The organism is Pseudoalteromonas sp. (assembly GCF_041629635.1).
Lineage (GTDB): Bacteria > Pseudomonadota > Gammaproteobacteria > Enterobacterales > Alteromonadaceae > Pseudoalteromonas.
Map to the genome: position 1 here is coordinate 1 of NZ_JBFKMX010000018.1, position 42,559 is coordinate 42,559.

Annotated in this window: 43 protein-coding genes and 1 riboswitch; of the genes, 25 read left to right on the top strand and 18 right to left on the bottom strand. The window is 39.2% G+C overall.

What is annotated here, in order from left to right; genetic code table 11:
• The 9 genes from ABYD77_RS04535 to ubiE form a co-directional block, all read right to left on the bottom strand.
• Nucleotides 1-348, bottom strand: a 348-nt coding sequence (locus ABYD77_RS04535) for a 7TM-DISM domain-containing protein (protein WP_372767423.1), incomplete at its 3' end; no start/stop codon positions are given.
• The gene (locus ABYD77_RS04540; protein ID WP_372767425.1) at nucleotides 348-1,130 is read right to left on the bottom strand and encodes a TatD family hydrolase; all 783 of its coding nucleotides are present in this window, start codon (nucleotides 1,128-1,130) and stop codon (nucleotides 348-350) included. The genes ABYD77_RS04540 and ABYD77_RS04535, both read right to left, overlap by 1 nt.
• Nucleotides 1,131-1,134: 4 nt before the next feature.
• Entirely contained in the window at nucleotides 1,135-1,656 is a 522-nt protein-coding gene (locus ABYD77_RS04545; RefSeq protein ID WP_372767427.1) for a hypothetical protein, read from the bottom strand.
• Between the two features lies 1 nt (nucleotide 1,657).
• A complete protein-coding gene (tatC, locus tag ABYD77_RS04550) occupies nucleotides 1,658-2,416 on the bottom strand; it encodes a twin-arginine translocase subunit TatC (protein ID WP_372767429.1) in 759 nt (252 codons plus the stop codon).
• A complete protein-coding gene (gene tatB, locus ABYD77_RS04555) occupies nucleotides 2,397-2,738 on the bottom strand; it encodes a Sec-independent protein translocase protein TatB (protein WP_372767431.1) in 342 nt (113 codons plus the stop codon). Before tatB ends, tatC begins: the two co-directional genes overlap by 20 nt.
• Nucleotides 2,739-2,740: 2 nt before the next feature.
• Complete coding sequence (gene tatA / locus ABYD77_RS04560; RefSeq protein ID WP_372767433.1) at nucleotides 2,741-2,965, bottom strand: Sec-independent protein translocase subunit TatA; 225 nt, start codon at nucleotides 2,963-2,965, stop codon at nucleotides 2,741-2,743.
• Between the two features lie 31 nt (nucleotides 2,966-2,996).
• On the bottom strand, nucleotides 2,997-4,613 hold the full coding sequence (gene ubiB / locus ABYD77_RS04565; RefSeq protein WP_372767435.1) for a ubiquinone biosynthesis regulatory protein kinase UbiB: 1,617 nt from the start codon (nucleotides 4,611-4,613) through the stop codon (nucleotides 2,997-2,999).
• An 11-nt stretch (nucleotides 4,614-4,624) separates the two neighbouring features.
• Nucleotides 4,625-5,230, bottom strand: coding sequence for an SCP2 domain-containing protein (locus ABYD77_RS04570; RefSeq protein ID WP_372767437.1), 606 nt, complete (start codon nucleotides 5,228-5,230; stop codon nucleotides 4,625-4,627).
• 4 nt (nucleotides 5,231-5,234) lie between these two features.
• A complete protein-coding gene (ubiE, locus tag ABYD77_RS04575; RefSeq protein ID WP_372767439.1) occupies nucleotides 5,235-5,987 on the bottom strand; it encodes a bifunctional demethylmenaquinone methyltransferase/2-methoxy-6-polyprenyl-1,4-benzoquinol methylase UbiE in 753 nt (250 codons plus the stop codon).
• 190 nt (nucleotides 5,988-6,177) lie between these two features.
• Between ubiE and ABYD77_RS04580 the strand changes: the two genes are divergently transcribed.
• Nucleotides 6,178-8,055: an EAL domain-containing protein gene (locus ABYD77_RS04580; protein ID WP_372767441.1), complete on the top strand. Its 1,878-nt coding sequence runs from the start codon at nucleotides 6,178-6,180 to the stop codon at nucleotides 8,053-8,055.
• Nucleotides 8,056-8,063: 8 nt separating this feature from the next.
• On the opposite strand, the gene ABYD77_RS04585 is transcribed toward ABYD77_RS04580, so the two are convergent.
• Nucleotides 8,064-9,068 (bottom strand): diguanylate cyclase domain-containing protein, encoded by a 1,005-nt coding sequence (locus ABYD77_RS04585; protein ID WP_372767443.1) that lies wholly within the window; start codon nucleotides 9,066-9,068, stop codon nucleotides 8,064-8,066.
• 314 nt (nucleotides 9,069-9,382) lie between these two features.
• Here ABYD77_RS04585 and ABYD77_RS04590 point away from each other — a divergent pair, with 314 nt between their 5' ends.
• Nucleotides 9,383-11,176, top strand: a complete 1,794-nt coding sequence (locus tag ABYD77_RS04590) for a DUF885 family protein (protein ID WP_372767445.1) — start codon at nucleotides 9,383-9,385, stop codon at nucleotides 11,174-11,176.
• An 83-nt stretch (nucleotides 11,177-11,259) separates the two neighbouring features.
• A riboswitch (cyclic di-GMP riboswitch) is annotated at nucleotides 11,260-11,343 on the bottom strand.
• A gap of 173 nt (nucleotides 11,344-11,516) precedes the next feature.
• Nucleotides 11,517-12,578 carry a potassium channel family protein gene (locus tag ABYD77_RS04595; RefSeq protein WP_372767447.1) on the top strand — a complete coding sequence of 354 codons (1,062 nt, stop codon included), beginning with the start codon at nucleotides 11,517-11,519 and terminating at the stop codon, nucleotides 12,576-12,578.
• A 37-nt stretch (nucleotides 12,579-12,615) separates the two neighbouring features.
• On the opposite strand, the gene ABYD77_RS04600 is transcribed toward ABYD77_RS04595, so the two are convergent.
• A complete protein-coding gene (locus ABYD77_RS04600) occupies nucleotides 12,616-12,864 on the bottom strand; it encodes a hypothetical protein (RefSeq protein WP_372767449.1) in 249 nt (82 codons plus the stop codon).
• A gap of 103 nt (nucleotides 12,865-12,967) precedes the next feature.
• Nucleotides 12,968-13,420, bottom strand: a complete 453-nt coding sequence (locus tag ABYD77_RS04605; protein ID WP_372767451.1) for an EVE domain-containing protein — start codon at nucleotides 13,418-13,420, stop codon at nucleotides 12,968-12,970.
• A 74-nt stretch (nucleotides 13,421-13,494) separates the two neighbouring features.
• Here ABYD77_RS04605 and tesB point away from each other — a divergent pair, with 74 nt between their 5' ends.
• Entirely contained in the window at nucleotides 13,495-14,355 is an 861-nt protein-coding gene (tesB, locus tag ABYD77_RS04610; RefSeq protein ID WP_372767453.1) for an acyl-CoA thioesterase II, read from the top strand.
• Between the two features lie 43 nt (nucleotides 14,356-14,398).
• Here the strand turns inward: tesB and plsB are convergent, their stop codons facing one another.
• The gene (plsB, locus tag ABYD77_RS04615) at nucleotides 14,399-16,810 is read right to left on the bottom strand and encodes a glycerol-3-phosphate 1-O-acyltransferase PlsB (RefSeq protein WP_372767455.1); all 2,412 of its coding nucleotides are present in this window, start codon (nucleotides 16,808-16,810) and stop codon (nucleotides 14,399-14,401) included.
• A gap of 249 nt (nucleotides 16,811-17,059) precedes the next feature.
• On the opposite strand from plsB, the gene lexA reads away from it, so the two are divergent.
• The 5 genes from lexA (at nucleotide 17,060) to ABYD77_RS04640 (ending at nucleotide 22,154) form a co-directional block, all read left to right on the top strand.
• Entirely contained in the window at nucleotides 17,060-17,677 is a 618-nt protein-coding gene (gene lexA / locus ABYD77_RS04620) for a transcriptional repressor LexA (RefSeq protein ID WP_372767457.1), read from the top strand.
• A gap of 335 nt (nucleotides 17,678-18,012) precedes the next feature.
• Nucleotides 18,013-19,143, top strand: coding sequence for a cytochrome c oxidase subunit II (gene coxB / locus ABYD77_RS04625; RefSeq protein WP_372767459.1), 1,131 nt, complete (start codon nucleotides 18,013-18,015; stop codon nucleotides 19,141-19,143).
• On the top strand, nucleotides 19,143-20,717 hold the full coding sequence (gene ctaD / locus ABYD77_RS04630; RefSeq protein ID WP_372767461.1) for a cytochrome c oxidase subunit I: 1,575 nt from the start codon (nucleotides 19,143-19,145) through the stop codon (nucleotides 20,715-20,717). The genes coxB and ctaD overlap by 1 nt, the downstream gene beginning before the upstream one ends.
• Nucleotides 20,717-21,292: a cytochrome c oxidase assembly protein gene (locus tag ABYD77_RS04635; RefSeq protein WP_372767463.1), complete on the top strand. Its 576-nt coding sequence runs from the start codon at nucleotides 20,717-20,719 to the stop codon at nucleotides 21,290-21,292. The genes ctaD and ABYD77_RS04635 overlap by 1 nt, the downstream gene beginning before the upstream one ends.
• The gene (locus ABYD77_RS04640) at nucleotides 21,276-22,154 is read left to right on the top strand and encodes a cytochrome c oxidase subunit 3 (RefSeq protein WP_372767465.1); all 879 of its coding nucleotides are present in this window, start codon (nucleotides 21,276-21,278) and stop codon (nucleotides 22,152-22,154) included. The genes ABYD77_RS04635 and ABYD77_RS04640 overlap by 17 nt, the downstream gene beginning before the upstream one ends.
• A 13-nt stretch (nucleotides 22,155-22,167) precedes the next feature.
• Here the strand turns inward: ABYD77_RS04640 and ABYD77_RS04645 are convergent, their stop codons facing one another.
• Nucleotides 22,168-22,386, bottom strand: coding sequence for a DUF2909 domain-containing protein (locus ABYD77_RS04645; RefSeq protein WP_372767467.1), 219 nt, complete (start codon nucleotides 22,384-22,386; stop codon nucleotides 22,168-22,170).
• 20 nt (nucleotides 22,387-22,406) lie between these two features.
• Between ABYD77_RS04645 and ABYD77_RS04650 the strand changes: the two genes are divergently transcribed.
• The 13 genes from ABYD77_RS04650 to ABYD77_RS04710 all read left to right on the top strand — a co-directional run bounded on the left by ABYD77_RS04650 (nucleotide 22,407) and on the right by ABYD77_RS04710 (nucleotide 34,882).
• Nucleotides 22,407-23,126 carry an SURF1 family protein gene (locus tag ABYD77_RS04650; protein ID WP_372767469.1) on the top strand — a complete coding sequence of 240 codons (720 nt, stop codon included), beginning with the start codon at nucleotides 22,407-22,409 and terminating at the stop codon, nucleotides 23,124-23,126.
• Nucleotides 23,119-23,643, top strand: a complete 525-nt coding sequence (locus ABYD77_RS04655) for a hypothetical protein (protein ID WP_372767471.1) — start codon at nucleotides 23,119-23,121, stop codon at nucleotides 23,641-23,643. Before ABYD77_RS04650 ends, ABYD77_RS04655 begins: the two co-directional genes overlap by 8 nt.
• A gap of 11 nt (nucleotides 23,644-23,654) precedes the next feature.
• Nucleotides 23,655-24,647, top strand: coding sequence for a heme A synthase (locus tag ABYD77_RS04660; RefSeq protein WP_372767473.1), 993 nt, complete (start codon nucleotides 23,655-23,657; stop codon nucleotides 24,645-24,647).
• Between the two features lie 9 nt (nucleotides 24,648-24,656).
• Nucleotides 24,657-25,553, top strand: a complete 897-nt coding sequence (gene cyoE / locus ABYD77_RS04665) for a heme o synthase (RefSeq protein WP_372767475.1) — start codon at nucleotides 24,657-24,659, stop codon at nucleotides 25,551-25,553.
• Between the two features lie 9 nt (nucleotides 25,554-25,562).
• Nucleotides 25,563-26,180, top strand: a complete 618-nt coding sequence (locus ABYD77_RS04670) for an SCO family protein (RefSeq protein ID WP_372767503.1) — start codon at nucleotides 25,563-25,565, stop codon at nucleotides 26,178-26,180.
• Between the two features lie 80 nt (nucleotides 26,181-26,260).
• The gene (locus ABYD77_RS04675) at nucleotides 26,261-26,557 is read left to right on the top strand and encodes a lipid asymmetry maintenance protein MlaB (protein ID WP_372767504.1); all 297 of its coding nucleotides are present in this window, start codon (nucleotides 26,261-26,263) and stop codon (nucleotides 26,555-26,557) included.
• A 12-nt stretch (nucleotides 26,558-26,569) separates the two neighbouring features.
• Nucleotides 26,570-26,932, top strand: a complete 363-nt coding sequence (locus ABYD77_RS04680; protein ID WP_372767477.1) for a response regulator — start codon at nucleotides 26,570-26,572, stop codon at nucleotides 26,930-26,932.
• 13 nt (nucleotides 26,933-26,945) lie between these two features.
• Nucleotides 26,946-29,051, top strand: coding sequence for a chemotaxis protein CheA (locus ABYD77_RS04685; protein WP_372767479.1), 2,106 nt, complete (start codon nucleotides 26,946-26,948; stop codon nucleotides 29,049-29,051).
• Nucleotides 29,051-29,563, top strand: coding sequence for a chemotaxis protein CheW (locus ABYD77_RS04690; RefSeq protein ID WP_372767481.1), 513 nt, complete (start codon nucleotides 29,051-29,053; stop codon nucleotides 29,561-29,563). The genes ABYD77_RS04685 and ABYD77_RS04690 overlap by 1 nt, the downstream gene beginning before the upstream one ends.
• Before the next feature lie 77 nt (nucleotides 29,564-29,640).
• On the top strand, nucleotides 29,641-32,367 hold the full coding sequence (locus ABYD77_RS04695) for a methyl-accepting chemotaxis protein (RefSeq protein ID WP_372767483.1): 2,727 nt from the start codon (nucleotides 29,641-29,643) through the stop codon (nucleotides 32,365-32,367).
• Between the two features lie 54 nt (nucleotides 32,368-32,421).
• Entirely contained in the window at nucleotides 32,422-33,240 is an 819-nt protein-coding gene (locus ABYD77_RS04700) for a protein-glutamate O-methyltransferase CheR (protein ID WP_372767485.1), read from the top strand.
• A complete protein-coding gene (cheD, locus tag ABYD77_RS04705; RefSeq protein WP_372767487.1) occupies nucleotides 33,237-33,845 on the top strand; it encodes a chemoreceptor glutamine deamidase CheD in 609 nt (202 codons plus the stop codon). The genes ABYD77_RS04700 and cheD overlap by 4 nt, the downstream gene beginning before the upstream one ends.
• Nucleotides 33,846-33,853: 8 nt before the next feature.
• Nucleotides 33,854-34,882, top strand: coding sequence for a chemotaxis response regulator protein-glutamate methylesterase (locus tag ABYD77_RS04710; protein WP_372767489.1), 1,029 nt, complete (start codon nucleotides 33,854-33,856; stop codon nucleotides 34,880-34,882).
• 19 nt (nucleotides 34,883-34,901) lie between these two features.
• On the opposite strand, the gene ABYD77_RS04715 is transcribed toward ABYD77_RS04710, so the two are convergent.
• A complete protein-coding gene (locus tag ABYD77_RS04715) occupies nucleotides 34,902-35,927 on the bottom strand; it encodes a polysaccharide deacetylase family protein (RefSeq protein WP_372767491.1) in 1,026 nt (341 codons plus the stop codon).
• Between ABYD77_RS04715 and ABYD77_RS04720 the strand changes: the two genes are divergently transcribed.
• On the top strand, nucleotides 35,904-37,238 hold the full coding sequence (locus ABYD77_RS04720; protein ID WP_372767493.1) for an MATE family efflux transporter: 1,335 nt from the start codon (nucleotides 35,904-35,906) through the stop codon (nucleotides 37,236-37,238). The two genes, ABYD77_RS04715 and ABYD77_RS04720, sit on opposite strands and share 24 nt — an antisense overlap.
• On the opposite strand, the gene ABYD77_RS04725 is transcribed toward ABYD77_RS04720, so the two are convergent.
• Entirely contained in the window at nucleotides 37,192-37,500 is a 309-nt protein-coding gene (locus tag ABYD77_RS04725; protein ID WP_372767506.1) for a hypothetical protein, read from the bottom strand. The genes ABYD77_RS04720 and ABYD77_RS04725 overlap by 47 nt on opposite strands.
• Nucleotides 37,457-38,032: a Fe-S biogenesis protein NfuA gene (gene nfuA / locus ABYD77_RS04730; RefSeq protein ID WP_372767495.1), complete on the bottom strand. Its 576-nt coding sequence runs from the start codon at nucleotides 38,030-38,032 to the stop codon at nucleotides 37,457-37,459. Before nfuA ends, ABYD77_RS04725 begins: the two co-directional genes overlap by 44 nt.
• Nucleotides 38,033-38,243: 211 nt before the next feature.
• Here nfuA and ABYD77_RS04735 point away from each other — a divergent pair, with 211 nt between their 5' ends.
• Nucleotides 38,244-40,802, top strand: a complete 2,559-nt coding sequence (locus ABYD77_RS04735) for a M14 metallopeptidase family protein (RefSeq protein ID WP_372767497.1) — start codon at nucleotides 38,244-38,246, stop codon at nucleotides 40,800-40,802.
• 30 nt (nucleotides 40,803-40,832) lie between these two features.
• Here the strand turns inward: ABYD77_RS04735 and ABYD77_RS04740 are convergent, their stop codons facing one another.
• The gene (locus tag ABYD77_RS04740) at nucleotides 40,833-41,525 is read right to left on the bottom strand and encodes a ComF family protein (protein ID WP_372767499.1); all 693 of its coding nucleotides are present in this window, start codon (nucleotides 41,523-41,525) and stop codon (nucleotides 40,833-40,835) included.
• 61 nt (nucleotides 41,526-41,586) lie between these two features.
• On the opposite strand from ABYD77_RS04740, the gene bioH reads away from it, so the two are divergent.
• Nucleotides 41,587-42,336 (top strand): pimeloyl-ACP methyl ester esterase BioH, encoded by a 750-nt coding sequence (bioH, locus tag ABYD77_RS04745; protein ID WP_372767501.1) that lies wholly within the window; start codon nucleotides 41,587-41,589, stop codon nucleotides 42,334-42,336.
• Nucleotides 42,337-42,559 lie beyond the last annotated feature (223 nt).

Here is a 42,559-nt window from a genome sequence, read left to right on the forward strand (position 1 = left end):
CGGTAGGCTGTCACCAAGCTCCTGCTGAGAATAAAATTGACTGCGCTCTTTATAATAAAGCGTTAATTTATCAATATGAACAAAAGCGTTAAACAAGAATAAGTCTTGCTGCATCGCTGTGTTATTAACAATGGTGAACTTAAGCCAAACAGGGGAGGTGCCTAACCCTAAATTGATTTGTCCACCTTCAACACGTTGCCATGCTGATGCTGGTATGTCTTCTGGTGAACTTACATTAGCAATGCTGTATTCATAATTAAGCTCGGTATGCCCATGTAGTTTGCTGTTTAAGGTATTAGCATGCAGTGCAAAAGAGAACAGCCAACACAAAATAGCGATTAATCGCATTATGCTAACTCCAAACCAAACAGTTTATGGGCATTGTAAAATGCTGCGTTTGCAACTTCTTCTAAAGGACGTTGGTATAATTCAGCTGCCTGTTTTGCTACATATTCAATATGCAAAGGTTCAGAGCGCCTTGATTTAGGTTTTGGCTTGATATTTCGAGGCAAAAGATAGGGTGCATCAGTTTCAAATAGCAGCTTATCAAGTGGAATGCGCGGCAGTAATTTTCGTAATGTATCGCCACGGCGTTCATCACAAAGCCAACCTGTAATACCAATATAAAAACCGAGTTCTAAGTAAGCCTCTAAAGCTTCTTCACTGTCAGTAAAACAATGGACAACACCCGGAACTTGAGCTTCTTTAACTATGGCTAAGAAATCATGATGGGCATCACGTTGATGCATATAGAGTGGTTTATTAAGTTTATTTGCAAGCGCGACTTGCGCAGCAAAGACTTCGCGTTGCTTATCGCGAGGTGAAAAGTCACGATTATAATCAAGACCACACTCACCGATAGCTGCAACAACGGTATTTTGCTCGGTAAGGTTTTGGATTATTTGGCAATAATCATCTTCGGCTGTTTTTGCATCATGAGGGTGGATCCCTGCACTTGCAATAAGTGAAAACTCGTTTGCAAGTACAATTGCTTGCTGACTATCTTGGATATTGGAACCAATCAGTAGCATGTTATCAACACCTGCTAAACGGGCGCGACTAACTACATCTGCTCTGTCTTTAGCAAATTGTTCACTGCTCAGGTTTACACCAATATCAAAGTAGCGCATAAAACTATTTGCGTTTAACTTTGATGCCTCTATTGCGACCTTCAACTTTCATAATAAATGAGTTAAACATACCGCGAGAGATGACAACTGTTTCGCCTTCTTTGAGAGTAAATCTATCACTGCCAATTTGTTGCCAAACATGGCCGTTTTCTAAGGTAACAATTAGTTCACCATGAGGATGCGTTTTCACATTGGTAACAACAGATGTAATCTCATCACCTTGCTTTTCAACCTTACGATGTTCTAAGCCAAAATTGTTTCCAGCTTTTTGAGGTGCAGTTTCAGCACTTTTTGATTTAACTGTTGCAGGGGCGGCTGCATGCTCAGGTACGTTTGCATTACTTTTTGCTGCCTTGCTTTTTTTGGCTGTTGTTAATTCTTTACCTGCGATTACTTGGTCATAGCATTGCAGACGCTGAAAATCATTTTCCACAAAACTACAGGCTTTTAATGCTTGTGTATTAATCTCTGTAGCACTTAAAGGTAATGCAAATACTGAGAAAATAAGGATAGGTAACTTTTTCATTTTAGTTTTTGACCTCTTCTGAGTCCGTATTTTTTTGGTAAAAACCAGCTAGCAGTAAGCCTAACTCAAAAAGGGCTAGCATGGGAATAGCCAATAGTGTTTGTGATAACACATCTGGCGGTGTTAAGAACATCGCAATGACAAATGCGCCTACCACTACATATGGGCGTTTTTCTTTCAGACTTTCTTTGGTTGTTGCACCACTCCAGCAGAGCAACATAATCGCAACAGGAATTTCAAAAGCAATACCAAATGCGAAGAACAACTTTAATACAAAACTTAAGTAACTACTGATGTCAGGCGTGATGGTCATGACATCTGGACCGATTCCTGTGAAAAATCCAAGCACTATTGGCATTACTAGGTAATAACAAAACGCGATGCCACTATAAAACAAAATAACGGAGGCCGCTAAAATTGGCATTAATACCTTTTTTTCATTTTGATATAAGCCAGGTGCAATAAATCCCCAAACTTGATGCAAAATAAAAGGAAACGCTAAAAACAGTGCAGCAAATAATGTTAGTTTGAATGGCGCGAAAAAAGGCGCTGTAACATCTGTTGCAATCATGCTGGCATTTTCTGGCAGGTTTGATATCAAAGGGGTTGCCACAAATTCATAAATATCATTCGCAAAATAGACTAGCGCTAAAAATATTAACAAAATTGAGGCAAGCGCTCGCATTAAGCGATTACGTAACTCAACTAAATGGCTAATAAATGTTGGCGTTGTCTCAGCGTTACTGTGAGGGTTTGTCATTACTTCTATTCTGCACTTGCTCGGTCGTTTGATCGCTCGATTTGTAGCTGTGGGTCACAGATTGCGCAGCTTCAGAAAGTTCATTAATTGAACGCTGAAGTTCTGGCGATAGATTATCCATACCTTGTTGTTCGGCTTTTTTAAGGTTTTGATGCAGTTCATGTACACGCAACTCTTCGTTGATCTCAGCTTGTACATTTGTTGCCATTTGCTTAATTGTTTTTATCCAGCGTGCAACAGAGCGCACCGCCGTTGGCAAACGCTCAGGGCCCAACACAATCAAGCCCACAACAAGAACAACAAAAAGCTCCCAAAAGCCCATGGTTATACCTTATCGTGCTTTTTTTCGCTTTCGCTTGTTTTATCGTGCTCAGTTTTATTTTGAATTGCCTCAGATTTTTGTTCTTCATCTGAAACAGCTTTCTTAAAACCTTTAACTGCACCACCTAAATCGCTACCGATTCCACGCAGCTTTTTAGTGCCAAATAACAATACGATAATTGCTAAGATAATCAGTAGTTGCCAAATGCTAATACCACCAATACCCATAATAGTTTCTCCAATTCAGTCGATGGTTAAATTATACCTGATGATTGCGTGAATGTCGCAAAGCGCGCCAAGCACATATTGTTGCTGCGCTAAACAAAGCAATTGAAGGAATAATAAATTCAGTCACAAAAAATACAGTGCCAGTTAATGTCAATGTCATGGCAAAAATTGCCCATACAATAGCACGGTTAGATTGTTGTATTGTGACGTTTGCACTGTTATTTGTGTTTTGTTTAAGTGCTTTATAGAGTAAATCAGGCATTTCAGGCAGCTTTTCGCCCCAAAATGGCAGATTTTCTTTAATTTGTGAAAAGACCGCTTTTGGCCCAATTTGTTGCTTTACCCAATCTTCTAAAAAAGGTTTTGCGGTTTTCCAAAGATCTAATTGTGGGTAAAGTTGGCGACCTAACCCTTCAATATACAATAGTGTTTTTTGCAGTAGCACAAGCTGCGGTTGCACTTCCATATTAAATCTGCGGGCGGTATTGAATAGATTTACCAGTACTTGGCCAAAGGAAATCTCAGCAAGCGGTTTTTGGAAGATTGGTTCACATACTGTGCGAATCGCAAACTCGAATTCTTCAACATTTGTATCTGCTGGCACCCAACCTGAATCGACATGTAGTTCTGCCACTTTGCGATAATCACGATTGAAAAACGCGATAAAGTTTTCGGCTAAGTAACGCTTATCTTCTTTGTTGAGTGTGCCAACGATGCCGCAGTCGATACCAATATACATTGGGTTTTCTGGATGCTCGCGAGAAACGAAAATATTACCAGGATGCATATCCGCATGGAAAAAACTGTCGCGAAATACTTGGGTGAAGAAGACCTCAACACCGCGTTCTGCAAGCAGCTGTAAGTTAGTGTTTTGTGCCTCAAGAGCGCAAATATCAGATACGGGAATACCGTAAATACGTTCCATCACCAGCACATTTTTACGGCTGTAATCACTGTAAACGTAAGGGATATAGAGGCTATCAGAGTTTTCAAAATTGCGTTTAAGCTGAATCGCATTAGCGCCTTCACGCTGTAAATCAAGCTCATCTAAAAGTGTTTTTCGATATTCGTTAATAACTTCAACAGGGCGTAGACGTTTACCATCAGGCAAAAATTGACTGACTAATTTAGCCAGTTGCGCCATTAGTTTTAAATCCGCATAAATAGCCTCTTCAATATCAGGGCGAATGACTTTTATCACTACTTCATGACTTTCATCATGGTGCTTTAACTGTGCAGTGTGAACTTGTGCAATTGATGCAGAAGCAAGCGGTTTAGCATCAAAATCGTCAAATAATTGATGAATATCATCTAAGCCAAGGGCTTGTTCAATAAGCTTTTGCGCTTCTTCACCATCGAATGGCGCGACATTGTCTTGTAATAAGCTAAGTTCTTTCGCGATATCAGGTGGCAGTAAGTCGCGTCTTGTTGATAACATTTGGCCAAATTTCACCCAAACCGGACCTAGTGACTCGAGTGCTAGGCGCAATCGCTGACCAACGCTCTTATCTTTGTGTTTGTTACCAAGCCAAAAGAAACATGCGCGGACTATTTTTCCATACCAAGGAAACAAATGATTTGGGATAAGCTCATCTAGGCCGAAATTAAGCAAGGTTTTGATTATTTTATAAGCACGAGGGAAATGCACTAACTGGATCCTTAAATTACCGTTTTAAGCTTATCAACACGCTGTTCTAATTGTGCCAAATTTTGTTGTAATGTACGGCAGTGTTGCTTGAATAATTGCGCTTCAAGCGGGTGAATCGAGACTTTTAACTCATCTTGTAAAAGGCTGGTAATTGTTGTCTCAGTTATCTTTCTTTGCTGTTTCAGTTTATGAGTTGTTTGTTTAATAAAGTTTACTAAGGTGTAAGCTGGGCCATCACCGAAATAGCGTGACAGATTATCCGCCCAATCAATGTCTAAGTTATTGAATGCTTTGCTGTAGTGCTGAGCAAGATTTAAATCACCGTCTAAATTGAGCTTACCGCTTCGGATAAGTTGCGTAACATTCTCAGGTTTTTTCAGTTCAAGCAGGGTGTTTAAATCTGCGCTAATAAAGCAGTCACTGCTTGCATCACCGTTTGGTAAAATATGAAACTTGGCACCGTCAAAAATCACCGTCATAACAGCATTAAGGTCGGTCACTTCAACGGTTAACTGCTGGCGAACAGCTGGAGTTAAATCATTAATAAACTCATTATCAAGTTTAATTAATTGATTTAATAGCTGCTCGATTGACGCTGCAATAAGACTAGACACCATAGTGTTAGAACTTAAACCCTTTATGAAGAGCAACAATCCCGCCCGTTAGGTTTTCATAACTGGTCATTTCAAAACCTACTTCTTCCATCATTGCTTTCAATGTTTCTTGGTCTGGGTGCATGCGAATGGATTCTGCTAAATAACGATACGATTCTGCATCGTTAGCAACGAGTTTGCCCATACCTGGTAGTAAATTAAATGAGTAAAAATCATAAGCTTTATTCAGTGGCTCATAAATTGGCTTGGAAAACTCTAATACCAATAAACGACCACCAGGCTTTAATACGCGTTGCATTGACGCCAATGCTTTGCTTTTATCTGTGACATTTCTAAGGCCAAAAGCAATGGTAATAAGATCAAATGTATTATCTGGGAATGGCAATGCCTCAGCGTTCATTTGCACATATTCAATGTTCCCTACTTTACCTAAGTTACGCAGTTTATCGCGTCCAACTTTAAGCATAGAATCATTGATATCACCGAGAATAACTTGGCCTTCAGGGCCAACAATATCACTGAAGCGCGCGGTCAAATCGCCAGTACCACCGGCTAAATCTAAAATAGTTTGGCCTCGGCGAGCACCTGAGCAAGCAATGGTGTGGCGTTTCCATAAACGGTGAACACCAAACGACATTAAGTCATTCATTACATCGTATTTGGCTGCAACAGAATGGAATACGTCGGCAACTAAACCTTGTTTTTCGTCTCTTGCTACAGATTTGTAACCAAAGTGCGTTTGCTCGTCTTGCGGCTTCATTTTCAATCCTATGATTATTAACGCCTATAGTTTACTCGAATGGAGTGAGAAATGACAATCATCAGCAAGGTCTAATAGCTTAAATTGGGCACTTTTGTTGATCTCACACTAGAATGAGATTATTGGAGAAAAAATGACCTTATAAAATATGTCGTTAAAATCTTATTTTAACTTAATTGTGGCACTAATAATGATACTGCTGTTTGCTGCTATCACAAGTTTTTCAATAGCAAACAGCAAAGCATTTGTGAAACAACAGTTGGCACAGCAAACCCAATTGGTAGGGCAAAATGCGGTGCAAAGCCTCTATGACTTAAAGGGGGGGGAGCAGGCAGAATTGATTAAACGCTTTAATGATTTTAAAAAAGCCTACGAATTTTCATACCTACGTTTACAGCACAATAACACTACCTTAGTGGAGTATAGATCAAGCCAAAAAACGCTCATGCCAACATGGTTGCAAAATGTGCTAGCAATTAGTAGTCCTTTGTTTCAGCAATCGGTATACGTTGATGAACGCGAATATATGATGCAAATGCAAATTTCGAATGTACAAGCCAATAATTATATTTTTGAACAACTTAATGATGTCTGTCTGATCTTTGCCTTTTTTACGTTTTTAACATGGTTTGTTTTTCGCCTCGCAATTAATGTTATTAAAGCGCCGATTGAGGCACTAAAGCTGCATACAAATAAGTTGGCTGAAAACGATTTTTCAGTTGCCCCTGAGATCAATAGTGTGTCTGAAGTTAATGCCTTAATGTCTAGTCATAATCGTATGACTAATCAGGTTAAAGAATTGGTAAATGAGCTGACCAAACGCCTTGAGCATGCCAAAAATGCACTATATCGCGATGAATTAACACAGCTGGGTAACCGACGTTTATTTAGTGCACAGTTTAGTCAGCTATTACATGAAGAAAAAAATCAAAATGGCGCACTAATATTGATGCGTTTAAGCGAGTGGGAAAATGTAAGGCGAAAAGAAGGATTTTCAGTTGCTCGCTCCTTTTTGGAAGATGTCATTCATACTTTGCAAACTAACTCTAAACAAGGAGCAAATGCACGAATATTTCGTCTCAATGATAATGAATTCGCTTGCGTATTACAGCATTTAACTCGAGATGAATTAGTGACGTTACTTAATGAGCTGTCGGCAGATCTGATGAGGTTGCAAGGACGTTATCAACAAAAAAAAGAAGTGCTAATTGGCGCGGTAATGTGGCAAAGTAATGATGATATGTCGGCGATAATGAAAGCAGCAGATGAAGCCGTTCTGATGGCAACAAAAGAACGTTGGCAGTATCACTTGTATGAGCCGTCGGCACGTATGAAAAAAGTTTCAGATATGCTTGCTTCACGTGAAGGTGTATTGTTGGCAATCAATGAATCAAGCCTACATCTTTCTCAGCATGGGGTAATGATGTCGGATCAAGTAAACCTCATGTTTTCAGAGGTACTCTGTAAAATCCAATACAAAGACGAAGTCATCCCCACATTACTTTTGCAATCGAAAGCGGAACAGTTTTCAGCAAGTGCTCAGTTAGATAAGCGTATATTCGATCAAGTTAGAGCGTTGTATATCAAGGGGTGCTTGGATTTACCTGTTAGTATTAATGTTTCTGTGCACAGCATCTTAGATGACGAATATTATGCTTGGCTTATGGATCAATCCTCTCAATACGGAGATTTATTCTCGTCTATTATCTGGGAGTTTGATGAAATGATGCTTGCACAAAGCCAATTAGCACCTCAAGTGATCACAAAGTTGCATAAATTAGGCTCTAAGGTAGCTATTGACCATTTTGGAACAGGTGAAAATACATTATTAGCACTTCGCAAGTGGCCTATTGATATTGTAAAACTTGATGGTAGTTTTATTCATGAGTTGGAGAAAAAGCAGGATTCTTGGTATTTTCTCGAAAATATTATCAAACTGGCTCACAGTCTAGGGATTGTGGTGGTATGTGAACAATTGGAATCTGAGCAACAAGTAAAATGGGCAAAAGACCTGGGCAGTGATGGGCTTCAAGGGTTTAAACTTGCACTGCCTCATTCTGTAAGTTAATTTAGGTGTCAGGAAGGATCAAAAAAAACATTATTCTTTCCTTGCAACTTTGCTCTAGCAACTGAGTGCCTTGCTGCAGCAGTAAGCTGATTTAAATTGTTATTACCAAGCTCACTGATACCAAGGGAAATTGTTAGGGTAGGCAGACGCCTGCCGCTGCGAGAACTGATGAACTTTAATTTCTCTACGCCGGTGCGCATTCTTTCAGCTATTTCCTTTGCTGTCTGCAAGCTAACATCAGGTAGTAAAATAATGAACTCTTTACCTTTGGTTCGAATTGGTAAACCGCTATCTTGCACGTAAGAGCGTATCTTCTTAGCAACCTTGCCAATAACCACATCACCCACAGCTTGACCATATTTTTCATTGAAATCGTTAAAGTCATCTATATCAATGGCAATAGCGCATATTGATTTTCCTTGTTCAACCCAAACAGCTGCTTTTTCAGCCATATAAGTTTCTTTATATAAGCCTGTCAGGGGATCAACTTGTCGTTGTTTTTCTATTTTAAGCAATTTTTGCTGACAGGTTTTTAGCTCTTGTCTGGCCTGTAATAATGATTCATTAACTTGTTGTTGCGAGCCTTTAAGCTCATAACTCGCGTTAATTAATTCTGCAATAAGTTGCTTAGCCTCACTAACGTCAGCATCATCAATCGCAATTAAGCTAGTGTCGAGGGTAGCGATATATTTATTTATGGTTTCACTACTTTGATCAATCGATGTATCCATTGTCTCCATTGTTTTCGAGACACCTTGGATTAATTCTTTTTGGCTTGAATCTTGTTCTGATAAAAAGCGATTGAACAAGTTTTCTAGGATAAAGTTATCTAGTTTATCATCTGCAGCAAGTAATCCTTCCAATTCTTCACACAAGGCATCGTTTGACTTAGAAATAAAGCTGTAAACTGTATGATAGTTGATCGGAATAGGTGGTAAATTATACCTTTCTAAAAACCAGCAAACCTCCGTCATTTTTTGCTGCGCTTGTGCCATGGAATCATGGTACTTCATAAAATCCCAACCTCAGTGGTTAATTACCGCTTAAATATTCACCCTAAATTATTAGCAACCTTCATCCATTAAAGTCCTAAGTAATTAGAAAACAATTTTTCTATTTTGGGAATAGGAAAAGTCTATTAATTATCAAAAAAAAACGATTTTTTCACTATCAATAATTGTAAAATTTATAAATTGGAAACTATCGCTAGTTAAAACATAAAAAATACCTAGCTATGTATTGAAATATTGACTTGGTCGCAAATTAGTTGAGATTAAAAAATGAAATTGCGTATGCTGGTAAGAAATAATTATTCTGGTTCTAATATATGAAAAACTTCAAAGTATCGCTTCTAATGTTAGCAGTCTCGGGTACATCGTTAACGGGGTGCCTATCAACAGATAATTTATCGCCAGCAAAACAAGTTATGTCGCAAACACAAGCAGTAAAGCAATTTCGACAACTTGCCGATGACATTGTTGCATATCGAGATGAGATTGACCCTTATCAACATAAGGAGGGGGTGGATGGGTATTATTTACAAAACTTATCCAATGAGTTTCTAACGGCAGATTACGCAAAAAATAAAGGATTTTTAGCTGAACTGGAAGGTATTAACATTGCTCTTTTAGATGAACAAAACCAAATTAATCATGCAATTTTGATTTCACAGGTGAGTAATGCTGTTGATGAATACCGCTTTAAAGCACATTACATGCCATTGACATCTGAATTTGGCTTCCATTCAGCGCTATCGTTTATGGTTTCAAATAGTCGCTTTAAAACTGAAGAGGACTATCAGTTGTATTTAAACCGTTTATCAGGTGTAAAGCGCTATTTTGAGCAAAATATTTTTTGGATGAAAAAAGGCATTGAAATTGGCTTAACTCAACCCCAACCGGTTCTTGCGGGATATGAAGATTCAATCAAAGCATATATTGTTGATGAGGCAACTAAATCTTCTTTTTACCAGCCATTTGAAAATAAGCCTGAGCAGATATCAGATGCGACTTTTTCTAAACTTCAAAATAAAGCCAAAGCGATTATTGCAGATCAAGTAATCCCAGCGTATGAGAATTACCTCGTTTTCTTTGAATCTGAATATCAACCAAATGCGCGTGCTGAAATAGGCATATCATCAACGCCAAATGGGGTCGATTATTACCAGAATCGGGTGAAATACTACACCACAACCAATATGACGGCAGAGCAAGTACACCAACTTGGTTTGCAAGAAGTAAAACGCATTCGTTCAGAAATGCAACAAATCATCGATTCAACAGGTTTTAAAGGTAGTTTTGCGGAGTTTGTGCAATTTTTACGAACTGATCCACAGTTTTATGCCAAATCTGCAGAAGAGTTATTGAAAGAAGCGTCGTATATTGCCAAAAAAGCGGATGCGCAATTGCCAAAATTCTTCAAACTATTACCACGTACACCATACGGTGTGGCACCTGTTCCTGAATCTATAGCTCCTAAATACACTACCGGTCGTTATGTGGGAGCGTACAGAGATACCGATCCAGGTTTTTACTGGGTAAATACCTATGGATTGGATAAACGCCCGTTATATGTTCTTGAAGCGCTTACTTTGCATGAAGCTGTGCCTGGGCATCATTTACAAATATCGCTTAACAAAGAGCTAGAGAATGTGCCAGATTATCGCCGTGACCATTATATTTCAGCTTTTGGTGAAGGGTGGGGGTTGTATTCTGAATATCTAGGTAAAGAAATGGGGTTCTACCAAGATGTATATAGTGATTTTGGTCGCTTAACTTATGAAATGTGGCGTGCTGCACGTTTAGTTGTAGACACTGGTATGCATTTATTTGGTTGGAGTCGTGAACAAGCAATGACCTTTATGCAAGAAAACTCAGCGCTATCATTACACAACATCAAAACAGAAACAGACCGTTATATCTCATGGCCCGGTCAGGCACTCTCTTATAAAATAGGTGAATTAACAATTAAAAGGCTACGTACCAAAGCGGAATCTGAACTAGGGCAAGCATTTGACATTAGAGAGTTCCATTATCAAATATTAAAGAATGGTTCATTACCTTTAGATTTACTAGAACGACAAATAGATAAATATATCGAAGCAATTAAGCAAAAAAATTAAAAATAAAGGCTGCTTCAAACTTTTTCACTTTGAATGTTAATACGAATTCGAAGCAGCCTACATAGCCCCCGACCTGTTATAGTGGTGGCAGCTTCGCAACCATAGGAAAGCCCCTTAGACCGATAGCTTTGCGTCCTCAGTTTTCACTAAGTTTGCCTTTTTCGAACTCAACAGTTCAACGTAAGTCTAGAACGAGTTTTAAATTTTTTCATATTTAATTATTCTTTTTTACGGCAGCGTAAACTTGTTGTTGATATAAATAGGGATTATGGCATTGCTTGCTCATTTACTGAGTAAAGGATAAAGTGCCCGTCATCAAGTTAATTAAAATTAAATTATCATGAACTTAGTTATTAAAAAAATTTTAATAGCTATTCGGCGACATATTCACCATGTAAGTTGGACATCGGTGAGCTCGTTACTTGTATTGCATATGTTTCTAACATGGTTATGTTTATATGCAGTCAACGAGAGTGAGCTGTTAGCGTTAAATCAATTTGTTTACTACTACATAGTCACCACGTCAACTGTTGGGTTTGGCGATTTAAGTCCCTCAACTACTTGGGGCAAGTTATTTGTTGCATTAGTGCAAATTCCTATTGGATTAGCATTGTTTGGTGTGGTTTTAGGAAAAGTTGGTCAAAGTATCACGGGGTTAATCAAGGCATCTATGACAGGCGATAAAGATTTTTCAGGACAAACAGAGCACATTATCATTTTTGGTTATCACCATGTACGTACACGAAAGATGATCAATTACATTTTAGCAGATAGTAAACGCTTAGAACGACGAATTTTGCTGGCGGTAGATAAAGAAATGACTCACCCGTTTGCTTATAATCCCCATATTGATTTTGTGAGGCTTTCAAGTTTTACCGATCTTGACGAACTCAAACGAGTGGCGATAGACGGCGCAGATAAAGTCATTGTTGACGGTGCTGAGGATGACCAGACTTTCACTACTGCCCTAAAAATTAGTCGTTTAGTAAATGATAAATGCCATATCAGTGCGTATTTTCTTGATGAAAGTAAAAGTGAAATGTTGCGTGAGCATTGCAAAAATGTTGAATCAACAAGTTCAAAATCAGTCGAAATTCTAGTGCGTTCGATGCAAGACCCTGGCTCAAGTCGTATTCAAGAAGAACTGTTATCGACATTACATGGTGATACGCAATTTAGTCTAGTTGTGGGTGATGTGAAAGAAAATCTCAAATTTGAAGCACTATTTTTTTATTTCAAAAAAGAATGTGACGCTACAATTCTAGGAGTTGCTCACAATCGTGTTGGTGATGGGTTGGATTTAAATCCACCGCTGGATATGGTGATTAAGCAAGGTGATATTTTACACTATATGGCAGTGGAAAGAGTATTAAGTGACGAGATAAATTGGTCATCGCTATAAAATATAAGCAATTAAAAAGGCAACGAAAGTTGCCTTTTTAACGTATGTTATAAGCTGGTTCCATATCGACTTCCCCAAGATAATCTATGGTGGCGTAAATAGAGTCGCAGCGAGCGAATGCTAAATAGTTATTTTCTAATTTTCGAGCAAACGCAAGTTGATAGCCATAACGATTTAACTTATTCAACTCAACTTTTTGTGCAAAACTTAAATTTTGCCAAAAGTCGTTTAAATCGCGCTCTCCCTGCCTTCTTTCATCTAAAGGATTGTTTGTTAAAGCGGACATAGTTTTTCGTAGTTGCAAAAATAGTCAAATGATATTAATACATCCGTAAGAGTTGTGTCTAGTCCGATCAGATAAAGTCATTGAAAATAGCTTGGGTTTTGTTCTAACTGTATGTTTTTAATATGTATTCCCATTCGCTTTTTGTAACTGGTTGAATCGATAAACGGCTGCCTTTTTGTATCAAGAGCATCGATGCAAGTTGCTGATCATTTTTTAACTTTGCCAGGGGAATGGGGCGGAGTTGTTTCACAAATTGCAGTTCTACGCTGAACCAACGCGGGTTTTCTAGTGTGCTCTTTGTGTCAAAGTATTTCGAGTTAGCATCAAATTGTGATGGATCCGGAAATGCTGTTTTAATGACTGTGGCAATGCCAACTATGCCGGGTTCTTTGCAACTTGAATGATAAATAAATACAAGATCATCTAAAGCGACTTGGTCGCGCAAAAAATTTCTTGCTTGGTAATTGCGAATACCATCCCAAACTTCATTATTTTTCCGTTTTAAATCGTTGATTGAAAATTCATCGGGTTCGGTTTTAAACAACCAATATTGCATTACCTATTCTCGCTAATGTTAAAGCAACCAGTGTTTGCTATTATAGCGATATCAGCAAATTACGAAACAGTGTTATGAGTCAGGTACTAGACGATCTTTTAGCGTTACTTAAGTTAGAAAAAATAGAGCAAGGTTTATATCGAGGTCCGAGTCAGGATTTGGGCTTTAAAGCTGTCTTTGGTGGTCAAGTAATGGGCCAAGCTTTGTCAGCGGCGAAGGAAACTGTTGCAGAAGATAGGCAAGTGCACTCACTGCACTCTTACTTTTTAAGGCCTGGTGATGTGGCTCACCCAATTGTTTACGATGTTGAAAATATCCGTGATGGTAAAAGTTTTAGTACTCGTAGGGTCAAAGCAATTCAGTTTGGTAAACCTATTTTTTATATGACTGCATCTTTCCAAGTGGAAGAAGAGGGAGTGACCCATCAGGCGGCTATGCCGAATGTGCCTGGACCGGATAAATTACCATCTTCACTTGATGTGTACAGAGAGCATAAAGATCTGATCCCAGAAAAAATACGTAATAAAATAATTTGTGATAAGCCAATTGAAATGAGGCCGGTGAATTTTCAAAACCCATTTAAGCCGGTGGTTACTTTGCCTCAGCGCTATGTATGGTTTAAAGCTAATGGCGATATGCCTAATGATCCGCGTGTTCATAAATATTTACTCGCTTATGCGTCTGATTTTGAATTTTTGCCAACAGCATTGCAGCCGCATGGTTTGTCTTTTTTACAACCAGATATGCAGGTAGCAACGATAGATCATGCAATGTATTTTCATCGTCCGTTTCGTTTAGATGATTGGATACTGTACGCGGTTGATAGCCCTTCAGCGAGCGGAGGTCGAGGATTGGTCAGAGGACAGTTCTTTAATCAACAGGGAGAGCTTATAGCGTCGACAATTCAAGAAGGTGTGATTAGGCAATACAAATAAAAAAGGCGGTTAAACCGCCTTTTTTAAGCTTAGACGATGTTATTTAGTTTTCCAAAGCGCTAGCAATGCTAGGTGCAAGTTGCTTCGCAATAATTTCACTTAACTTAAGGGTGGTTTGATTGCCAGAGATCTTTCCCTGCTCGCAATCATTAATCATATCGTTTTGTTTTAACGTACTAATAAAGCCAGAAAGGATTTTTTTATCAAAAAATTCTGGTGTATCAATTCCGAACAGTTGTGCTAGTTGTTTAGCAAAATCTTGGCTTTGCTGTTCTAATTGCTCTTGTGAAATACCGTCACTGACTAAAATCAGTTTTATGACACTGGCGTATCGAATCAAAGTACATTGAATAAAACGTGCCAATAAATTGAGCTGAGCTAACGATTTGCTGTTTGGGTTAACAGCAATTGAGCCATTCTCTATGGTAACAAAGCCAATACTGCTTAACGCGTCAATTGACTCGTTGATGTAATTTTCACTGTACGGCTGCATAAACCACTCTTGTTTAAATAGTGGGTAAAGCGCTTCTACCTGGTGTATTAGTTTTTCACACGAAATCTGCTTATGACTAACTAAAATTGAGCTAATTAAACTCGGCACTGCAAACAAATGTAGTACATTATTGCGATAATAGTTTAACAGCACTTTTTGCGTGCTTTTGACGCGAATAACTTCGACACGTCCTTGGCTAATACACTCGAATTTATCTAGCTTCAATGCGTGCTCTAATAATTGCTCTACATTCTGTTCTGGTAAGCTCACATCATGACTGTAAGGAGCTTGTTCAAGCAATTTTAGGTAGTTCGTCATAGATGCAATAAGCTCAGAGCGTGTCATTGCCTGTTTTTCAGTATTTAACAAAATACATGATATTAATGTAACGGCATTAATTGCAGCTGCATTATTAATATTCACCATGACTGAATCTGCTAACTTACCTACCATTGGAGTAAGCCAGTGAGGTTTTTCAGAAACGTTGATGCTCTCACGCCAATCTGATTGGTGCTGAGTTAGATATTGGTTAATGTTAATTGGCTCGCCAAAATTAACATTGCCTTTACCGTAATTTTTAAGTTTTCTGAGCGTTTTAAAAACACCTAAAACTGACTCATTTTTCTTTTGTTGGCCCGCCAATTCACCGAGATATGTATTTACTTCCATGACATGCTCATAACCAATATAAACAGGCACAATAGAAATCGGTCGGTCGATTCCGCGTAAAATTGATTGTAATGTCATTGCTAACATACCGGTTTTAGGAGGCAGTAAACGACCTGTTCGACTACGACCGCCTTCAGTATAGAATTTAACAGCATAACCTTTGATAAATAATTGGCTTAAATATTCACGAAATACTGAAGAGTAGAGCTTATTTCCTTTGAAAGAACGTCGTAAGAAAAACGCGCCGCAACGTCTAAAGATAGGGCCAGCCGGCCAAAAGCTTAAATTAATACCTGCGGCTATATGTGGCGGCACATAACCTTGATGATAAATTACATATGTGAGTAATAAATAATCCATATGGCTGCGATGGCATGGCATATAGATTATTTCATGACCTTTATCTGTGAGCTCTTGAATTCGCTCTGGATTATTCACTTCAATACCGTTATAAAGTTTGTTCCATAACCAAGTTAAAATGCGTTCAGAAACGCTAATCATTGATTCATTGTAATTGGCCGCAATTTCGTCAACTAATTTGATTGCATTTTGGCGAGCTTGAGCAATTGATATGTTTTTACTTTTGGCTTCCTGTTCAATTGCCTCTTTTACTGAGCCAGAAGCCAGTAAACCTTGAGAAAGCTGATCGCGTGAAGGTAGCTTGGGCCCAAGCGCTGCAAGTTTTTGACGTTTAAAATGCACGCGAGCAACACGAATCAGTTTTTGCGGGAGATCACTACTTTGTTTCTTGCCAGTGAGCTCTGATAGCTGCAAGGGGCGACTAAAACGAATTAAATTGTCGCGCCCTGAAAGTAATACGACAAATACTTTTCGTAACCAACTAGGAGTAAGTGAACTTGATAATATAGTACCTAGTCCTGGTTTTTCTTTACCAGGGTTTCTTCCCCACAAAATCGTGACAGGAATGACTTGAAAATCATTTTCTTCAGATTGTTTTAATGCACTAAAAATATCCTCGCAGATGGCAATCGCGGGACTCTCTTTTTTGGATTTGCCGAAAAGCGGTGATCGATGGTGAATTGGAATGAAACGTGGGATATTTACACTTCCAATTTGCTGTTTAACTTGTGGATTTGGTAATCCGAGTCGTTTACAGGTCGCTTTTAGTGCAGCTGCGTCTGCAAATGAATTTAATAAGGTGATATAGACAGTTGGCTTGTTAGTATCAATGCCTAGGTTATGCAAAGGGTGCTCCGGAACAATTTTAGACCGCACGAAAAGCTTATTCATACCATTTGCGAACCACTGAATCATAGCACTAACCAAATTCATAAAATCAACCTATAACGAAAAGGGGCGCTAGCATACCAGTTAACGTAAAAAGATTAAATAACTGGTCATGCCAGAAGAAAAATAAAGCAATTATGTTTCCTGTTTTAAATCTTCTTTCCAAGTTGTTATATGGGGTAGGTTATGAAAGCAAATAATTAGCAAAACCTCATAAGTCAAAGAATTAAAAGTTGCGAAATAGCAATAACTGTATATACTCACAGTTATATGTACTGTATGGAAAACCAGTGAATGAGACCATTAACTAAGCGTCAAGCGCAAATTTTAGAGCTTGTTAAAGTATTTATTAAAGATACCGGCATGCCCCCAACGCGTGCTGAAATTGCCTCTACATTAGGATTTAAAAGCGCCAATGCAGCAGAGGAACATCTTAAGGCTCTTGCTAAAAAAGGGGTGATTGAGATGGTACCTGGCGCGAGTCGCGGTATCCGTTTAGTTGAGGAAGAAGAGCCAGAGCAATTAGGCTTACCGCTTATTGGTCAAGTTGCAGCTGGTTCACCTATTTTGGCTCATGAACATATTGAAAGTCATTACCAAGTAGATCCACACCTGTTCAATCCATGTGCTGATTTTTTACTTCGCGTTAAAGGTGAGAGTATGAAAGATATTGGTATTATGGATGGTGATTTATTAGCAGTTCACAGGACTCCTGTAGCAATCAATGGGCAGGTTGTTGTGGCGCGTGTAGATGAAGATGTTACAGTTAAGCGCTTTGAAAAAACTGGGAAACACGTTTTACTTCATGCTGAAAACCAAGAATTTGATACTATCAAAGTTGATTTAGAGCACGATCACTTTAACATTGAAGGGTTGGCTGTGGGCGTTATCCGTAACGCTGATTGGATGTAATTAACGATTTTCTTAAAAGGCTAGTTTTATTACTGGCCTTTTGGGCTGAGCAAACACTTCCTAACTTTACTTTTACATTCCTACTTACTCTTTCAAAAAGCCTTCTAACCCGAAGATTTATAAAAAATTATCTTAAATTTGACTTGCAGAAAAATTAATCGTTTACTAGACCTTAGTAGTAACCTTTGTTTTCTTTAAGGCTTGAGCGCGGGCTTTGAAAACAAAATATAATAAAGAAAATGGAGTGATGCTGTAGTGCGTCGTGTGATTTAATCACTGTAAACTTTCACTGACCATTTCCTAACAACATAATAATAATTAGCAAAGGAGCGAGCATGAGGTTAGTCAAACTATCCTTATGGTTACTATTGAGCTTTCCTTTTTTAGCAGTTGGGACGAGTCAATATAACTTACCTGTTGGGGTGACGGACATCAGCCGAGATGTTTATGAGCTCCATATGACCATATTTTATATCTGTTGCGTTATTGGATTAGTCGTATTCGCCATCATGTTTTGGGCGATTATCCATCACCGCAAATCGAAAGGGGCAATACCTGCTCAATTTCACGAAAGTACCAAAGTTGAAATTTTGTGGACGGCAATTCCATTTGTCATTTTGGTCGCTATGGCGATACCTGCGACCAAAACCTTAATCGCAATGGAAGACACCACAAAGGCGGATATCACCATTAAAGTAACGGGGTCGCAATGGAAGTGGCATTATGAGTATCTTGACCACGATGTGTCATTTTACTCAGTGTTATCAACCCCCCGTGAGCAAATAATTAATCAAGATAAAAAAACAGAATCGTATTTGTTAGATGTTGATAAACCCTTAGTTATTCCAAAGGGTAAAAAAGTTCGCTTTTTAATGACATCAGATGATGTTATTCACTCTTGGTGGGTGCCTGAATTTGCGGTGAAAAAAGATGCCAACCCTGGTTTTATCAATGAAGCTTGGACACGTGTTAATGAAACTGGCATTTATCGTGGCCAATGTGCTGAGCTGTGCGGCAAAGACCATGGCTTTATGCCGGTTGTTGTTGAAGTGAAAGAGCCTACTGAATTTGAACAATGGCTCGCTAATGCGCAACTAGAAAAAGCACAAGCAGCTGCTGCTGAAAAAGCATCGCTTGATTTGACACTATCTAAAGATGAATTAATGACACTTGGTGAACAAGTTTACATGGCAAATTGTGCTGCATGTCACCAGCCTACAGGTATGGGATTGCCAGGTGTATTCCCAGCACTCAAAGATAGCCCTATTGCACTGGGCGATGTTAAAGCACATATCGGCATTGTGGTTCATGGTAAACCTGCCACGGCGATGCAAGGCTACAGTAAGATGCTGTCTTTAAAAGAGCTCGCTGCAGTAGTGACTTACGAGCGGAATGCATGGGGTAACAATACAGGTGACTTAGTTCAACCTAGTGATATTCAAGAATCTATGGGAGAAGCACAATAATGACGACAATAGCTGAATCTCATCATCACCATCATGCCCCAACCGGCATCAAACGTTGGTTATTTACGACAAATCACAAAGATATTGGCACGCTTTATTTATTATTTGCGCTGCTGATGTTTTTGACTGGTGGCGCAATGGCGCTAGTGATCCGCGCTGAATTATTCCAGCCTGGATTGCAATTTGTAGAACCTCACTTTTTTAATCAAATGACAACTGTGCATGGCTTAATAATGGTGTTCGGTGCCGTAATGCCTGCATTTACAGGGCTTGCAAACTGGATGATCCCAATGATGATTGGTGCGCCAGACATGGCTTTACCAAGAATGAATAACTGGAGTTTTTGGATACTGCCTTTTGCATTTTTTATTCTGTTAATGTCGCTCTTTATGGAAGGCGGCGGTCCTGCATTTGGTTGGACTTTTTACGCACCACTTTCAACTACTTATAGTAATGACAACACTGCTTTATTTGTTTTTGCGGTTCATATAATGGGTATTAGCTCGATTATGGGGGCAATCAATGTGATTGTAACCATCGTTAATATGCGTGCTCCAGGTATGACCTATATGAAACTGCCACTGTTTGTATGGACATGGTTAATTACGGCGTTTTTATTAATAGCTGTAATGCCTGTTTTGGCAGGTGCTGTGACTATGGTATTGACTGATAAATATTTTGGCACTGACTTCTTTAATGCGGCTGGTGGCGGTGATCCGGTAATGTTCCAGCATATTTTTTGGTTCTTTGGTCACCCTGAAGTGTACATTATGATTTTGCCGGCATTTGGTGTCATCTCCACAATCATTCCAACATTCTCGCGGAAAAAACTGTTTGGCTATGCGTCGATGGTTTATGCCACTGCTTCTATCGCGTTTTTATCGTTCATTGTGTGGGCGCATCATATGTTTACTACGGGGATGCCGCTTGCAGGAGAGCTGTTCTTTATGTACAGCACCATGTTGATTTCGGTACCTACAGGGGTAAAAGTATTTAACTGGGTCGCTACTATGTGGCGAGGTTCAATTAGCTTTGAAGTGCCAATGCTCTTTTCCATCGCGTTTATTGTGTTATTCACCTTAGGTGGTTTTTCCGGCTTGATGTTGGCAATTACTCCTGTGGACTTCCAATATCATGATACCTATTTTGTTGTAGCACATTTCCATTATGTACTTGTTACTGGTGCAGTGTTCTCGATTATGGCCGGAGCATATTATTGGCTGCCGAAATGGACAGGCAATATGTACCACATAGGGCTTGCGAAAACGCACTTCTGGTTATCATTAATTAGTGTAAACATTTTGTTCTTCCCAATGCACTTTGTTGGATTGGCAGGTATGCCTCGCCGTATTCCAGACTATGCGCTCCAATTTGCAGATTTTAATGCGCTAATAAGTATTGGTGGTTTTGCATTTGGCCTATCGCAGTTGTTGTTTGTTGCTGTGGTATATAAATGTGCTAAAGGTGGCAAAAAAGTCCCTGCAAAAGTATGGGATGGTGCTGAAGGTTTAGAGTGGGAGGTTGCATCACCTGCTCCCTATCATACTTTCTCTGAGCCACCGGAAGTGAAGTAATGAACAACGTAAAGCTACTTAAAAAGCTAATTTTAACCAGCTTGCTAATGTTTGCTTTTGCATTTGCTTTGGTGCCTCTATATGACGTTTTTTGTGATATTACAGGATTAAACGGCAAACCGAATATGGAGCAAGCCAAAGTCAGTGCGAATAGTGATGTATCACGTAGTGTTCGTGTAACGTTTATTACCCATGCACAAGCTGGGGCACCTTTCAAAGTGAAGGCGAAACGTTACAGCGTTGATGTTAGCCCTGGAGAAATGGAGCGCATAGAGTTTATTGCGCAGAATTTATCGAGTAGCGACAAAATAATGCAAGCCGTACCGTCAGTAGCGCCTGGTCGTGCGGCTAAATATTTACATAAAGTCTCTTGTTTTTGTTTTAATCAACAGCCGTTAACCAGTAAAGGGTCAGCGGATCTACCTCTACTATTTTACTTAGATGAAACTCTGCCGAATGATATTCATGAAGTGACTCTGTCATACACAATTTACGATATCACCGCAGATGTTAAGGGGAAAGTTGCAAGCAATAGCAATAGCGATGGAGAGTTAACAAATGAAAACTCAATATGAAAAATATTATGTACCTGAGCAAAGTCAGTGGCCCATTGTCGGGGCTGTTGCATTATTCTTAATAGCGGTTGGCTCAGGTTTAGCGGTAATGCAAACGGCTAAACAAGAAGGTGGTATTGGCTTTTATGTCTTGATATTAGGCATTGCCGTTCTGCTTTATATGCTATTTGGTTGGTTTAAAAATGTGATCGATGAATCACAAGGTGGACTTTACTCAGCCCAAATGGATCGCTCTTTTAAGCAGGGGATGGCGTGGTTTATTTTCTCTGAAGTGATGTTCTTTATGGCATTTTTTGGTGCGCTTTTCTACGCTAGAACCCTTTCTGTTCCCTGGCTAGGTGGAGATGGCAATAACGCAATGACCAACGAGGTTCTGTGGCCTTCCTTTGAAGCTGTATGGCCGTTATTAAGTACTCCAGGTGGTGATGAGACTAAGGCAATGGGATGGCAAGGTTTACCCTTAATCAATACCATTATTCTGCTGACATCTTCAATAACTTTACACTTTGCCCACACAGCAATTGAGCATGGTAAGCGCACACAGTTAAAAACCATGTTAGCAATGACAATTCTACTCGGTGCCATTTTCTTGGTGTTACAGGGTGAGGAATATGTTCATGCCTATCAGGATTTAGGGCTGACACTCGATTCAGGCATTTACGGTAATACCTTCTTTCTATTAACCGGTTTTCATGGCATGCACGTAACGCTAGGAACTGTTTTGTTATTTGTTGTGTTTGTGAGAATTTTGAAAGGACATTTTAGTCAAGAAAAACATTTTGCTTTTCAAGCAGCTGCTTGGTATTGGCATTTTGTAGATGTTGTGTGGTTATGTTTGTTCGTCTTTGTGTACGTACTTTAAGTGGTAATACTGATTAACTACCAATATAGGGATTGCTGTTTGGCGAAATAAGACCAAACAGCATCGCGATTAAAATAATTACTAATACTATTGCTGAAAATAAAACTCTTCGCCCTAAAAAATGAGACATAGAGTTGAGAGAGGCGTCGCTTTTAAGCATGCACATAAGTGCCTTAAACAAACTAAAAACGATGTAAAACAATAAGAATACGATAATTAATTTTATCAACATAAGTTTAGGGAGTTTGCTATATGCGGTTAATCCAGAATAGTGCAAAAAGCATCACTCTGCTAGTGTGTACCACCACAATTGCATTTATTTGCGCAAGTTTAGCTATTTGGCAATACCAAAGGTCGCAGCAAAAAACAAATATTCTTGAGAAATTAGATAAACTCAGTGAAAAAGGTGTTCTACCTTGGCATCAGTTAGCCAATTTACCTAAAGAGTGGCTTGCAACAGGGCTTAATGTATCTTTAGAGGGAACGTTAGCACCTCAATTTTGGTGGCTTGATAACCAAGTGGTTAATGGAAAAGTCGGTTATGATTTGATTGTCGCTGTCAAACCATTTAATTCATCTCGCTGGTGGCTTGTGAATATGGGGTGGTTTGCTGGTTCATATCAACGAGAACAACTTCCTACTGTAAATCTTCCACAACAATTGTCACTAAATGGCGTACTGAAAGTAAATGATTTTGAAGGGTTTAGCCTTGCTGAAAACCAAAATGAAATCGTGCAAGGTCAGCGCTTGCAATACATTTCACCGCAATTAGCGTCAGAATTACTCAATCACGAGTTTGCACCATACATTGTCTATGCAAATGTGCAAAGCGCATTAGGTGTATTCCATTATCAAGTTATCAATATGTCGCCAGATAAACACCGCGCATATGCGTTGCAATGGATTTTACTTGCGCTTGCAGCACTTGTTGTTGGTGGTGCTATTTATCGCAAAGGAGATTCAAATGAATAAAACACTTTGGTTGTTTATTATCTGCTTTATTGCCCCTGTAGTATTTGCTGTGATGGCCCTCAAATACAGTTGGCTAGAGCCTGCACAAACAAACTATGGTCACTTTCTTGAAAATGAAAAAATCATCTCAAACTGGCCTGCTGAACAACATACTAAATGGTCTTTAGTGACAGTAAACAAACAAGATTGCGAACATGCATGTTTATCAAAAAATCAATTAATAAAAAATGTGTTTGATGTACTCGGTAAACACAACCTATATGTGGGTGCATTTGCAATTGAGCAACAAAATGAATTTGTACAGTTAACGGACTTAGTTTCTACAGAGCACGCATTACATGAATTAGACCAACAACCTTTATCCATGGATGTTGATGCGATTTACCTGGTAGATCATCGAGGTTTGGTCGTGCTTGAATACCCTGTGACCTATCAAATGCAAAATGACAATGAGATGAAGCGCGGATTAATCAAAGATCTGAAAAAGTTACTTAACTACAGTCGCAGTCGAGCTTAAGGAGAAGTTGAGTGAAGGGTTATCATAAACTGGTGTTTTTTGGATGTATCTTTGCATTTATTGTTGTGGGCTTGGGCGCGTATACAAGGTTAAGTGATTCGGGCTTAGGTTGTCCTGATTGGCCTGGCTGCTATGGTTTTCTTACTGTGCCTAATGAAACGCATGAAATAGAAAAGGCAGAGGCGTATTTCCCAAACCTAGAAGTAGACCAAGGCAAAGCGTGGAAAGAAATGATCCATCGCTATTTTGCAGGCACGCTAGGCATTATTATTTTACTGATTGCAATTTATGCTTTAAAGCAACGTCAGCACAAACTCGCACCTGTAAAACTACCTTTGTTACTTTTAGTCTTAGTTATCTTTCAAGCGGCGCTCGGGATGTTGACTGTGACTATGAATTTACAGCCGCTCATTGTGATGGGGCATCTGCTTGGCGGATTTTCAATTATTAGCTTGCTGTTTTTGCTTTATATCAGGTTGACATCTGAGCGAATTCCTGGAGGAGATTCTGGGGCAAAACCCTTTTATGGCTTATCGTTAGTTGCATTATGTTTTGTCATTTCACAAATTGCTCTCGGTGGTTGGCTTGCCGCTAATTATGCCGCATCGTTATGTGCTGATTTTCCACTTTGCGGAGCAAACACGCTCGAACGTTTTTCGTTTGGTAGTATTTTTCAACTACCTGATGATCATGCTACCTATGAATATGGTGTGCTTTCAGCCGAGACCCGAATGTCGATTCATTTCTTCCATCGAATATGGGCAATAGTGACTGCTTGTGTGGTGTTTTGGGTAGGGGTCAGAATACTCAAAAATTGTTATTCAACGGTAGTTAAACATGCTGTTTATCATGTGTGGACTGTGCTGTTATGCCAAATAGCTTTAGGAGTAAGTTTAATTTTATTACACATACCACTTAATGTGGCGCTTATGCATAACCTGACAGCAGTCTTATTGCTATTGAGTTGTGTTCGATTGGCTTACCTCTTAAGAAGCAAGTGCTAGGAGTAATTTATGACGAGTAACGTTTTACAATTGCAGCGCTCTGTCAGCGCAAAAATTCATGAGTACCTGGTGTTATGTAAACATAAAGTGGTAATGCTCTTAGCATTAACTGCAGTTGTGGGGCAGGGCTTAGCCCCAGCTTCAGGGCGTTCATTACTAGAACAAACCCTAACGATCCTTGGTATTGCATTATTAGCAAGTAGTGCTGCGGTAATTAATCATATTGTTGATAGTGATATCGATAAAAAAATGCGTCGCACAGATTCCCGCCCAGTTGCAACCGGCAGCATTTCGAATACACATGCCTTTACTTTCTCAATGATACTTTTAGTTATTGGCTTTTGTATTTTAGTGCAATTTGCCAACTGGCTGACTGCATGGCTGACGATGTTTGCCTTAGTAGGCTATGCCTTTATCTATACGCTGGTACTAAAAAGAAGAACACCACAAAACATTGTGATTGGTGGTTTTGCTGGGGCAATGCCGCCACTACTTGGCTGGGTATCTGAAACCGGTGCGATGTCAGCTGAACCTTGGTTGTTAGTGATGATAGTGTTTGCATGGACGCCACCCCATTTTTGGGCGTTAGCGATTGATCGTAAAAAAGATTATGAAAATGCAAAAATACCAATGTTGCCGGTAACTCACGGTATCGAATTCACAAAAACCATGGTTTTATTGTATAGCGTGCTTTTAACATTGGTCTGTGTATTACCATTTTTAATCGGTATGTCGGGTAATATTTACCTAATTGCTAGCTTAGTATTGAACAGTATATTTGTTTACCGAGCTTGGCAGTTAAAATTTGTGCCCAAAGAGAAGTTAGCGATTAAACTCTTTATCTATTCTATTTGGCAACTTATGCTATTGTTTATTGCACTTTTTGTAGATAAGTGGTTGATTTAAATGTCTCAAATTAAACTTCGTTGGCTCTGTTTATTTTTTATCTCGGTGCTTGTGGGATGCGGTCCTAAAGCGCCACCTGAAACCCATGGCTTGCTTTATCAAGAAGCGAGAGCGGTTAAGCCATTTATCTTAGAGGACCAATTTGGCAAAAGCGTTTCTGAAGCCAACCTTAAAGGGCAATGGACATTATTATTTCTAGGTTACACGAGTTGTCCTGATATTTGTCCGATGACGTTAGCAAAATTAACTCAAGTCTATGAAAAACTTTCCGATACCTACCCTGTAAATATTTGGTTTGTTTCTGTTGATCCTAAGCGTGATGTCGCTGATAAACGTCGACAGTATATTGATTATTTTAATTCAAGCTTTACAGCGGTTTCAGCGCAGCATAAACAGTTGTTTCCATTTGTTAGAAACTTAGGCTTAGTTTATGCATTTCATGATGATGGAGAGACTGAAAATTACACCGTTGATCATAGTGCTTCTGTCACTTTGGTTGACCCAAGTGGTGCCGTTAGAGCGATATTCAAACCTGAATTTGCCAAAGGAAAAGTACCGATTATCGACCAGTCTAAAATTATTGAAGACTTAACTAAGATTATTGAATACTATTCTAGCGCACTATGAGTTATTAATTAGCTAACACATTAATTAGATTTAAATATTCGATATTATTTTGGCAATTTTTAATTCTGGGTCTACGCTTTATTTTAAGCGAACAAGGAAAGAAAACTATGTATCAGTTACCCGCCGAGCTCGTCATAAACTCGGTCTCTGAGCTGAAAGAAACTCTCTTAGATTTGTTGTCGAAGCAATCGAGTATTGAACTTGATATTTCTCAGGTTTCTCGTGCTGATACAGCTTCAATTCAATTACTCTGTTCGTTGCAAAAAAATCTAGCGGAAACTCAGCAGCAAATTTCATGGCATGGTAAAAGTAATGCTTTATTTGCTGCAGCAAAAACTTTGGGAGTGCAAGATTTTCTTGCTTTATCAGAACAATAATTTGGGGTCTGTATGAAAAAGATTTTGGCGGTTGATGACTCAGCATCAATGAGGCAAATGGTTGGTTTTACGCTTAAAAAGGCGGGTTTTGATGTAACGGAAGCAAAAGATGGCAGTGAGGCGCTTGAAATTGCTAAAGAGGAAAGTTTTGACGCTGTAATATCAGATGTAAATATGCCTGTTATGGATGGCATTACCCTTATTCGAGAGTTAAGAGCGTTACCAGCATATAAATTTACGCCAATACTAATGTTAACAACAGAGTCAGGCTTGGACAAAAAGACGGAAGGGAAAGCTGCAGGAGCAACAGGCTGGATTGTAAAACCTTTTAATCCTGATCAACTACTAGCTGTAATTAAAAAAGTCATCCGATAAAGCAGGAGGCGGCATGAGCATCGACTTAAGCCAATTCTTTGAGGTGTTTTTTGAAGAGAGCCTTGAAGGTCTGGATGTTATGGAATCAGAATTACTAAATCTTACCCCAGGTGATTTAGATAATGAAACCATCAATACGATTTTCCGTGCCGCTCATTCTATCAAAGGTGGAAGTGGTACTTTTGGCTTTACTCATGTTTCTGATTTTACTCATGTTCTAGAAACCCTGTTAGACCAAATACGCGAAGGTACGCGCGAGTTAACATCAGAACATGTTAATTTACTTTTACAATCAGTTGATTGTTTGAGGGAAATGCTCGGTGATTTGCAAAATAATCAAGAATCAGACTTAACAAATGCGGTACAGCTGAAAGAAAAGTTCGAATTAATATTAGCTGATGAAAATGAGACAACAAGCATACAAGTCGGCACGCAACAACAGATTGTCGAGAGTGAAGATACACCTAAAAAGGGTGCGTTAGATACTTACGAAGTGATTTTTAAGCCGCAGCATCATTTATTTAAAACAGGCAATGAACCTATATATCTTATCGAGGAACTGGCTGAATTAGGCGAACTCGATGTAGTCGCTAATACTGAGCTAGTTCCTGATATTCATCATATTTCTGCTGATGAATGTTACTTCACATGGACCTTCTATTTAGAAACAGGTAAAGGTGAAGATGCAATCAAAGAAGTATTCGAATGGGTTGAAGATGATGCAGAAATTGCGATTACCTTGTGTGGAGGGTTATTTGGTGATGATACAGTTGATGAAAAACCTGTAGTTGAGCCTGGTATAGATGAGACGTTTACAACAGCTACTCCGTCAGAAAATAATGAAAATGACACCGCTACACCTGTAGGTAAAGGATCAACGAAAGCATCACCTACAGAAAGCACATCAATTCGAGTAAGCATTGACAAGGTAGACTCACTTATCAATATGGTGGGAGAACTAGTAATCACTCAAGCAATGCTTACTCAGTTGGGTGAAGGAGAAATCACTGAAAATAAAATGATGGCACTACAAGAGGGGTTGGCGCAACTAGCTCATAATACTCGAGACTTACAAGAAAGTGTTATGCGAATTCGCATGTTGCCGATTAGTTTTGTTTTTAGCCGTTTTCCTCGCTTGGTACGTGATACATCTCAAAAGTTAGGCAAAGAAGTTGAGTTGAAACTGCTGGGTGAGCAAACTGAACTAGATAAAACAGTGATGGAAAAAATATCTGATCCTATGGTTCACCTAGTAAGGAATTCATTGGATCATGGTCTAGAAACTCCCAAACAAAGAGAAGATGCAGGCAAACCTAAAGTGGGTACTGTTACGCTAAATGCATTTCATCAAGGTGGTAATATTGTAATTGAAATCATGGATGATGGAGCGGGTCTCAATACTCAAAAAATAAAGCAAAAAGCAATTCAAAATGGTTTTATCAATGAAAGTGATGACTTATCAGATGATGAGATTAACGAGCTTATTTTTATGCCGGGATTCTCAACAGCCGACCAGGTAAGTGACATATCGGGACGAGGTGTCGGAATGGATGTTGTTAGACGTAACATTCAGTCTTTAAATGGGTCAATAGAGGTCACTTCAGCACAAGGTATTGGCTCAACATTCACTATCCGCTTGCCTTTAACACTTGCTATTTTGGATGGTCAGCTTGTCACAATAGCTCAACATACGTATATCATTCCGCTTATTTCAATCGTTGAATCGCTGCAAATTGATTTGAATATGGTCAATTGTGTGGGGGGGGGATTAAACGTTTTACGCTTGCGAGATGAATACATTCCAATTTTAAGATTGCACCAAATATTTAATCATAGTGGTGCTATAGAAGACCTCGACAAAGGCCTTTTAGTTATTGTTGAAAGTGATAATCAAAAAGTTGGCTTACTTGTTGATGACTTACTAGCTCAGCAACAAGTGGTTATTAAGAGCCTTGAAGCAAATTACCAAAAAGTCGAAGGCGTTTCTGGCGCAACTATTTTAGGCGATGGACGAGTTTCTCTGATCATAGATATTACCGGTTTAATTAAGCTGGCAGGTCTAAAAAAAGCAGGTTCAACCGAGCTTGCAATTGAGCAGATAGAAAGTGAGGAAGCTTGATGGAAGCTGTTGTTGATGAGTTATTAGACTCAGCTGATGAACACCAAGAAGATAATATTTGCCAATTTCTGACTTTTATGATGGCTGGTGAAGAGTATGGTGTTGATATTTTGGCTGTTCAAGAAATTAGAGGTTGGGAAGAAATTACTCAGATACCAAACTCTCCCACTTATGTAAAAGGCGCAATTAATCTGAGAGGAACGATTGTACCAATTATAGATTTACGAGCACGTTTTGGTATTCCTCAAATACCTTATAGTTCGGTGACTGTCGTGATTGTTGTTAAAGTGGGTTTGCATAGTGGTGATAAAATTATGGGTATTGTTGTTGATGCGGTTTCGGATGTGTATAGCATCTCCGAGTCAGACGCACGCGATGTACCAGATGTAACCAGTACTGATAATACCGAATTTGTTCAAGGTTTGGTCAATGTCGGTGAGAAAATGGTCGTTTTATTAGATTTAAAGCGTGTATTGAATCTATCAAAAGACGTTAACCAAACAGACCTATAACGCATCAATAGATGAGCAATTTAAAAGTGTAAAGCCAATGATGGAATGCAATCAAATAAGTAAGGGTGGTAATTGATATGTGGGGGTTCAGTAAAAAATCGAGCACTAATTCTGCAAAATCAGAAAGTGAACTCATTTTAGAAGCTTTAAGTCGATCTCAGGCAGTTATAGAATTTTATCCTGACGGTACGATTATCACTGCAAATACAAATTTTTTGGCAGCACTAGGCTATCGGCTAGAGCAAATTCAAGGTCATCATCATCGCATGTTTGTGCCGGATGACCTTGTGAATACCTTAGAATATACTGAGTTTTGGTCACGACTTGCTCGTGGTGAGTTTATATCGGGTGAATTCAATCGCATCAAGGCCGATGGTAATGAAATATGGATTAATGCATCCTATAACCCAGTGCTAAATGAACAAGGTACTGTGACTAAAGTTGTTAAGTATGCCTCTGATATTACTGCGCAAAAGGTCGCAGCAGCAGATTCCGCTGGACAACTTGAAGCTATTAGTAAATCGCAAGCTGTTATTGAATTTAATTTAGATGGAACCATCATTACTGCAAATGACAACTTCTGTGCCACTACGGGATATCGACTTGAAGAAATAATTGGTAAACATCACAGTCTATTTGTAGAACCAGGTTATGCTGCAAGTCACGAATATAGAGATTTTTGGCAAAAATTAAACCGTGGAGAATTCTGTTCGGGAGAGTACCAGCGACTGGGGAAAGGCGAAAAACAAATTTGGATCCAAGCATCTTACAATCCAATTCTCGACCCGAAAGGCCGACCGTTAAAAGTTGTAAAGTATGCCACTGACATAACAGAGCAGAAGTTTGCGGAGCTAAAAGCAAAAGAAGTTGCAAATAGAGCGAATGCTCTTAAAGTTTGTCAAGCAAATGTGATGATCGCTGATAATGATTTAAATATTATTTTCATTAATGATGAAAATTTAAAAATGTTGAAACATCGTGAAACTGCTATCCGTAAGGTTTTGCCTAATTTCGATGCAAGCAATTTATTAGGGCAATGTGTCGATATTTTCCACAAAGAACCAAGCCACCAACAAAAAATGCTTGCAGCACTAAAAGATGTGTATCGAACGAAAATATCAGTAGATGAGCTGACTTTTTCATTAATTGCAACTCCTTGGTTAAGTACGGAGGGAGAGCGCATTGGTACTATTGTTGAATGGGATGATATTACCGATGAGTTAGCAGCATCAAGAAAAGCTGAAGCAATAGCTGCGGAAAACTCTCGTGTTCGTCAGGCGCTTGATACTGTTAATACGAATACGATGATTGCGGATGCTGGTAATAATATCGTGTACATGAACGAGGCTGTTGTTAGTATGATGCGCAATGCCGAGAGTGATATCAGGCAAGATTTACCTAACTTTAATTCGGCGAATTTATTAGGATCTAATATGGATGTGTTCCATAAAAATCCTGCTCATCAGAAGCATATGATTGAACGCTTAACATCTACCTATAGTACAGAGATATCAGTGGGAGGCCGCACGTTTGCGCTAACTGCAAACCCCATTTTTTCAGATAACAATGAACGACTGGGAACTGTTGTTGAGTGGCTGGATCGCACAGGTGAAGTTGCAATAGAAAAAGAAATTGATGAATTGGTATCAGCAGCGTCTAGAGGTGAACTTGATACACGTATTGAAGAAGCGGGCAAACAAGGCTTCTTCTTAAATTTAGCACAAGGCTTAAATTCGCTTGTCGGAATTTCTGAAAAAGTGATTACTGAAACAGCTGAAATGTTAGATGCGATGGCCCATGGTGATTTAACTAAACGTATTGAAAGTGAGTACTTAGGCTCATTTGATAAGTTAAAACGAGATGCTAACTCAACCGCTGAAAAATTAACGGAAGTGATTGAAAAAGTGAGCGTGTCATCAAACTTAGTTGCCAGTGGAGCAGAAGAAATCTCACAAGGTAATACCGATTTAAGCCAACGTACTGAAGAGCAGGCCTCTTCACTTGAAGAAACCGCATCGAGTATGGAAGAAATGACCAGTACGGTTCGTCAAAATGCTGATAATGCAAAGGTTGCAAATGAGCTAGCAAATGATACTCAAGCCAAAGCGAAGCAAGGTGGTGAAGTTGTAGAGCGTGCAGTTGAAAGTATGGCTGAGATTAACCATGCAAGTAAAAAAATCGCTGATATCATAGGTGTGATTGATGAGATTGCTTTCCAAACGAATCTTCTTGCATTAAATGCTGCAGTAGAGGCTGCTCGTGCAGGAGAGCAAGGGCGAGGTTTCGCGGTTGTTGCTGGCGAAGTGAGAAACCTTGCACAGCGCTCAGCTGCTGCAGCGAAAGAAATAAAAGAACTTATTCGAGATAGTGTTAGCAAAGTGGAAGATGGAACTTTACTGGTAAACGAATCGGGTAGCACTTTACAAGAAATTGTCGCTGCGGTTCAGCGTGTGACAGAGATGATTGCTGATATTACTGTCGCCTCAGAAGAGCAAAGCTCAGGTATTGAACAGGTAAACAAAGCAATTACTCAAATGGATGAGATGACTCAGCAAAATGCTGCGCTTGTGGAGCAAGCCTCTGCTGCTAGTGAGTCTATGGCAGAGCAGGCAAATGGAATGCGAAAACTGCTTAGCTTCTTTAATACAAGCGGTAGCAGTGGTATTGAAACGCCAAGAATTGCTCAGCGCCCAGCCGCAAAACCTGCACCTAGGATTTCTTCTCGTAGTGAACGTCTACAAATCTCAGCGGTACCATCAGGAGATGATTTTGCAGATAGTAATGAAGAGTGGGAAGAATTTTAACTGTTCGTTAATAGCTAAGTAATTTGATTTGCTTAGCTCACTCTAGGAGTCATTGTGGCGAAGGAATTTCAGCTAACAGATGGAGAGTTCGAACTGATTGCGAAAATGGTTTATGACGCATGTGGTATTGTGCTTGGTAATCATAAACGCGAGATGGTTTATTCTCGTCTCGCTCGCCGTATTCGATTGTTAAGTTTATCAAGTTTTGCACAGTACATTGACTATTTAGAGGAGCATAAACAGCAAGAGTTTAGCCATTTTATAAATGCAATTACGACTAACTTAACTTCTTTCTTTCGTGAGCCATATCATTTTGATTTTTTGCGAGAAACTTTAATACCTCAAATATTAGAGCAAAATAGCACGACTAAACGAGTCAGAATATGGTCTGCAGGTTGTTCTACAGGGGAGGAGCCGTACTCGATAGCAATGACCATTGCTGATCGATTTCCACCCTCTTGGGATGTAAAAATTTTAGCGACCGACTTGGACTCAAATGTGCTGGCAAAAGCCAGTACAGGTGAATATGCAGAAAACTCGATAACGGGCTTAGATGAGTCGTTAAAAAAACGCTTTTTTTTACGCAACAAGCAAACAGGTTTATTTAAAATTAGGCCTGAACTGAAAAGAAGAATTTACTTTAAGCGTTTAAATTTACTGCAAGATTGGCCCATGAAAGGGCCGTTTGATGTGATCTTTTGCCGCAATGTGGTTATCTATTTCGATCAGCCAACGAAAGAGTCTTTATTTCAACGTTATGCGGAAAAGTTATGTTTAGAAGGTCATTTGTTCTTAGGTCATTCTGAGAGTATGCATAAATCTCAAACCCAGTTTGTAGCACTAGGAAAGACAATGTACAGGAAAGCTTTTTGAATACAAATTTTGAGCGATGCCTAAAGGGCTTTGAGCATATAAAACGTTATTTTGATAAAGGACGAGAAAGCGTTGTTGCGAAAATATTGCCTGGTGAAGTTTATGTTACAAAGCAAAATGAACTGATTTCGACAGTGTTAGGCTCGTGTATTTCTGCTTGTGTATATGACCAAAAAATGGGCGTAGGTGGAATGAATCATTTTATGTTACCTGCTAACAAAAATATTGGTATTGATAGTTTAAGTTGTCGATATGGTAATTGGGCTATGGAGTTCCTGATAAATGAAATTATTAAAAACGGAGGTAGTCGAGGTAACTTCAAAGTCAAAATATTCGGTGGCGGTAAAATTATAAAAGGAATGGGTGATATTGGCGAGGGTAATATTATGTTTGTCTCGCAGTATTTAAAAAACGAAGGTTTCCAAGTTGAGTCTCATGATGTAGGTGGTCCTTGGCCAAGAAAAGTGTTGTTTAATCCGACAACAGGTAAAGCACACGTGAAAAAATTACGAAGTATGCATAATGATACAATTCAGCAGCGTGAATTCAAATACCTTCATGAAATCGAAGAGCAAGATTCATTTACTGATATCGAGTTGTTTTAGGAATGAAGATGATCAGGGTTTTAGTAGTCGATGATTCGCCATTAATCCGAGCGGTACTGACCGAGGTTTTAGAGCAAGCACAAGATATTGAAGTCGTTGCTACTGCGAATGACCCCTATCAGGCACGGGATTTGATTAAACAATTAAATCCCGATGTATTAACGCTTGATGTGGAAATGCCAAAAATGGATGGTGTTAGCTTTTTAAAAAACCTTATGCGTTTAAGGCCAATGCCTGTTGTGATGATCTCGACATTAACGCAACAAGGAGCTCCTGTCACACTAGAGTGTTTGGAACTTGGTGCTGTTGATTTTGTAGCTAAACCGACACAGCAAGTGGGAGACTCGTTACTTGATTACGCTATGATACTTCATGAAAAAATTCGCGCAGCAGCTAAGGCGCGGGTGCGATCCTTAAAACCTGCGACACCCCCAATATCTAAACCTGCTATTGGAAATTTTGATCATTCTAAGCTGGTGGCTATTGGCGCTTCAACAGGAGGAACCGAAGCTATAAAAGAGTTGTTAAGCGCCTTACCAGATACTTTTCCGCCTATTGTTATAACGCAGCATATTCCACCAGTGTTTTCGGCGTCGTTTGCTGAAAGAATGGATCGCACAGTTGCTTTAACGGTTAAAGAAGCAGAAAATGGCGAGTTAATAAAACCTAACCATGTTTATATCGCACCAGGTAACTACCATTTAGCTGTGGTTGGTCGTGTTGGTCATTTAAAGTGTAAAGTGTTGCAATCTCCAGCTGTTAACAGGCACCGACCAGCAGTGGATGTTTTATTTAAATCAATTGCAAAGCTCAATTTAGGCAATAAAGTATGCGCTTCGATTTTAACGGGCATGGGTGCTGATGGTGCGGCGGGCTTGCTCAAACTGAAAGAGCTCAGTGCTTACACTTTGGTGCAAGATGAAGCGTCATCTGTGGTGTGGGGCATGCCGCGCGCAGCTATTGATTTGGATGCTGCAGATAAAGTGTTAAGTTTAGATGCATTTGCTGCAGAAATTACAAACTGGGCAAAGAAATAATTTTGTGACCCTTTCGTAATTAGTTAGCAATTACGAAAGGGTGTGATAGCCAATAAAAGCGTCCAGGCTTCGCTTTACTTGGTGCGGTACAGTTATAGCGAGAACGCCCTTCACTAAGCTCCTTTTCGGCTTGTATCTCAACTTGATTGTCACTTAGCCAAGTAATCTTTGCCTTATTGCCAGCAATAAAACAGTTAAACAGTCGATAATTAAAATCCTTTTCTAGAAATGACAATTTCAGTGATGGCTTTGTGTTGTGAGTTACTGATTTGGCATCGACTTTAAAAGCGAATGGTAAGCTGGCTATTTTTGTTTTTAAGGTTTCTAAATTGGCGTAAATACCTGATGCTGGAAAACGTGGCACGCGAGTTAAATCTGTATGTTTACCCACAGCTCCTGAATGCTGCCCAATTCCTACAAAACCGAGTTCAGCTACCAGTTCTTGTAAGTCTTGATTAAACTCCCCGTAAGGGTAGGCTAAATATTTAAAGTTATGACCAATTTCTTGTTTAATTCTTAGCTCAGAATGGGTGATATCATGACGCATTCTCTCTTGCCATTGGGCAAACGATTCTCCCTCTTCAAGTACATGAAGATAATCATGTTTCGCACTGTGATTTGCGATAAATGCGCCAGTTTTACTTAATTCTCTTAATTGCTGCCAGTCCATAACGTAGCTTTTTCCCTCATCAATCAACTGTGGGTTGACGAAAATAGTATAGGGATAATTAAAGCGCTTTAAAATGGGGGCAGCTTGCGTGAAATTGTTTATAAAACCATCGTCAAAGGTGAGCGCAACAGTTTTGTCAGGTATACTCTTTTGCTGTTTTATTGCTTCAATTATTTGGTGCAGTGGCACGACTTGATAATCGTGCTCTTTTAAGAAACTTAAATGGTCACTAAATTCACTTTCAGACAAACTTGTTACTCGCGGTAATGTTTCTGAAACGTGATGGTATTGCAAAATGACTGCGGCTTGAGCAAGGCAAAAATACAAACTTAAAAATAGTCCAAGGCTTAAATGAAAAACTTTTTTACTCGCCATAAATCTTTCCATATTGGATTGTTACTTCTCGCGTGGCCAATGATTTTATCAAACATCAGTGTACCATTACTGGGCTTGGTTGATACAGCAGTGATTGGCCACTTAAGTGACGCGAGCTTTTTGGCGGGTGTTGCACTGGGCAGTATGGTTATTAATCTGCTTTTTTGGCTGGCAGGTTTTTTGCGAATGAGTACCACAGGCTTGGTTGCACAAGCTTATGGCCAAAATAGTCAACAAGGATTGATGCAGGAACTAAAAGGTGCAGCCTTACTCGCAATCTTAGTTGCGACAATATTACTGCTATTGAGCCCTTTCATTAGCCTTTTTATGGGGCATTTTCTTTCTGGTAGTGATGATGCAATTGGGCATGCCCAAACATATTTCAATATTCGGATTTTTAGCGCACCAGCAGCGCTGCTTAATATGGTTATTCTCGCGTGGATGCTAGGTACCCAGTTTAGTAAAGGAACACTGATAATTGTATTAGTAACTAACATCGCGAATATTATTTTAGATGTACTTTTTGTGGTGGTTTTTGAGTGGCAAGTTGAAGGTGCGGCTTTTGCGTCAGTGGTGGCTGATTATATCGGTTTGCTTGCGGCATTTGTGCTGTTAAAAGCACGTTTTACAAAGCATGCATTGTCGTTTGTTGCTTTGTTAAAAGTACCATTAAACGGAATGATGCGATCATTAAAACTGAATCGCGATATCTTCATTCGATCTTTATTTTTACAGCTCTGCTTTGCATTTATGACTTACTATGGTGGCTTTCTTGGCGATGTAACACTTGCAGCAAATGCTGTTTTGCTCAACTTTTTGCTGTTGGTGAGTTTTGCCCTTGATGGTATTGCTTACGCAGTTGAAGCAAAAGTAGGTCAGGCAAAAGGGCGGCAAAAAGCACAAGCGATCCATTTGTGGGTGGTGATAGGGCGTTTTTGGGCGTTTATATTTGCTTGTCTTTATAGTGTGCTATTTATGATTTTTGGCTCGGCTATTATTGGTTTATTAACCGATTTACCAGATGTGATTAGTACAGCTGAAAGTTATCTAATTTGGTCTATTATTCTTCCGCCTATTGCGAGCTTTTGTTTTTTATACGATGGAGTATTTGTTGGTTTAACTAGAGCGAAAGAAATGCGAAATACCATGATATTTTCTGCGCTAGTAGGATTTGCTGGCGTTTTTGCTGTGAGTTACCAATGGGGAAATCATGGGCTTTGGTTAGCGATGACTAGTTTTATGGCGCTTAGAGGATTAACGCTCGCTAAAAAATATCGCGATGCTTGGCGTTTTCGTCAGCTTTTGCAATAACTTGCGAAAAGCGGTTAGCGAAAATACCTAAGTAGCCGTAAATAGCAAAATAGAGTGCTATGGGTAATAACAGCAGGCCTCCAATTTGAAAGTAATGACTATTAAAGTAGCCATAAACAATCAATGTTGCTGCAATTACAAATAAGCCTAAACCGCTTAGAAAGCGCTTTAGGCTTATTTTAGGTTCATTACCTAGGCGGTAAATAGCCTGTTTAAACTTAATAATATGAGTGCTCGCCAGATTGGTGCTCAGTAATATCACGTACACCTGTGATCTCTTCAAACTTAGCAATCATTTGAGTCTCGATGCCATCTTTTAATGTCACATCAATCATGGAGCAACCATTACAGCCTCCGCCAAATTGTACAACTGCGATACCGTCTTGTGTGATTTCAACTAAATTAACCTGGCCGCCGTGATTTGCAAGTTGCGGGTTAATTTCGGTTTCAATCATGTGCTGTACACGTTCTTGAAGGCTTGCATCATCGCTAAGTTTTTTTGCTTTTGCGTTTGGTGCTTTTAGCGTTAACTGTGAACCCATTTTGTCTGTTACGAAGTCGATATCCGCTTCTTCTAAAAATGGTGCACTCTCTTCATCAACAACGGCATCAAAGCCATTAAATGGAAGTTTAATGTCAGTTTCTTCAACTGCATCAGCCGGGCAATACGAAACGCCACACTCAGCTTGTGCCGTACCTGGGTTAACCACAAAAACGCGAATGTTTGTGCCTTCAGCTTGATCAGCGAGTAATTTGGCAAAGTGGCTTTGTGCTGCCTCAGAAATGGTAATCATAATTCGACCTATACCTGACTAATTTACTTGGTTTTTAGTATATCACTTTTTTTGTTTGCTAAAATAGTGGCTGAAGTTGAAAAAAGGCTTTAACTTGTCTTATTTTTTTGCCGCTTCGACTGAAAGGAGTGGGTTTAAATAGTAAACATTGTTAGTGTAAGTTTGCGCAATAATGCAATAAATATAACCAACCTATCATTATGGCATCACTATGAAAAAGCTGTACCTTTTACTTATAACAGCCTGTTTGGCACTGCTCAGTATGCAAAGCTCAGCTAAGAGCTTAGATTTTTATTTTGACGAAAAAATTAATTTTGACCCTGCGATCCCAACACCTGAATCAGTGCTTGGTTACCAAGTGGGTGATTGGCATGTTCGTCATGATCAACTTGTAGCGTATATGAAGTTACTCGCTCAAAAAAGTGAGCGTATAAACTTAGAAGTAATTGGTTACAGCCATGAGCAGCGCCCTCTTTTACTGCTTACTATTACAAACCCATCAAGACTTAATAATATTGATGCTGTGCGTAAACAGCATTTAGCTCAATCAATTCAGGGGAATAACATTAAAAATGATTCACCTGCTATTACTTGGATGGGCTACAGTGTGCATGGCAATGAAGCAAGCGGCAGTAATGCGGCATTGTTAGTGGCATATTATTTAGCTGCGGCACAAGGCGAAAAAATAAATAAGCTGCTAGATGAAACTGTGATTCTACTTGATCCTTCACTGAATCCTGATGGATTAGCGCGTTTTTCTCAATGGGTTAATAGCTACAAAGGTAAAAATATTTCGGCAGATCCAAATCATAAAGATCACAACGAAGCTTGGCCAAGTGGCCGAACAAACCATTATTTTACTGACTTAAATCGTGATTGGTTGTTACTACAGCACCCAGAGTCACGTGCTCGTATTGCTAAATACCATCAGTGGATGCCCCATATACTTACAGATTTTCATGAAATGGGCCCGCACAGTACGTATTTTTTCCAACCGGGTATTCCATCACGAAAGTTTCCGTTAACACCGGATGAAAATGTGCAATTGACGAAAGATATTGCAACTTTTCATGCAGCTGCACTCGACCAGCAAGGTGAGTTATATTTTACGCAAGAAAGCTTCGACGATTTTTATATCGGTAAGGGATCTACCTACCCAGATATTCACGGAACAATCGGTATTTTATTTGAGCAAGGTAGTGTTCGCGGCCATAAGTATGACACCATTAATGGTCTTCGCGAGTTCTCTGATGCAATTAAAAATCAATTAACTACATCTCTGTCAACGTTTGATGCTGTTGTGTCTGGCAAGCAGGGTTTACTTTCTTATCAGCAACGCTTTTATCAAGACACTGCAAAGTTAGCTAAAAAAGATGATGTAAAAGGTTATCTAGTTGCTGGGGGTAAAGATAAGTCACGATTTAATGCATTTTTAACGCTGTTAAATCAGCATCAGATTAACGCTTACCCGCTTAATAAAGATGCAAGTGTTGCAAAGCAAACATTCCAGGCAAACAGCAGTGTTTTTATTCCGCTCAATCAGCCGCAGTACAGATTAATTAAAAGTGCCTTTTTACAACAAACAAGCTTCAAAGATAATACATTCTATGATGTGTCAGGTTGGAATTTGGCGCATTCATTTAATTTAGCATTTGCAGAGGTTAGTTCAACTCGTGCAGTTAAGTATCAAGAACAAGCTTGGCTGCCGACGTCGAATAAAGGTAATCAAACACTTTCACCAAATTATGCCTTTGCATTTGAATGGAATGATTACCTTGCACCGAAATTACTTTCACAGTTGCAACAAAACGGTATTGTCGCACGTGGTGCTATAAAGCCGTTTACAGCATCAACAACCAATGGCGAACATGCATTTGCCGCAGGCACAATTATTATTGCCAAAGGGTTGCAGCAAGATGAAAATTGGTTCAATAAACTACAAAAATTAGTAAGTAACTCTACTGTTAAAGTTCATCAAATTACCTCAGGCTTAACCACACAAGGCATTGATATTGGTTCACGCAATATTGTGCCTTTAAAAGCCCCAAAAGTACTGCTAGTAGGTGGGCAGGGTACAAGTCAGTATGAAGTGGGTGAAGTGTGGTATTACCTTGACCGTTATCTCGATATTGCAGCTACATTAGTTGATTTAGAGCGATTATCGCGAATAGACTTGGCACCTTATACCCACATTATTATGACAAATGGCCGCTTTTCGTCGGTTTCGACTAAAACTGTTGATAAATTAAAATACTGGGTTCAGCATGGCGGCGTTGTTTGGGGTCATAAATCAGGCGCTAAGTTTCTGGCTGATAAAGGCATTTTAAAGGCAGAATATCTTTCTAGCAGCGATTTGGCTAAGGCGTTTCCAACTGATAACTTAAGCTACGCAGACAAAGATAGCTATCATGGCGATAAGCGAATCGCTGGTGCAATATTTAATGCAAATATCGACTTAAGCCACCCATTGAGTTTTTCATATGAACGCAATACATTACCTGTGTTCAAAAATGATACCTTCGTTTTAAAACCAAGCACTAAACCTTTTGTGAACGTTGCAACTTATACGGCAGAGCCGTTACTTGCTGGATTCAGTCATGATAAGAACAATCAACAGATAGCTGAGCAAGCTGTACTTGTTGCGCATAACTTTGGCAAAGGAAAGGTTGTAGCGATGTCTGATAACCCTGTTTTCAGAAGTTACTGGTATGGTACAAGCCGTTTACTTAGTAATGCGATTTTCTTTGGTCATGCAATCGACTCGGAGTAAATATCTTTAATTAAGGGGCGAAAGCCCCTTTTAATGCTTATTTAATGGATCACTAATAGCGACTACCCAAACAGAAACATGCTTTACACCCGCTTTTTTTAATAGCTGTGTTAATTCATTAACCGTATTACCAGTTGTGATGATGTCATCAACGATAGCCACATGTTGATAAGGCTGAATTAAGTTACAACTAAATGCCCCTTTGATATTACTTTTTCGCTGTCTTTTATTTAATTCGCTTTGCGCCTTTGTGTTTTTAACACGTATTAAAGACTGGGTATCAATAGGAATATTCAAATTTCGCCAGATTTCTTCACTTTGATTAAAACCACGCCGGAAATATCTAAACCAGTGCAGCGGGACAGGCATTATGACCTCTGGGTGTTGCCAATTCTTTTGGTTGCTTGCTTCTTTAAGTTGTTGTTTGATTAACTGGCGAAGGGCATTGATATAAATAAGCTGTTTATTAAATTTAAGCCCTTTTAACCAGAATGAGGAGGGAGGCTGATACCAAGTTACCGCAAATAAACAATCAAACTGTGGTGACTTTAGTAATTTATAGATATCGGGGTGGTGAAGTAAATTTGCAGAATCTTTGAATGCGATACGTTCAATATCGCTAAGGCAAAAGCGGCATAACTTTGCCGGAGCAAGAAGTTGTTCACGGCAAGAAACACATAGGTTAGGTAAGACCCAATTTAATAATTTGTTATAAAAATTCATACAGGATTTCCATATCGCTAACTGTTAGTATAGCGGCAAAATTTTTAAGCGAGGAAATTCGATGGCAAACGTTGTTTTATTGCATGGTTGGGGGATGAACCAGGGCATTTGGCAAATGCAAAAAGAGACGCTTGAAAAGCAGAGTGATCATACTTTTAGTACATTAAATTTACCAGGATTTGGTGGTAATCAATTTGATGACTCTAAACAATACCAGTTAGAAAATGTAACACACCAGCTGTCAAAAAAAATTGAAGACAATTCGGTTTTGGTTGCGTGGTCACTTTCTGGCCTTATTGCCCTTAAAATGGCAGATCTTTACCCTAGCAAAGTAAAACAAATTATCTTGATTGCTTCGACTCCATTTTTTGCATCTAATAATGGGTGGCGTGGTATTGATGAAAAAGTTCTCGATACATTTATGTTGCAATTAAGCAAAGATCATAAAAAAACAGTTGAACGTTTTTTAGCAATTCAAGCAATGGGCAGTGAACACGCTAAACAAGATATTAAAGAAATTAAATCACTGCTCGGTGCATACCCAGATGCACAACCAATAGCGCTATCAGGCGGCTTAGAAATATTGAAAAATGATGACTTACGTGAACTATTTGCAACTGTTGAAGTGCCAATCTCTGGGATTTTTGGCCGTTTAGATTCTCTTGTTCCAGTAAAGTCGGTGCTTAAAATGAAGCAGTTAAATTCACATTTTAAAGCGGATATTTTACCTAAAGCCTCACATGCGCCATTTATATCTCATCCTCAGGAGTTTACTAACTTACTGTTATTCCACATAGAAAATCAACCTTGATAGATGGCGGCAAATTATTGCCGCCTTAACTTTATTTTGTGTGAAATTTGAGCGATAATAAAATAGTCAAAGGTGTTTTACTGAGAGGTGCTTATGGATGTTTCAAACAACTTGGGGTCTGCATTTAATGCTGGCTTACAAGGTTTGCAAAGTGCGTCTGATGGCATCACTGAAGCGTCAGCTAACATTGCACGTGCTCAAACCGAGCGAGAGAACGTTGAAC

Excerpts from the sequence above, each read along its gene's own strand:
- ABYD77_RS04600 (WP_372767449.1), bottom strand. The coding sequence starts at position 12,864 with ATGTCCGCTTTAACAAACAATCCTTTAGATGAAAGAAGGCAGGGAGAG.
- tatB (WP_372767431.1), bottom strand. The coding sequence starts at position 2,738 with ATGGGCTTTTGGGAGCTTTTTGTTGTTCTTGTTGTGGGCTTGATTGTG.
- ABYD77_RS04580 (WP_372767441.1), top strand. The coding sequence starts at position 6,178 with ATGATACTGCTGTTTGCTGCTATCACAAGTTTTTCAATAGCAAACAGC.
- ABYD77_RS04570 (WP_372767437.1), bottom strand. The coding sequence starts at position 5,230 with ATGGTGTCTAGTCTTATTGCAGCGTCAATCGAGCAGCTATTAAATCAA.
- ABYD77_RS04595 (WP_372767447.1), top strand. The coding sequence starts at position 11,517 with ATGAACTTAGTTATTAAAAAAATTTTAATAGCTATTCGGCGACATATT.
- ABYD77_RS04650 (WP_372767469.1), top strand. The coding sequence starts at position 22,407 with ATGCGGTTAATCCAGAATAGTGCAAAAAGCATCACTCTGCTAGTGTGT.
- ABYD77_RS04695 (WP_372767483.1), top strand. The coding sequence starts at position 29,641 with ATGTGGGGGTTCAGTAAAAAATCGAGCACTAATTCTGCAAAATCAGAA.
- coxB (WP_372767459.1), top strand. The coding sequence starts at position 18,013 with ATGAGGTTAGTCAAACTATCCTTATGGTTACTATTGAGCTTTCCTTTT.
- tesB (WP_372767453.1), top strand. The coding sequence starts at position 13,495 with ATGAGTCAGGTACTAGACGATCTTTTAGCGTTACTTAAGTTAGAAAAA.
- ABYD77_RS04540 (WP_372767425.1), bottom strand. The coding sequence starts at position 1,130 with ATGCGCTACTTTGATATTGGTGTAAACCTGAGCAGTGAACAATTTGCT.
- ubiE (WP_372767439.1), bottom strand. The coding sequence starts at position 5,987 with ATGAAGCCGCAAGACGAGCAAACGCACTTTGGTTACAAATCTGTAGCA.
- nfuA (WP_372767495.1), bottom strand. The coding sequence starts at position 38,032 with ATGATTACCATTTCTGAGGCAGCACAAAGCCACTTTGCCAAATTACTC.
- ABYD77_RS04635 (WP_372767463.1), top strand. The coding sequence starts at position 20,717 with ATGAACAACGTAAAGCTACTTAAAAAGCTAATTTTAACCAGCTTGCTA.
- cyoE (WP_372767475.1), top strand. The coding sequence starts at position 24,657 with ATGACGAGTAACGTTTTACAATTGCAGCGCTCTGTCAGCGCAAAAATT.
- ABYD77_RS04605 (WP_372767451.1), bottom strand. The coding sequence starts at position 13,420 with ATGCAATATTGGTTGTTTAAAACCGAACCCGATGAATTTTCAATCAAC.
- ABYD77_RS04735 (WP_372767497.1), top strand. The coding sequence starts at position 38,244 with ATGAAAAAGCTGTACCTTTTACTTATAACAGCCTGTTTGGCACTGCTC.
- tatC (WP_372767429.1), bottom strand. The coding sequence starts at position 2,416 with ATGACAAACCCTCACAGTAACGCTGAGACAACGCCAACATTTATTAGC.
- ABYD77_RS04715 (WP_372767491.1), bottom strand. The coding sequence starts at position 35,927 with ATGGCGAGTAAAAAAGTTTTTCATTTAAGCCTTGGACTATTTTTAAGT.
- tatA (WP_372767433.1), bottom strand. The coding sequence starts at position 2,965 with ATGGGTATTGGTGGTATTAGCATTTGGCAACTACTGATTATCTTAGCA.
- ABYD77_RS04690 (WP_372767481.1), top strand. The coding sequence starts at position 29,051 with ATGGAAGCTGTTGTTGATGAGTTATTAGACTCAGCTGATGAACACCAA.
- ctaD (WP_372767461.1), top strand. The coding sequence starts at position 19,143 with ATGACGACAATAGCTGAATCTCATCATCACCATCATGCCCCAACCGGC.
- ABYD77_RS04655 (WP_372767471.1), top strand. The coding sequence starts at position 23,119 with ATGAATAAAACACTTTGGTTGTTTATTATCTGCTTTATTGCCCCTGTA.
- ABYD77_RS04590 (WP_372767445.1), top strand. The coding sequence starts at position 9,383 with ATGAAAAACTTCAAAGTATCGCTTCTAATGTTAGCAGTCTCGGGTACA.
- ABYD77_RS04685 (WP_372767479.1), top strand. The coding sequence starts at position 26,946 with ATGAGCATCGACTTAAGCCAATTCTTTGAGGTGTTTTTTGAAGAGAGC.
- ABYD77_RS04680 (WP_372767477.1), top strand. The coding sequence starts at position 26,570 with ATGAAAAAGATTTTGGCGGTTGATGACTCAGCATCAATGAGGCAAATG.
- lexA (WP_372767457.1), top strand. The coding sequence starts at position 17,060 with ATGAGACCATTAACTAAGCGTCAAGCGCAAATTTTAGAGCTTGTTAAA.
- ABYD77_RS04545 (WP_372767427.1), bottom strand. The coding sequence starts at position 1,656 with ATGAAAAAGTTACCTATCCTTATTTTCTCAGTATTTGCATTACCTTTA.
- ABYD77_RS04720 (WP_372767493.1), top strand. The coding sequence starts at position 35,904 with ATGAAAAACTTTTTTACTCGCCATAAATCTTTCCATATTGGATTGTTA.
- ABYD77_RS04585 (WP_372767443.1), bottom strand. The coding sequence starts at position 9,068 with ATGAAGTACCATGATTCCATGGCACAAGCGCAGCAAAAAATGACGGAG.
- plsB (WP_372767455.1), bottom strand. The coding sequence starts at position 16,810 with ATGAATTTGGTTAGTGCTATGATTCAGTGGTTCGCAAATGGTATGAAT.
- bioH (WP_372767501.1), top strand. The coding sequence starts at position 41,587 with ATGGCAAACGTTGTTTTATTGCATGGTTGGGGGATGAACCAGGGCATT.
- ABYD77_RS04640 (WP_372767465.1), top strand. The coding sequence starts at position 21,276 with ATGAAAACTCAATATGAAAAATATTATGTACCTGAGCAAAGTCAGTGG.
- ABYD77_RS04740 (WP_372767499.1), bottom strand. The coding sequence starts at position 41,525 with ATGAATTTTTATAACAAATTATTAAATTGGGTCTTACCTAACCTATGT.
- ABYD77_RS04710 (WP_372767489.1), top strand. The coding sequence starts at position 33,854 with ATGATCAGGGTTTTAGTAGTCGATGATTCGCCATTAATCCGAGCGGTA.
- ABYD77_RS04645 (WP_372767467.1), bottom strand. The coding sequence starts at position 22,386 with ATGTTGATAAAATTAATTATCGTATTCTTATTGTTTTACATCGTTTTT.